This is a genomic window from Thermogemmatispora aurantia (assembly GCF_008974285.1).
GTDB classification, from domain to species: Bacteria; Chloroflexota; Ktedonobacteria; order Ktedonobacterales; family Ktedonobacteraceae; genus Thermogemmatispora; species Thermogemmatispora aurantia.
Window position 1 is genome coordinate 1 of record NZ_BKZV01000011.1, and the last position, 46,271, is coordinate 46,271.

Sequence of the window (46,271 nt, forward strand, 5' to 3'; positions counted from 1 at the left end):
CCGCTCCAGGCTGGACCCCCAGCCGGAGATAAGGTCCCAGGAAGATCACCTGGTTGATAGACCGGAGGTGGACACCTGGTAACAGGTGCAGCTGACCGGCCCTAATGACCGAACGGCTTGTGCTCTCTTATCTATCTCAGCTCTGCCTTGTTACGCTGTCTACGACTCCTCTCGGCAAAATTGAGGCAAGAATTGCAGCAGTTGTGAAGCGTTCTTTAAGAAGAGCTTATTGCTTGACGACATAAACAAGAGAGGAGTCTACTGGTCACCCTGGCTGGTAGGCTCCTCTCTTGTTCGTTTCCTGAACACCTCCTTAGAGGTAGTACATGTCACACACAGTGGACAAGCAGCCTCTAGGGGCCTGTCCCGGCAAGGACTTGCCCTGCCTGCAATGATCTGGCGACTTAACGCGAGCGGCGGGCCAGCCAGAAGCCGATCACGGCTCCGGCGCTGGCTCCCATGCCGACTAACAACGCACGCTGACGCAGGCGTCGTCGACGGGCTACTGCTGCCGCAGCAGGCTGGCGGTAGAGGCCGGCTGCTCGATAGGCCTGATCGAGCAACTCAACAGGATGCAGAACCTGCATTCTCAAGCCGCGCTCGCGAATCCCCAGGGCAATTTGCATCATACAGCCTGGGTTACCAGTGACTACTGCCTCCGCCCCTGTAGCTGCGATATTGTTCATTTTTCTCTCCAGCAGCTTACCAGCCAGGTCCTGATTCGTGATATTGTAAACACCCGCGCTGCCGCAGCACCAATCGGCCTCTTTTAGCTCCACTAGCCGCAGACCGGGAATGCTTTGTAACAAGCGGCGTGGCTGCTGCTTAATTTTTTGACCGTGGATCAGGTGACAGGCGTCATGGTAGGTGATCGTAAGGGGCACCTCGCCCATCTCCCGGTTGAGATCGATCGAGGTCAGAAACTCACTGATATCTTTTACTTTAGCGCTAAAGGCGGCAGCTCGCTCGGCATAGAGCGGGTCATCTGCCAGTAGGTGGCCATATTCCTTCAGATTAGAGCCGCAGCCCGCCGAGTTAATGATGATCGCGTCGCACTGATAGGCCTCGAAAACATCGATATTGTAGCGTGCCAACTCTCGCCCACGCCGCGCTTCACCTGCGTGGACATGTAAAGCACCGCAGCAGCGCTGCTGTGGGGGGGTGATGACCTCACAGCCGTTAGCGGCCAGCACCCGGATAGTTGCCTCATTCACGTCGCGGAATACCTGATCCATAATGCAACCGCTGATGAAGCCGACGCGATAGCGGCGCTGGCCCAAGGCCGGCGTGATCTCTGGCAAGGGGCGGGAGAAAAGAGGACCACGCGCTGGTGCCATTAAGGCTTCCGGGGTCTCCAGTCGACCCTGGAATGGGGTCGGTAGAGTGTTCACCATGTCCAGTAAGCCAGTAGCATGAACCAGGGCCTGCAAACCGCTGCGCTGGTAAAGCTTAAGAGCTGCAAAGAAAAGCGTCGTCATCAAGCGCGAAGGCAGCAGGATGTCGAAGAAAGCTCGACGCAGGAGTCGAGTAGTACGTGACTCCAAGGTTGCTCTAGCTGCACCGTCGGCGGACAGATTGGCTGGAGCCTGCTCAGCTCGCTCGATCTCTAGCTGGATCTGCTCGCGAGCAGCCTCGATTAGCTTCCCGAACTGCACACCAGAAGGGCAGGCGGTTTCACAGGCACGGCAGCCCAGACAACAGTACATATGCTCCACAAACTCTGGGCTGATGGCAATCCGGCCCTCTGCTACCGCCTGCATCTGATAGATGCGCCCTCGGGGTGAATCCATCTCTACCCCAAGCAGTGCATAAGTGGGGCATGTGGGAAGGCAGAAGCCGCAATGGATGCACTGGCGCATTAATTGATAGGTATGTGTATAACGGCGAAGTGGGCCTTCAGTAGGCGCAGCGACAGCCAGCGTCGTTTCCAGCGCCGTGGAGTGACTGGACATGATTTCCTCCCAGAGTAGTCTTGCTTGCAGAGGACCGACCGATGATGATAGTCAGGAGCACTTTTTCTGCGGCAGGGACGCCTCTCCTTCCCATTAGCGCGGTCTGCCCTGCCGTCTCTCTGCGCCGTGATGTTTTGTCTACCGCCTTCTGGCTAACCCTCCCAAGAGAGGTCAAGTCAGGCGGCAGCAGGCAGCCTTTCGCTTGCTATGCCCCTGCTCGTGATGGGCGGCGACCAGAGAAAGGTCGGCTCTGACGAGGAGAGGCAGCCACAACAGTAACCTCCTGGCGATTGTGAAAGAGCTGACGAGCCTTCACAATCGCGTATGCCCTCCGCAGAATCCCCAGCGCCTCGTGCAGAACAGGCAGCGGCTGGATGCGCTTCGTGACATGTGGCAGCTTGAGCACGCTGAGGACAAAGCCATCATCTCTGAGCAGTTCAGCGGCTCGTACCAGCAGGCGAGCTGCATCGCGAGCGTCCATCCGCATATCATTGGTAATGACAGCGAAGCGCCGCGGTTGGTGCAGAGCCTCGGCTAGATAAACCTCGGCGGAGCAACGTCGGTGTTCAAGACGCGAAGAGGCTTCCTCTCGCAAAGCTGGGGCAAGCGCGGCGGGATCAACTGCTACCACGCGCAGACCAGCCTGAAGCAGAAGGCGAGTCCAACCGCCGGGGGCGGCCCCCAAATCAAGGGCCTCGCCCCCGGTTGGCAATGTCAGGTTGAAAACCTCTAGCGCCTCCAATAGCTTCAATTCCGCGCGGCTGATCTGCTCAGGTAAGCGAGCGAAATGTCGCTCACCTCCTGGCCAGGAACTCAGGTTCTCCTCTGCCAGTGAAATGCCGACAAAGCCCCGTTCAGCGGTCAAGGCTATCGACAGCACGATCCGTGGCTTACGAATGGACTCGATTGCCCCCGTTTCCTCGCTGATCACACTTGCTAGCTTCTGGTTGATCTGGCCACTCGTATAGGCGAGTGAGCAGGCCAGGGGCTGCTTGGCTGGAGGCAGCAGGCGAGCCTGGACCGCAAAGTGCTGTCCCGGCCCCAGCCAAGCGAACTCAGGCAAAGCAGCTAGCGCCAGGGCTAGGCGGACGCAGTCGTCTTCTATCGTCCCGCTCAACTCAACGATGGTCTGTGCCGGTGCCAGATGACGCACAAAGATGGGCATATGCGCCATCGCCTGGTGCAAAAACCTGCGTATTTCCGGGACGGCGCACAAAGCAATTCCAGGAGCCAGCTCCTCTTCCACTGTCAGCGCCCGACAAAGCGACTGCAACTCAGCCAGTGCGGGTTGAAGGAACTCCGGCTGAGCCGTGGCAATCACTCGTTCTGCATTGTTATCGTTAGCTCCGTAAAGCGTGACCTTCACCGCTGGCTAGAGACCTCCCACGAAACGACCCTTGACAAAGATTCCACCTGGATCAAAGCGCTGCTTGATCCGTTGCATCAGCGGAAAGTCCGAACCGACTGGTCCCCAGACATCAATTTGGCGCTTTAAGGCTGTAGGGGCGCGTTCGATGACCAAGCTCCCTTTCCCCTCCTGAGCCTGCTGCCGCAAAAGCCTCAGCGCTTCTAGTAGTTCACTGCTCACCTCCGCAGGGTGCAGTTCAAGATAGACGATACCACTGCCGGCATGGGCCACAGCAGCCATCTCCAGATTTAAGCGCCGACAGAGCTGCTCAGCGAACTGCAGGTAAGCGGCAATTGAAGTAATCAGCATTGTCGCCTTGCATGTCAGCTCGCCGCTTGTCTGGGCACGCACAGCCTCCCAAAACGCCTCCTGCTCGGCTCCTTGCAAATCCTCCCCCATCAAAGCCCCATGCTGGCGAGCCAGCAGGCGTGTCTCATCCATTTGACGATGAATAGCGCTGAGACTTCCTTCGAAGTCGAAAGCCAGCGTATAACCATTGGCCGGCAAGGAAAGGCCTGTTCGGGTCGCAATCGCCCTGGCGGCACTGCCATCCAGCAGCTCAATAGCCGTTGGCGTCAAAACGGAGCCGAGCACCGCGCTCACCAGACGCATCGCATCGGTCACGGCTGGAAAAGTGAGCAAAAGCGTGCGCTCTGCTGCAGGCAGAGGATGGAGCTTGAAATTCGCCTCAACAATGATCGCCAACGTTCCTAGTGAGCCGATATAGAGCTTGTTCAGATCGTAGCCAGCTACATTTTTCACTACCCGGCCCCCACTGCGGGCGATTTCACCATCGGCCTGGATTGTGCGTAACCCGATGACCAAATCACGAGCGGTCCCATAGCGCAGGCGGCGCGGGCCGCTGGCATTAGTGGCCAGAATCCCCCCAATGGTAGCCTGCTCGGCATGAGGGGGGTCGAGAGCCAGACGCTGACCACGGGTGGCCAGTTGCCTCTGGAGCGCTGCCAGTGTGATACCGGCTTCGGCCTGACAAGTCAGATCGGCAGCCTCGTGCTCTAGCAAGCGCGAGAGACGAGTAAGCTCGATTACAGCATCCAGGCTCTTGGGGACACCTCCCAGACCGAGATGGGTTCCGCCACCACGTGGCAAAAGGCTCACCTGATACTGGTGAGCTAGAGCCACAACCTGCGCTGTCTCATCCGTACTCGACGGCACGATGACGGCCCGGGGCTGCATCTCATCAACCGCATAGCGCTGCAGTGTTGCAGAATCAAGAAGGACAGCGGTCTGGGGTAGCTGCTCTTGAAGAGCGGCAATGAAGCTGGCGAAGTCACCCATCAGGCTCTGCTCCTCCAGAAATAAAAAGTTAGCGCCAAACCCGTAGCGGCGGAAAGGCCAACGCAGCCGTGCGGCTAGGCCAGGTGGCGGCATGAGATGGGCTGCGGACTGGCTGACTGGCTTCACCTGACGCCGCCGCCGACATTATAGCATAATTACTGTTCTTATCTCTCATTCTCAACGGCTGCGCTCCCGCTAGGAGAAGGCGGACCGGGTCAGCCGGCGATAAAGTGGCAGGTGAGTGCAAGCGAGCCATCTGGCGGCCATTCTTGCTGTACATTACCTTGCCTGGTTTGCTAGCCTCTGAGGCCAGGAGCGTTTATAATGAAAGCTATGACGAACGAGGCCCGGCAATTTTCCAGCGAGTTTGATCACATTGCGCATGAAGCGCTTCAACTGCTGCAACAGGTTCCTGCGGCACTGCTTGACCATCCTTTCCCGACACCTGAGAGCTACTCCATCTTCATGTTGGCCACCTACTTGGTCGAAGTCGGGGAATTTTGGATTGTCGGTCAAATCGGCAAGAAGCCACAGCCTTCGCCGAGCCTGGCCGAATTTTGCGCTGCGGGAACGCTACCGGCGCTGATTGCCCGCTATCAGCGCTGGCTCAAGGAAGTCCATGACATACTCGACAGACTTCCGGATGAAGCGCTAGATGAGCCGCTGGCTTTCGCCCTGGCGCCAGGGGGGCTTGCGCAAGTCGCCTCAATGACTGCGCGAGCCTGTTTGCAGCAGGCGATCCGTCACTGTGGACTGATCCTGGAGCATATGCGCACTCTCTCTCGCTCGCTTCTCAGCAGCACTGGGGAAGAACCACCGGCCAACACTCCGGGCGTTCCAGCAACAGCTGAGGAGCGGCAGAGCCAGGACGGGCAGATCTGAGCCTGGAAGCAGAGAGCGAGTCAGCTCACCAGGCCAGCTAGCCGGCCTATCTCCGACCCCTGCCTGCGCATTAACACAGCTTGCTTGCTAGAGTGCGAGCGGGCAACTAAGGGAAGCCGATCGAGTCTAAGCAAGCGCAGTAAAGGAGAAGGCCAGCGAGCAAGTTGACCGGAGCGCCAAAGGAAGAGACTGTCTGGGTTCGATAGAGGCATCGAACTCAAACAGGCGTCTGCACTCAAAGCTGCTTCACCTCTGCGCAGCGTCCTGGGCGCGGGAAAAGCTTGCCTGGATTAAAAAGCTGCTCCGGATTCCATGCCTCGCGAACCTGCTGCATCACCCGCAGATCAACAGGGCTGAAAATCAGGGCCATCTCCTCCTGCTTTTCTACTCCCACGCCATGCTCACCGGTGATTGATCCGCCGACCTCAGCGCAAACTGCCAGGATTTCATGGCCGGCCTGACGTACTCGTTCAACCTCGCCAGGCACTTGCGAGTCAAAGAGAATCAGCGGGTGAAGGTTACCATCGCCGGCGTGAAAGACATTCCCCACACGTAAGCCATAGCGTGCGCAGATTTCACTCACACGGCGTAGCACATAAGGCAGCTTCGTGCGTGGTACGACTCCATCCTGCACATAGAACTCGGGACTAATGCGACCTACGGCCCCAAAGGCGTTCTTGCGACCTGCCCATAGCAGCTGGCGTTCTGTCTCATTGGCGGCAATGCGCACGGAGCGGGCATGATTGTGCTGGCAGATTGCCACGATGCGTTCTGTCTGGTCCTTTACCTCCTCGCGCAGTCCCTCAGCCTCCAGCAGCAGCACGGCGGCGGCATCCAGCGGATAGCCAGCATGCATATCTGCCTCCACGGCCTGTAGAATCATCTGGTCCATCATCTCAATAGCGGCGGGGATCATGCCACTGGCAATGATTTCAGAGACCGTATTCGAGGCATCGTCCATGCTATTGAAGACCGCCAGCATCGTCTTCACTTCCTCTGGCAGGTGAACGATGCGTGTAACGATCTTTGTCACCACGCACAGTGTGCCCTCAGAGCCAGTAATCAGGCCCGTCAGATCGTAGCCTGGCCGATCCGGTGTCCAGCCGCCTACCTCCACAACCTCGCCATTGGAGGTCACAATTTCCAGGCCCAAAACATGATTAGTGGTTACCCCATAAAGCAGCGTATGGGGACCGCCGGCGTTCTCTCCCACGTTGCCGCCGATAGTGCAGGAGCGCTGGCTGCTCGGATCAGGTACATAGTAGAAACCGCGCGGATTAAGCGCATTGCTCAAATGAAGGTTGACCAGGCCCGGCTGCACCACAGCACGCATGTTTTCATAGTCGACCTCCAGAATGCGATTCATGCGCGCAAAGGCAATGACGATGCCCCCGTAGAGGGGGATTGCCCCACCGCTCAAGCCTGTGCCGGCGCCGCGAGGCACCACGGGAACGCGGTGGCGAGCTGCGATCTTCACAATGCCTGCTACCTCCTCAGTTGAGGAAGGAAGCACCACAATATCTGGTCGGCTCCGATCGATCGAGGCGTCATACTCATACAACATTAAATCGTATGGATCATGGAGCACATAGCGCTCTCCTAATAGAGCGCTCAGCTCGCGCACCACACTGGCCTTACGCTCCTCGGAGAGGCGCTCAAAAGGTGGGGCTACCGATCCCCGGGCGGTAGTCGCTGGCAACTCTGTAATGCTCATAAGCCTGGCCCTTCTTCCAGAGGCGCCGCTGCACAGCTGCGCCTCTGCTTGCTTTGCTTCCGTTTCGCTCAAGCTCCTTGCTTGCTCTGACCCGCGACAAGGCCGAGGGAAGGATGAGGAGCACCTGCTTGCTCATCCTTCCAAGAGAATGATATCACCTCAGCGGGCGATCTGGAAGAGAGGCTGAGTGGGGTGCTGGTGGGTCATCCGGAGAGCTGGCAGATGACGATCGCCCCTTCTGGTGACCAAAGGTGGGGTTGCGGATTTTATCCTCTGGCGCGAGGGGAGAGCGGAAGAGGCGCCAGCACCAGAGACAGCTAGCAACGAGAGCGAGTCCCAGGCCCGCCAGTACAGCCAGGTGTAGCAAGCCTGGTCCGCCGGTAGACGCTTCTTCTGCCGGGGTTATGGCAGCTGAGGAAGAGAGTAAGGAGCGGCCAGTGTCACTCTGTCCGGTGGCTATCCCTGTCTCCGCCGGAGAGGGAGATGGCAAGCGCAAAGTGCTCCAAGCTGGCTGCGTACCGGCAATGGCTGGCGCTGGCGTGCTATGAAGCGAAGAGGCAGCCGTTTCTCTCCCTTGTGCACTGCTTTGGGCTACGTTTGGAGAGGCCGTTGGGCTAGCCACTTTGGGCGTTGACGATGGCGAGGGTTGGAGCGAGGGAGCGTTACTGCTGCCGGGCGTAGGGTCGGTTGTTGACTGCCAGACCGGCGCGCCATCGCTGATGCGGGCGAAAGACTCCTCGCTGTTCAGCAGGGGGACATTCACCTCATCGATGACAACCGAGCCATTGAAGAGGAGTCGAAGGGTGAAGGGTTCATTGGGAAAGAAGGACTGCGAATCTGGGAAAACTACCAAGAAGCCGTGGGCGGGCAAGGCTGAAGAGAGTGGCAACAGAAACAGTGGAGTTTGGGGGCCAGTATCGAGCGCGGCGTGGACCGCATACAAATCGACGGGCTGGTCAAGAGGGTTATACAGCTCAACCCAGGCATCGCGATTCAGAGTCGTTGTACCGGCTGAAGAGCAGTTCCAGGGGCTAGCGGGCCGGGTCAAGACCTCGTTCAGTAGAATCGCGTGAGAGCGGAGCGGAGGGGGAAGAGCGCTGGGTATCGCTGAAGGGAAGGGGGAGGCGCAGCTATGTACGGCGGCGGCCTCACCTCCTTTCGCGCTCAAAGCAGACAAAAAAAGAAAAAAAGCCAAAGCAAGTAAGACCACCGTATACCGCACAAGTGCCTCCCTACTATCCTTCTTCGCTATACTTTTTGGCTTTACTTATAGGTGTATAGATCTCAGTAGACAAATGAAGCAAGCAGACAACCGGGCAACTAACTAACTAACCAGGACCGACCTCCGAAGCTTATCTTCGCGGAGGCAATGAGCTAACTGGCGAGCCAAGGCTAGCCAGCCGGGGGAGCCTGGCAGGCTCGGTCTCCACAGCTGTGGCGCAGTGATGCCGGCACTACGCTCTTAAAATCACTGATACAGGTACTCAAATGGGATAGTGCGTCGTCGGTGCAACAGCTTACGCAGGGCTTCAACGCTGCTTTCACCGAGTGTAAAAGCGATCACTGAGCCGATGATGAAGCCGCAGATGCCGCCGAAGGCCACCCCTTCGAGGAACATGCGGTTGCGCAGAAACGTCATCATTGACCACCTTTTCTAGAGTAGAGTCTGTTATTGCAGGTAGACTACCGTTTTCGCCTCGCTCCACAGGCGTTCGAGCCGGTAGTACTCCCGCTCTCTTGGCCCGAAGATATGGACGATCACAGCGCCGAAATCCAAGAGGACCCAACCGCTGGTGGCATCGCCCTCTTGATGGAGCAGGCTAGCGCCCTGTTTCTCCAGCTCCTCTTCCAGGGCGTCGGCGATAGCCTGAATCTGGCGCTCATTGCTTCCGCTACAAATGACAAAGTAGTCGGCGATACTGCTCAGGCCCTGGAGGTCGAGCAGGACGACATCTGACGCCTTTTTATCAGATGCCACGTCGACCGCTGTCCGTGCTAGTTTACCGGGGTTGAGAAGCACTTGTTCCACAGCGACTCTTACAGGACCTCCGTCTTGTCTGCAGCCAAGGGAGAGACAGACTCTCTCAGACTGATTCGAATTCATTGTGCGCTCTATTGTAACGGCATTATAGCACGTTGGAGAGGAGTTGTTAAGGGTCTTGTCCTGGGAAGGAGAAAACTCAACCAATGAAGGGAGAGAAGGCGCGGATGGTGAGCGAAGAGGAGCCAGCCCGGTTGCTTCCGGGCTGGCCAGCGACTGGTGATCTAGCGCTGGGAACCGCCAGCGACTCAGCAGATAGACTGCAGCAAGCCACTGGCAGACAGACCGCCAGCAGATGGGGCTACTCGATGCTCTTGAGCCACTCCTCGCGGGTGGTATGGTGTTCGAGGCTCGCTTGCTCCCGAATCTCCGCTCGCAGTTCTGCCAGTGTGCCCCATCCCTCGGCCACCACATCATATTTGTGAATCGTCTCCTCGTTGCGCTGACTGGCCCAGACAAAGGTATCGGGAGGAAGATGCTCATAGCGCTCGATAATAGCGCGTAGCATCTCGCGCACGACATCCTCGACAAAGCGCGGATTAGTGTGGGCTTTATTAACCACGTATAGCTCATCGGGGCGTTTCAGCAGCGCATAGTTCTCTGAACTCATGGCATTCTCGGCGATGCTGATTAGCTCGTGGGCATCGATCAGCTCTTGAGTTCCGACCATGAGCAGCGCTCGTCCGCGTTGATTATGGGTGGCGAGCGGTGTGACATCGAGCATTTTCTCGATGGCCTCGTCCGGGAAACCCTCCTCGCGCAGGCGAACGCGAGCGAGGGAGTGCACCATATCCTGAGCGCAAGGGCAAGCGACCATGCCCTCAACCTCGACCCCTACCAGGCGGCGAGTCCCTTTACGCGTGGCCACGGCCTGGGCCAGCAGGCCATAGACCTCCTGGGTAGGGCGTCCCGAAATGGGGGTCCATTTCTGCAGTGGGTAGGTTGTCCGCAGATGGACCTCAGCCCGTAGCACTTGTTGTCGCTCGATAATGCGGCGTGCCAGCTGCTCGGCCAGCACTTCGACCCGCGGCCAGACCATCAGACTGATCTCCTCCAGGGCCTCCTCCAGAGCCTCACTGAAGCGCGACATATGAACGCCCGCCCTGACGGGGTCCAGGTCGGCGTAGAGGTCGAAGACAACCTGAAACCATTGGGCTCGCTCGTCGCTGCCGAGCAGAATGGCTTTCTGTAGGCCTGCCACACCAACTCGTCCCAGGCGCACATGCACTGCTGGCCTGCTATTCTGAATATCATGCTCCAGTGGAACACGCAGATTGTCCGCCAGCTTTTTGACGCCATCCTGGGGTAGCGCATCCCGTAATTCGCTGATGCTGCGCCCGCTGCTCGGGTCAATCAACTCCGGGGCGATCTCTGCCAGCGGCACCAAGACAAAGGCGCGCTCTGTCATCCTTGGATGAGGAATAGTCAGATGCTCCTCATGCATCTGTAGATCATCGTAGAGAAGGATATCGATATCTATTGGTCGCGGTCCATTGCGCACGGTTGGACGGCGCCCCAGGGCGGTCTCTATGGTTTTAGCATAGGCCAGCAGCTGCTCAGCGGAGAGGGCGGTGCGTCCGGCACAGACCATATTAAAAAAGCGGGGCTGTTCTGCGTACCCCACCGGCTCTGTCTCGTAAACCGAGGAGACCCTGCTGATCTCCACAACCTCCCTCAGTCGTTGGAGCGCCGCAGCCAGATTCGCGCGTCGGTCTCCTACATTTGAGCCGAGCGCCAGGTAGACAGTATGTGTTTTAACTGGAGACTTGCCATTCGACGAATACCCGGCTGAGGCAGTCAGGTCCAAGCTCATAAAAAAAGTGATCCTCCTGGAAGCCCCTTCCATTGTTGAACGGATAGCATCCTCATCGTATTGTAACACCGGGCGGAAGGTTTTCCTTCCACCCGGACAAGCTGGCAACGTTTGAGAGGGGTGGGCGCTGGCCTGAACCGGGCGGGGAGGGTGCACTGCGGAACAGGAGCGAGGCATGCTGGAGGTGAACGAGACTATCCCTGGTATTCAAAGACCCAGATGTCGCTAAAGACGGCCTCGCTGCCGTTATTGCTGTCGCCTCCCACTAGTAGCCCGATCAGACCCTCGCTGTAGGCCGGGTCTGAGTAGCTATTAATGACGAGCTGATTATTGATGTAGAACCTGAAAGAGGAGCCGTGTGCCAGGACCATGAGCATGTTAGGGACGTTATAGCCAGTCTGGATGGCGTTGGAGTGGGTCCAATCGATCAGCGTCAGCCAGGCCTGGGGATTTGTTCCCGAGGCGCGCACGAAGCGATACTGTCCCTGGCTATTGATTTCAAAGACATAAAAACTGGGCGTAGTCGGATCGAGACGAAAGACCAGGCCGCAGAAATCACCGCGCAACAGGCGTGCCTGAACCTTGATCACGGCGTCGGTCATATGTTCCTGGCTTGAAAAGCACCAGGCGGCCTCATGCGGTCCCAGAGTCTGCACATGGTAGCCTTGAGCTGAGAAGAAACACTGGCTGCCGGAGCTGGCCCAGCCGCCGCCGGGATTGCGCAAGTCGTACTGATAGAGCAGGTTCCCAGCGCCGACTGAGGAGGAGATCCCTGCGGTGGCCTGGGCCCGTGAGCGTGCAAGCTGGGTGGCCATCAAGTTATTCTGAGCAATGGCGGTCTGAGTGGCCTGCAGTTGTTGAGGACTCAGCGCGGGGCTGCCGGAGCCGGCCCCTTTGCCGGCGGAAGGTGCACTCCGCCAGAGGCTAACGAGCGGCACAAAAAGCAGAGCTAATAGTACACAGGCAGCGATAAGTGAGAGCAGGCGAAAACGACGGCTTGGCAAGCGCCTGATGGTAGCGCTCGCCTCTAACAGCGTGCTCTCGCTGGCCACTACTTCCTGGGGAGGAGAAGCGGCTAAAGCGTTCTCACTGTCGCTTTCCTCACTCTGGCTATCGAGATCAGGTTGCTCTGGCAGGTCGGTGAGAGGGAAAAGCTGGGGTGTGGCCGGAGGGCGCACCATTTCCCGCTCTTCGTCGGGGACAATAAAGGTCTCTTGCTCAGCCAGGCGAGAAGGGCTGGGCGTGGCCTCGGCCTGACTTTCCTCGGCGATCAACGTCGAGTCATCGTTGCCCGGTGTGGTCGTGGCGGTGCTGTGATCTTTCAGCGTCAATGGTCCGGGCCGGGATCGGGGGCTGCGACCGCGCTCCTGCTGCAAGGCGCGCCAGTAAGCGGTAGCCAGTTCCTGGGCCTCCTGGTAGCGCTCGTTCGGATCTTTGGCGAGGGCTTTGAAGATCACTTCTTCAACGGCGGGGGGAATCTCGCTATTGAATTCGCGCGGCGAGGGCGGTGGCGTCTGGATATGGCGCAAGAAAATGGCGACTGGCGACTCAGCGGTAAAGGGTACACGCCCGGTAAGCATCTGGAAGAGCACGACACCCAGGGAGTAGATATCGCTGCGGTAGTCGCTGATACCATTCGACTGCTCTGGGGCCATGTATTCCGGTGTGCCGACGATGGTGCCGTCGCTGGTCAGCGATTCAGCCCCCATGATGGCCTTGGCCAGGCCAAAATCGGCAAGATAGGCATAGCCGTCGGGTCGCAGCAGAATATTTGACGGCTTGACGTCGCGATGAAGAACGCCGTGATCATGGGCATACTGCAGCGCTGAAGCGATTTGATCGAGGAAGCTGGCTGCCTCTTCCAGGGTCAGCCGCTTGCGCCGGTGTAAATAGTCGCGCAGCGTTCCTCCCTCGACATAGGGCATCACGAGATAATACCAGGGGCTCTGCTCCCCAAAGTCATAGAGTGGCAAAATGTGATCGTGGGAGAGTGCGCCAACCGCCAGCGCCTCCCGCTCAAAACGGCGAATAAATGACTCATCTCGTCCGTAGAGTACCTTGATGGCGACCTGCCGTTTGACGCGGCGGTCGTAGGCCACATAGACTTCGGCCATGCCTCCTTGGGCGATGCGGCGGCGTAGTTCATAGCGCCCAAGCGTGAGTCCTTCGATCCCCTTCATCCTATGACTCCTGATCCGTTGCCTCGCTCCGGTAAATGATGGCTACCTCCAAGCTGGCCGTTCTATTTCTTTCTCTTTTCTGGCTAGAAAGCCCCTCTGGCCTATAACGCATCTGTTGATGACCGGGCCTTATTATATCTATTTTTCGGAACAAGTATGGATCATTTTATGACCATCATACCATATGGAAAGCCCCTGGCAGGTGGTTCGCACCACCTGCCTGCAGGAAAGTACCCTTCTGCTGGTCTAGCGGTAGCGAGGGGTCCAGTAGCGTTCGAGATGGACGGTCTCCACCGGGCGAATGTTGTGGGTGTATTCGTCCATCAATTTGTACATAGATTCTTTATCGCCGAAGATCGCAGCGATCTGCGAGGCATACATCTGGGAGGCTTCCTGGCGTAGGGGAAGCAGCTCAGACATCTCGACGTAGGCTGGCTCCAGCGTATCGCCGAACTCGTGCAGGCGCCTCTCCAGCTCGCCAAGGCGGGTGACGTACGGGAAATCTTCATAGAACTTGACGTTGGCGTGGCGCTGCACAAGACGATCGGCTGCCGAACAGACCAGCTGATGATCGACGTGGTGACCCACGCCAAGGGGGGCGTACCAGACGGTATCGGGGAGTTGCTCGCTCAGGCTCACCAGCAGCTGGCCGAGCTGCTGATCAATGCTCAGGTCGGCGGGATGAATGGTGCTAAACAGCTCCTCCTCGCGGGTATAGTGAGGGGGATTCCCGCGATAGATAGCGTCCGGATAGTCCAGCCAGAGATAGTCAGCTCCGAGGTAGTCCAGCGCGCGTGCGTCCTCGCGCCGTCGGGTCTCTACTGCCTCGCGCGCATCGTGGCCAAAGCCCATGCTCTGATGGACGGCGGTTGCCAGCGCGCTAAGGGGCGGATTGACCGGTGGCAGGCCGGCGAAGACAGTAATGACCAGAGGATGCAGGCCGCAACTGGCCTGCAGCGCGATCGTTCCACCGCAGGAGAAGACGACGTCGTCGAAATGAGGAGAGAGAAATATATGTCGATGCTTTCTGGCGATATCGGCAATACTTTGTAGCTGCAAGGGTAAGCCCTCCCGTGAGTAGTTCGATCAAGACCACTGGATGCAGGTGGCCCCGCGGGATGCTGATGGGGCCGCGGTCTCCACGCAACATATCATACACTATGTTGCAATGCAATGGAGACAGTTATTGCCTCAGCGGGAGGGCTAACTGGGGCTGATGACGCAGCGAGACTAACGCCTGGAGCGTCCCTCACGAGCGCCGAGCGAGCAGGGGCGAAACTATGGCAGCCGTACCCCCTCTTCCTCTTGGTAATCGACCAGGCCATCGTGGGCCAGGCGACTGACAAGCCGTTGGAGCCAGGGGAGATCGGCCTCGGTGTAGGACGACTTGATGCGTGGCCCTAGCTCGGCCAAGGAAAGGCGCTGCTCTGGTGGCAGGGTCCGCAGCAGAGCGACAATACGGCCCCGGAAATAGCGATCGCTTTGCGTGAAAGGCTGGGCCTGATAGCCGCTCTTCTTCTCGGCCACTTTGCGCAGGGTGCGCAGGACCGTTCCCGAAGGAAAGAGGCTCTGGGCGCTCAGTTCACGGTAGGCTGCGCAAGCTTCGCCGACGGGACAGCGCTCGCACTGCGGGCTGGCGCTTGTACAAATCATGGCTCCCAGGTCCATGAGGGCTTGATTCCACTCATAGGCCCGACCAGGAGGCAAGACCTGCTCGGCCAGGGTCAGTGTCTCGGCATCGCTCAGGCGTGGCTCTGGATGTTCCAGGCCGATGAAGAGCCGATGAAGCACGCGGCGAATGTTTGTATCGACAGTGGCGACTTGCCGATGATAGGCGAAGCAGGCAATGGCCCCGGCAGTGTAGCGTCCGATCCCTTTGAGCTTGAGCAGCTCCTCTACGCTATCAGGAATGCGCCCCTGGTAGTCGCTGACAACCTGGCGGGCGATGGCCTGCAGACGCACAGCACGCTGGTTATAGCCCAGGGGCACCCAGGTTGAGATGACCGCTGCCGTTGGCGCCGCGGCCAGGTCCGCTACAGTGGGAAAGCGGCTCAGAAACTCATGATATTTGGGAATGACGCGCTCTACCTGGGTCTGCTGGAGCATGATTTCGGAGACCAGGATGGCGTACGGGTCGCTGGTCGCGCGCCAGGGCAGCGGACGCTGCTCGTGGGCGTACCACTCTAGCAGAAGATGATGAACCCGCGCGAGCTGCTCGGGCGTGGGTTGCGCGACGGTCGAGGATGACGGTGAGCTTCGATGCATAGTCCCCTACCTGCTTCCTCCCTGGCGGATCAGCCTCTGGTGCTGAGAGACGCTGCCTTATTAGCTGCGTCGCACGACAGCGTCATCAGACCTTCCCCGCCCATCGGAGCCGGTGGGGGAACTTGAGCCTGTCCCACGACGACCTGCAAGCGAGAGGAGGGTTTCGCCGCCTTCCTGCCAACAGCGGGCATCGGGGGCCGGCAGATTTTCGCAAAGAATCCAGTCGCTGGCATCTCTGAGGACATGCCCCTTGATGCACTTTGCGTACTCGATATGCTCGTTCAGCTCAGGATCATCGGGTCTGATCCCGGGAGTGGCGATCTTGGGCACAAAAAATTTACACCAGGGCACGGTATGGTACCTTCCTTGTTGCGCGTGTGATGAGATGAAAACGTGGCTGAGCGGCTAGACTGCGCCCAGGCTGTTTGCATTATACCCTATCTGCCGGCCCTGAATCTAGAGGAGGGGACTCGCGCCCGGCTGCTGGCTAGCCCGGCAACTTTGCCAGCTGCGACGAGGTCGCCCATCAGGAGAGAAGATGATATGATAAGAAAGTCAGATTTATTCTCCTTGGAGAGGTGTGCTCTGTGTTAGCACAAGAGGTAGCTGTGCTCGATGGAGATTCTCCCCTCTGGGAACGTGCCAGGGGTCTCTTGAATGCCGCTCTCTTGCTGGAGCAGCAGGATGAAGGCTACGTCTGGCATGGCTGGACCAGAGGTCAGATCGAGGCCTTTCTGCATGGGCTGCCCTCGCCTTGCTGCCTGGTGGTTGCTGTCTGGCAGGCTGCCTTACCGGAGCAGGCTGCAGCTTATGTGCCTGATGGAAGGGCCGCTGAACAGCTCATGCTGGGCCTGGTTTGTGAGGTGGTGGAGGGCGAGGTCCGCTCACTGCGAACGTTTGAGGCCCTGCGGGCCGCAGGTCTGAAGGCGGTGGATGAGTTGGAGCCAGGCTATGAGGATGGCCTCGCTATTCTGCGTGCTGCCCATGCGCTGGTCGCTCCTGTGGCCTGGGCTTTGTTCACCGACTGGCAGACCTGGAATGAGTGGCTGTATGGCTCAGATGAGACACAGCCGTCGGAGAGCGTGGTCGATAAGGGGGCGCTGCTGACCGCCCTGGCCCAGGCCGGTCGCTGTGTGCTGCTGGGAACGCAAACGGCCCATCGTTATCTGTGAACACTGTCTTCTCAGGATGCAGGCAGGGATGATATGCACGAAGACTCGAACGCTTTGGTATGGAATCCTATTTTACGTCACTATGTGGTAAATGCACCACATCGTATGCATCGCAGGGAAGGAACAGATCAGTGCCCTTTTTGCGCCGATGTACTCGAAGGGCGAGTCGGATCAGAAGCTCAGGTGTGGCTACATCCCAACGATTTCCCTCCCTTTCGTCCACCGGTCGGTGAGGCTTATGTAGTGATCTACCACCGCGATCACGAACGAACGTTTACCCGCCTCAGCGTACCAGAGGTGTGCGCGGTGACGCGGCTCTGGCGCGAGCTGTATCGCGACCTGAGTCAACGCTATGCGGCGGTAATGATCTTCGAGAACAGCGGTACGAGTATCGGCCAGACACAGTTCCATCCGCATGGCCAGGCGTATGGGGTCTCGGTGGTGCCACCGCTGCTGGAGCGGGAGCTAGAGACGGTGAGATTGGAACTGGAGGCGGGACGCGGCTGCCCTTTCTGCCGGGTGCGGACTGAGCTGGAGAACAGTCCTTACGAGATCGCGGCCAACGCCAGCTGGCAAGTCTTTCTTCCCCCCTATGTGCGTTATCCCTACGAAACGCATCTCTATCCGCGACGCCATATTGCTGATCTGGCGGTGGCCAGTGATGAGGAGCTGGCCGATCTGGCTGCCTTGCTCTTGCAGGTGATCCGGGCCTACAATGCCCTCAGCGATGGCTTCATGGCTCCCATGCCCTATATGCTCGGTATCCATCAGTTAGCTGATGAGCGTTTTCATCTCCATATCGAGATTCTGGCGGTTGGGCGGGCGCCGGGCAAACTGAAGTATGCCGCCTCATCCGAGATGCTCTGGTCGCTGTGGACCAATGATTCATCTCCTATTCAAAAGGCGCAAGAATTGCGAGAAGCGATCGCGAGGGTTGCTCATGGTAGCGAATGATCCGAGAAGGCTGCCGCCTGCTGCCCAGTTAGCGGTGGAGCATTTTTCGATAGTCTTTGGCATGGACGGGGGGCAGAGCGATGAACAAGCCGCTCTGGGGGTGGCCTGGGCGCCTGGGCGAGTCAATCTGATAGGTGAGCACACTGACTATAATGAGGGCTTTGTACTGCCATTGGCGGTTGACCGTGTAGTTGCCTTCGCCGGGCGAAGGCGAAGCGATGGGCATGTCCGTCTCTGGTCGCGGCAATTCCAGGAGCTGGCTGAGATCGAGCTAGAGGGTTTACCCGCTACCTTCGCGGCTCAGGTAGAGCGGCTACCCACCTGGGCGCGCTATGTACTGGCAGTCTTGAGTGAGCTAAAGGCGGCTGGTCTGGCACTGCAGGGATTCAACGCGGTTCTGCATGGCGATGTCCCCTTGGGAGGGGGAATGAGTTCTTCGGCGGCTCTGGAAGTAGCGACGGCCTGGGCGGCGTCCTTGTTCTCAGATGGTCACTTTGCTATTGGAAAAGGGGCTGCGACCTCAACGACCCTGACGCCTCTGGAGGTTGCTCGTCTCTGCCAGCGCGCCGAGCATCTGGCCTCTGGGGTACGCTGTGGCATTCTCGATCAAGCTGCCTCGTGCCTTGGACGCCCTGGCCATGCTCTGCTGCTGGACTGTCGCTCACTAGACTTCCGCTATCTGCCCTTTGAGAGTGAGGGGGTAGCTCTGCTAGTGGCTGATACCCAGGTGCGGCGTGAGCTAGCGGCTTCGGCTTACAATGAGCGGCGGCAGCAGTGCGAAGAAGCCGTGCGCTTGCTTGCGGCACTGCTGCAGGCTGAGGCGGAGCCTGGTGAGAGAGCAGTAAAGCCGCAGATCACCGCTCTCCGCGATGTGACGCCGGAGCTGTTTAGACGCTATGCTTCCCGGCTGCCCGAGGTGCTCCGGCGACGAGCCGGCTATGTAGTGGCCGAAAATGCGCGGGTGCTGGAGGTAGCGCATCTACTAGAGCAGGGGGAGGTGGAGGCGGTTGGTCCCTACCTCTGGCAGACGCACGCGGGGCTGCGCGATGAGTACGAGGTGAGCTGTTTGGAGCTTGACGTGCTTGTCGAGATTGCGCGCCGGGTCGAGGGGGTGTTAGGGGCGCGTATGATGGGAGGAGGGTTTGGTGGCTGTACCATCAACCTGGTGCGTAACACAGCGATAGAGCAGTTAACGGAGGCGATCCTGAGCGAGTATCCGCGCCAGACTGGGCGGCAGACGAGTGTCGAGGTCTGCCGGGCAGCTGGTGGCCCTGGCGCGCTCTACTTACCAGCGTAAATTGCACAGTGTAAGGAGCCAATCAGCAATGAAGCTCTTCCTATCGACTGATTTTGAAGGCACCAGTGGCATTGTGGCCTGGGAACAGATTATCGAGGGGCAGCCAGAATACGCCCAAGGGCGCCTTCTGTTGACGCGTGAAGTCAATGCTGTCATCAATGGGGCCCAGGAGGCCGGGGCCAGTGAATTCGTGGTCAACGATGCCCATCACTTTATGCGCAATCTCCAGCCGCAGGAGCTAGCCGGGGAGGCCACTTTAATCAGCGGTCGCCATAAGCCTCTCTACATGATGGAGGGACTCGACAGCAGTTTCGCAGGCGTCTGCTTTGTCAGCTATCATGGCTCGATTGGGGCGGAGCGAGCCGTGCTCTGCCACACCTATAGCCCGGCGGCCATTTGGGAGGTACGTCTCAACGGGCAGGTCGTAGGTGAAGCGGGCATCAATGCTCTGGTGGCAGCCCATTATGGCGTTCCGATCATTCTGGTCAGTGGCGACGACGTGACGGTCCAGGAGGCAGAAATCGTAGCGCCCGCTGCTGAAAAGATCGTCGTCAAACACTCTCTTGGGCGTTTTGCCGCTGCCCACATTCATCCGACCAGAGCCTGTGAACTGTTGCGCGCGGGAGCACAACGTGCCGTTGGGCGCCTGGCTCGTGGCGAGCGTCTGGAGCCACCCAGTTTCAAGCTGCCAGTTCTGCTGGAAGTCACCTTCTTAGTGGCCGACATGGCCGAGATGGTCTGCAGTGTGCGAGGCGTTGAGCGGACGGGGGCGCGTACGGTTTGCCTCAGTGGTGACAATCTTCTGAATATCTACCGCCAGTTTGTTGCGGTCGTCGTGCTGGCGCGGGCCCTCGCTGATCGCTAGGGCGGAGTCAGGCGGCACAGTTCAATGAAGGCTGCTTGCCGGCGTGCTCTTCTCTTTTTTGGAAATGCGAGGTGATCGATGATTGAGTTTGTCTATCGCTACTGTCCTCGTTGTGCGACGCCCTTGCGCGAGCAGATCGTGGGAGCGGTGGCACGACCGAGCTGTCCGACCTGTGGCTTTGTGCTCTATCTTGGCCCAAAGGTCGTGACTGTAGTTGTCATTGAACATGAGGGACAGCTCCTGCTGGGTCGACGCGAGATCGAGCCTGGACGGGGGAAATGGAGCTTCTGCAGTGGCTATGTTGATCGTGGTGAAGAGCTGGAAGAGGCAGCGCTACGCGAAGTGAAGGAAGAGACTAACTTGAGCGTCGAGCTGCTTGACCTGCTCGGTCTCTACAGTCGGAAGGGCAGCCCGCACCTGCTAGTAGCGTATCGAGCGCGTCCTCTAGCCGGCTCGCTAGACGGCCTGTCACCACAGCCAGGAGAAGTCAGCGAGCTGGCCCTTTTCCGTCCAGAGGCTGTGCCCGAGCTGGCTTTCCCGTTTGACTATGACATTCTGCGCGATTGGCAGGCGCTGGTCAGTGGGGCCAGGGCGCAGCGTCGGTAAGCCAGTGTGCTCTCTGAACCGATCAAACCGATCAGTAAGAAGTCAGGACCAGGGAGAGCCTCCATCATGATCGGATCATCATGGTGGATAGCACAGCTGGCGTCTCACGTCTCGTGCCGCTCCCTTTACTCCCTGGCCCTGGTAGGCAGGTATGAAGAGGTCAGGATTGGCTAGGCCCTGGTTCCTGCGCCTCGGCGCCGGCGTTGTTTGCAGCCTCCGCCGGGGCTGGTAGCGAGCGTTCGATACGCTCCACAACCTGGATCAGAATATCCAGGCGCTGCTCCAGCTCTGCCGACTGCTGATGAAGGGTACGAAGCTGTGTCGCCAGAGCGTGCAGCTCTGGGTTGAGCAAGGCCAGTTCATGGCCTCGGTAAGGCGCTCGATGATCTTCTCCGGCTGGAAGGGCTTCCCGCTCCTCAGACTCAAGAGCGGGAGCCACCTCAACGCGCGGCGCAGCCGAGGATGGGCCTCTCGGCGAGAGGTCCTCGGCTGATGTGCTTCTGATTACCCAGATCAGAGCTATGATGGCCAGCAGACCGAGGACGAGTGAGCCTCCTGAAATGAGCAAGACCACTGCTTTGCTCCTTTTCTTGAGCGCTTCAAATCGCTGATGAGTAAGCTTCTTCTTTCTTCCCTGACTTTCCCTCCGGCTTCACGTTCCCAGGCTGGGCTAGACTGCTTTGACAGACGCGAGGACAGTTCCAGACAGGCCAGGCCGGTGAGGCCAGGTTTGTGGTGGCCGGGCTGTTTTGCGCGTGCCTAAGAAAAGAGGCAAGCGGCAGCTCGCGAACTGAGGGGGCTGCTGCCCCTGGTTCTGTCTCACCTCAACTGCTAGCTAGCGTCCTGGCTACCAAGCCCGATGGCTGGGGCTGACCTCGCTTCATCATTGGGCGAGCATCTGCCCCCACCATCGCACTCCTCTCGTGAGCGAGGTTGGTAGGCCAATGATGGGTGGCAGTAGCTCGCCGGTGGAGTCTGCTTTAGTGAAGATGGATCGTCACTTCGGCGCTCATTCCTGGCATCAGAGTCTTACCAGAGGTGCCATCCAGGTTAATAATCACCGGGATGCGCTGGCCGACCTTGGTGAAATTGCCGCTGGCGTTATCCTGCACTGGGAGAAGCGAGAACTCCGAGGCGGCAGCCTGGACAATCTGCTTCACATGGCCTGTGAACTTTGTATCTTTATATGCATCGATTGTTATATCGACGCTCTGGCCAGTTTGGATATTATTGATAGCATTCTCATCGACGTAGGCCGTGACCGTCAAGTGGCTGGGATCATAGATCTCCAGCAGCGGGGAGCCAGCGATCACCTGCTGGCCGGGGACAGCCGCGACCTGGATCACCGTGCCGCTAATAGGGCTTGTCAGAGGCAAGGCCCGCGCCGTGCTTGTGCGGGTAGCGGCTGTAGGCGCAGTTGTATTCTGCGCTGGCGCGGCAGCGCTGGCGCCTGCCCCTGTTGTCGCGGTAACCACAGGCGTCAGTTGGGCCACCGTCTGGCCAATGTTCACATGGTCACCCAGGTTGGCGCTCAGCGTAGTCAGCGTGCCGCTGGTTGGGGCGCTGATCGTCACAATCGGAGCTGTTACCTGAGCATCATCGGTGCTATAGTACGTATAGTTATAGTAAATCCAGTAGGCGATCCCTCCGGCGATCGCGAAGAGAGCGACCACCGTCAGGACAGGGACCAGAATCAGGCGTCTCATCTGAATCACACTCCTCAGTTAGCCTTCTTGATCGCGCAAGGCGGAGTAAGCAAGCTCGAACTCCGTGCGGGTTTCATTAGTCGTATAGTCATGCAAGAGACCAGGTGGTTGATACGGCGTGCGAGGCTAGCCAGCAAACATGGTCTCCATTGTGGCAGCCGTGCGCTCCTCGCTGGTCTCGGGGACACCGCGGCGGCGTGCCCAGCGAGGGCGGACACCCGAGCGCACGAAGAGCGTCGCCACCATCGCCAGCACCGTGGCCACCAGGGTCACGCGGAAGGCGTCCTGCATCGCTAGCACATAGCTGCGCTGCTGCAGCAGCTGAGCGATCACCTGCAGGGCCGCATTGTAGGCCGAGTGAGCATCAGCCCCTTGCAGGATAAAGAGTGCCTGGATGCGTGGGATCAGCTGGCCCAGCGGCGAGCTGGCGGTCACCATCTCCGCCAGATGGCCGAAATGAATCTGGTTCTGTGTCTGGACCAGCGTGGCCAGTACGGCGATGCCCAGGGAGCTGGAGACCGAGCGCGTGACAGTGCTGATCGAAGAGGCCTGGGCTAGCTTCTCGGGGCGAATCGTTGAGAGGCTGGCCACGGCCAGTGGCTGTACCGAGAGACCAAGGGCCACGCCACGCAGAACCAGAATCCACTGGAACCAGCCGAAGGGCGAGTTGACCGTGATCGTTGTCAGCTCCCAGTTAGCCAGGGCCAGAGCCAGCAGGCCCGGAATCATCACTGGGCGCACCCCAAGTCGGTCAACCAGGATACCGCCCAGGACTGAGCTAACCATCGAGGCCAGGGCCTGTGGCAGGAGGAGCAGGCCGGCCTGGAAAGCGCTTAGCCCGCGCAGATCTTGCAGGTAAATCGGGAAGAGGAACAAGCCTCCAAACATACCAAAGATGATGAAGATCTGCGCAATGGTACTTGTCGTGAAGGGGCCATTGGCGAAGAGCCGCAGATCGAGCAGCGGCTCGCCGCCGCGCGCCGCTAGTGTCAGCTCGATGGCTGTAAAGATGGCCAGCGCCAGCACGCCGGCGATCAAGAAGCCGCGTACCAGCGTCGAATCCCAGCCGTAAGTACTGGCCTCCGAGAGGGCATAGAGCAGCGAGGCCAGGCCCCCAGCGGCAAAGACAAAGCCCGCCGCATCAAAGCGCGGCCTGCGCTCCACCGGCTGCTCGCGCAGCAGGATCGTCGCCAGCAGTACGGCCACAATGCCAACAGGCACATTGATATAAAAGATCAGCTGCCAGCCGGCGTATGTCACCAGGTAGCCGCCCAGCGTTGGGCCGATAGCCGGGGCCAGCAGAGCCGGCACCCCGAAGAGGCCCATGCTCATTCCGCGTTCCTCTGGAGGGAACTCCCTAAAGGCCAAGGCCATCGAGAGCGGGAAAAGCGAGGCGCCCCCTATGCCCTGGATAATACGGAAGAAGATCAACGCTGGCAGGCTCCAGGATAGACCGCAGAGTGCCGAGCCGAGCGTAAAGGCCGCCAGCGAGATGATATAGAAGCGTTTAATCCCCAACGTATCGGCAAAGAAGGCTGCCGTGGGTGTGACCACACCCTGGGTCAGAATATAGGCCGTCAGCACCCACTGGACCGTGTGCAGATCGGCCCCGAAGGCAGCTTGCAGGTGGGGAATGGCAATATTGACGATGGTCTGGTCCAGAATCGACATGAAGACGCCAATAATCACCACAATCGCCACAATCCACTTATAGGCCAGACCACCTCTCCGCTGCCCTGTTTGCTCGCTTGCTTGCATACAGCAAAGCTCCTCTCCTCTATCGCGAAACTCACTTACTCACACAGCGCGGGAACCAGTCTCGGTTGGCTGCACTCCTTTGTAGCTAGACTCGCTCGCGTTGATCGCAGGGTACCATGCCGTAAAAGAGCAGATCGACCACCTGCTCGATCAGCTCTTCACGCGAAAACTGTCTCACGGACAGCTGGCTGAGCAGGCCCCGTGCGACGACCCGCATGACGAAGATCGATGCCAGAATCTGCACAATCAGCTCCGGGGCAAAGGTGCGCCGAAAGCGACCCTGCTCCTGCCGCGTGCGCACAAAGTTGATCAAGATCTTACGATTCTCCGTCAGCACCCTTGCCAGAATCTGAGCTGCGTCAGGGTGGCTATGGATCAGCAGCATGGCCAGGCGCAGCAGATCACCCTGGGGGGTAGCCATCAACGTGTCGTGGAAAGCCGCCACAATGCGGTAGACTGCCGTGCGATCATCGATCTGGCCTTCCTCGGCCTCATGTACAGCTTCGGCAATAGCGGACTGCAGCGTCCCATGCGGGATGTAATGCCTGATCAGGGCTGCGAGCAGCTCCTCTTTAGTATGGAAGTGCCAGCAGAGGGTACCACGCGAGACCCCTGCCTCAGCCGCGATCTCATCCAGGGTGGTGGCTGAGATCCCCGAGCGCGCAAAGGCTCGCAGCGCCGCCTCCAGGATCAGGGCACGGGTATCCTGGGTCGGCCTCTCGCGCAGCAAGCCACGCTCTACCAGTGTTGCTCGCAGCTGCTCTTTGCCGCCAGCAAAGTGGTAGTAAAAAGCCGGACGCGACAGTTTGGCCTCCCTGGTGATCTCCTCGACGGTCACTTCCTCAAAAGGACGACTGCGCAGCAAGCTCTCCGTTGCCTGAATCAGGCGCTCTTTGCCTCTGGCTCTGGCGTCGCCAGGTTCAGGATCGCGCTCAGCCATGATGACATCGACTCCCCGGAAGCAAGCAGACTGTACTATCCAATAACAGTAACTGTACTGTTTAGTCCAGACGTTTGTCTAATATAGACAAGGAAGCTGGGAATGTCAAGAGGCAAGCGCTGATTGCAGGCTGGAAGGGGGAAGAATGGGTCAGGCGATGGGAGGCTGGACATAGTATATAATGGGCAAGGGCAAGGCCAGGCGGGCACTGCGGCTGGATGTTTGCGGTGCTCTGCTGGGGGAGTGAGTGAATCCCCCGGGCGTGCCCACGGGAGAGTCGTACATGAGGAGAGAGCTATCATGGCGTTACGATTTGGCCTATTGGTCCCCCAGGGCTGGCGCCTCGACCTGGTAGGTATTGCCGATCCAATTGAGGCTTATGAGACGATGACGCGTGTGGCTCGTGAGGCCGAGGACCTGGGTTTTGATTCGATCTGGCTCTTTGACCACTTCCATACGGTGCCGCAGCCGCTGCAGGAAGTGACCTTTGAATGCTGGACGAGCACAGCGGCCCTGGCACGCGATACGCGGCGGGTGCGTATCGGGCAGATGGTGACCTGCAGCGCCTATCGCAATCCGGCGCTCTTGGCGAAGATGGCGAGTACCGTTGATGTGCTCAGTCATGGACGGCTGGACTTTGGCATTGGGGCCGGCTGGTACGAGCATGAGTGGCGCGCCTATGGCTACGGTTTCCCAGAGGCTCCGGAGCGCCTGCGCATGTTACGTGAGGCCGTGCAGATTCTTCTGAAGATGTGGACTGAGGAGGAGGCCTATTTTGAGGGGCGCTATTATCAGGTGCATGGCGCCATTAATCAGCCCAAGGGGGTGCAGCAGCCGCATATTCCCTTGCTGATCGGTGGCGGGGGGGAGCAGGTGACCTTGAAGCTGGTGGCTCAGTATGCCGATGCCTGCAATGTCGGTCATCTCGATCCGGCGGGAATTGCCCACAAATTCGCGGTGCTGCAGCAGCATTGCGAGGCTATTGGGAGGGATTATCAGACGATCAAGAGGACGGTGCTCTTTAATTGTGCTATTGCGGAGACCGATGAGGAGGCCATGCGCAAGGCTCAGCAGTCCTACATGGGGCGCAATGTACCGCCTGAGCAGCTGCGCGAGCGCGAGCTGGTGGGAAGTCCCGAGACGATCCGCCAGCGTTTGGCAGCCTACGAGGAGGTCGGGGCTCAGGAAGTGATTGTCTATCTCCCTGATGCGGCCCAGCTTGAATCGGTGCGCCTCTTTGCTCGTGAGTGCATGGCCAGGCTGCGCTGAGAAAGTGTCTCCGTAGGGGCGGACATGGGCGCTATGCCTGCTGTATACTAGCAGCAGCAGAGCAGGCACGAGCTGACGGAGCGGAGGCTCTCTCGATGGGCCTCCCGTTCCGCTCAGTGGCGAGCTGTGTTCAGAACCAGCAAGGAGGGTCCCTATGGATATCAGCGATGTGGTGCGTCAGGCGCGGGCGGCCAATGTGCGTCTGGTGCGTTTCCTCTATTGTGATAATGGGGGGATCATCCGGGGCAAGGCGACGCATGTGGAGAAGCTGGCGACGCGCATGCGCGAAGGCATCGGGCAGACCCTGGCGATGCAGGCTTTCACGTCGGTCGAGACCCTGGCGGCAGTCGAGGGGATGGGGCCGGTGGGAGAGTTTCGCCTGATTCCTGATCCGCAGACCTTTGTGGTGCTGCCCTATGTTCCGGCCAGCGCCAGCATGCTGTGCGACTTGGTGCGTCTGGATGGCCAGCCCTGGGAAGCCTGTCCGCGCACCTTTCTGAAGCGGATGGTGGCGCGCCTGGCTGAGCAGGGCATGCGGGCCGAAGCGGCCATCGAGCATGAGTTTTATCTGGCGCGTGACGTGGGAGGCCGCTTTGTGCCGGCGGACCAGAGCCTCTGCTACAGTAGCATCGGCCTGGATGAGCAAGCAGAGGTGATCGATGCCATTCTTGCCGCGCTGGAGGCGGTCGGGCTCTCGGTGGAGCTGTTTCATACGGAGCTGGGACCGGCCCAGCAGGAGCTGTCGATTCGCCATGCCGAGGCCTTGACGGCGGCTGATCACGTTTGCCTGGTGCGTGAGGTTGTGCGTGGGACGGCGCGTCACTATGGCCTCTATGCAACCTTTGCCCCCAAGCCGTTTCTGGATCAGGCCGGCAGCGGCGCCCACATTCACTTCAGTCTGTGGGGAGCTGAGGGTAGTCCCCAGGCAGGCAAGAATCTCTTCTATGATCCGCAGCAGCGTGGTGGCCTGAGTCAGACAGGCAAATATTTCATCGGTGGGGTGCTCCGTCACTTGCCGGCGCTGGTGGCGCTGACCTGTGGCAGCCCCAACTCGTATAGCCGCTTGCTGCCGCACTTCTGGAGTTCGGCGTATACGGCCTGGGGCTACGATAACCGTGAGGGAGCGATTCGCGTGCCGTCGCCTTTCTGGGGGCGGGAGGCCGAATCGATCAATCTGGAGCTGAAGCCCTCTGATCATAGTGGCAATCCCTATCTGGCGCTGGGGGCTTTGATCGCTGCAGGTCTGGATGGCATCCAGCAGCAGATCGATCCGGGGGAGCCGGTCGAGGTTGATCCGGGCAACCTCAGCGATGAGGAACGTGAGCGGCGGGGCATTCGTCGGCTGCCAACGACGCTGGACGAGGCCCTGGATGAGTTGGAGCGCGATACGGTTCTGCTGGAGGCCCTGGGGCCGTTGCTGGCACGCTCCTATGTGGCCGTTAAACGGGCAGAGGCCGAGTTCTTCCGCGAGAAGACACCAGAGGAGGTGGCCAGTCAGCATTGCTATAAGTACTAGCCACTAGCCGAAAGTACTGGGGGTGGCAGATGGGTAGAGGAGCGCTGGAGGGCCGCCTGTCCGTGGAGGGCTGCGGTGACTGAAGCTGGCCCGCCCTGGCTGCAAGAAGGCGATAGCCTGCGCTGGGATGATACAATAATGTGCAGGCTGTCGCATTTTTCTGCCTCTGTTAAGCTGTTACAAGAACATGTGCAGGGAAGAATGATCTGAGAATGCTCAATTCTCAGCGGAAGTGTGTGCTACTACGATGATGATGTCTATGCCCAACGCTTTAGGAACACCACAGCAGACGACTTACGCCTATCGCATTGAGGGCGGTTATCCCGTCGTGGGCGAAATTACCTGTCTGGGCGCCAAGAACTTTGCGACGAAGGCGATGGTGGCGGCCCTGCTAGGAGAGACGCCAACAGTACTCACCAATGTACCGCCTATTGGCGATGTCCAGATCACAGCTGAGATGCTGATGGGTATCGGGGCACGGGTGGAACAGCTCGATGAAACGACGCTGCTCATCGATCCGACAACGGTCCATTCTTCGACGGTGCCCCTGGCTCAATCCGGCAGCAACCGGGCGCCGATCTTGCTGCTGGGAGCCTTGCTGCACCGGTTCGAGCGGGTCTCGGTGCCGGTTGTAGGCGGCTGCCAGATTGGGGCGCGCAAGGTGGATTTTCATCTCGATGCCATTCAGCGTTTTGGAGGGCTGGTCGAGGAGACGCCCGAGGGCTACGTGGCGCAGCGCGTGCAGCCGTTGCGGGGGACCCATATCCATCTGCCCTATCCGAGTGTGGGGGCGACCGAGACTTGCCTTTTCTTGAGTGTACTGGCTGAGGGGCGAACGCTGATTTCGAACGCGGCGATCGAGCCGGAGATCTTTGAGCTGATTACCATGCTCCGCTCGATGGGGGCGATTATCTTCACCTCCCCGGGTCGAGATATTCGGGTGGAGGGGGTTAAGCGTCTGACGGGAACGCGTATGACAGTGCTGGGCGACCGCATCGAGGCGGCTTCTTGGGCTTCGCTGGCCTGCGCCTCCGATGGCGATGTGACGGTGCATGGGATTCGCCCGGATAGCCTCGGCAATTTTCTCTCCTATTACCAGCAGGTGGGTGGCGGCTTCGAATTTGTCGACGCCAACAGTATCCGCTTTTTCCGCCGGCGCAAGCTCAGTCCAGCGATCATCGAGACCGATGTCTATCCGGGCTTCTCGACGGACTGGCAGCAGCCTTTTGCCGTACTGCTGACGCAGGCCGATGGCATCTCGATTATTCACGAGACCGTCTATGAGAAGCGCTTTGGCTATCTTAAGGCGCTCAATCGGCTGGGGGCACGGACGCAGCTGACGACGCATTGTTTGGGCAGCGTGCCGTGTCGCTATCGCGATATGAATTATGAGCATAGTGCCATTATTATTGGCCCGACGCCCTTTACGGCGGTCGATGAGGAGATTGTCATTCCCGACCTGCGCGCTGGCCTGGCCTATGTGATCGCGGCGGCTATTGCACGCGGCACCTCGGTCATTACAGGAATCCATTTCCTGGAGCGGGGCTACGGGAATATTGTGCCGCGACTGGCGGCCATGAATCTGAAGATTGAGCGGATTCCTTATCGGATGCCGGCGGTGGCAGAGGCATGAGCTGGAAGGCCGGGCCCGGTACAGAGCCGCCTGCCCCTCGAAAGAGGCAGGCGCTACCGGGATAAGACTTCGCTTGGGCCGCAAGCTGACCTGGGTTGGGCATGCTCGACCCAGGTGCAGATGCGGCGCTGCCGGACCGACTCCAGAACGATCAGGTTGGGCTAACTTGGATTGGATGGTTTGAGGGAGCGTGCGGTCTCGCTGACATCCTGCGCCGACTTCTGGGCCAGACTGCCCAGTTCCTCGGCAGTGTCGCGCACGCGCGTGGCGGCCTGGCGCGCGTATTCCTTGACGTTGCCAGCGGTCTGCGAAACGCGGCTAGAGACCTGCTGCATGTATTCGTTCAGTTGCTCGTTGTCGGGGAGATAGCCGCGCAACTGCTGCAGCCGCTCGCCGAGTAGGCGGCGCATCTCTTCGCCGCGCATAGGAGCAATCAACAGGCCGATACCAACGCCGACCAGGACTCCTCGAAAGAAGTTGTTCATCCTGCCCTCCTTCCTTCCTGCCAGATAGAGAAGGCGTGGCCAGTCCAAACCGGGCCATCACTGCTGATGGGCACGACTGTCCGACTGCTGCCTTTCTTCTCTGTCAACACGCCTGAGTATGGCAAACGGTTTCAACGGTGAGTTTGGGCGAGCGTTACTAACATTTCGATGTAGCGGACGAAGGCAGCGTAAGGTCCGACGAAAGGGATCTCCTGCGTCACTTCACGCAAGCGGGCGGGCGGAAAACCCTGCCTGGCCAGCTGTCTCAGCCAGGAACAGGCGCGAGCGACGCGCTGGCGGTCCGCCTCTCGCACCGGCTGCTCAGGGGTGCCGCGTCCATAGTTATAGCGACGCAGCAGGTCGGGATCGCTGCGATAGGCCCGCAGCAGGGGACGTAGCACGCGCTGGATCATCTCAGCACTAACTGTATTATAGAGATAAGCTGCAAGAAGATCCTCATCAACGCTGTCGGCAAAGGTCATCAGATGGCGGAGACGCAGGCGACGCTCGTGCTCGAGGCGCAGCGGGTGATTGATCGTGCCCTCTTCATTGAGGCGCAACTCGCCCAGGGTGGTGCTTAAGGTCATGCCGTAGCCCAGGCGCCCGACCCAGCCGCCGGTGCTCAGGCTGGGGGCCTGGGCGGAGCTGGGCCTCTCCTCCTGCCATGCCTGCAGAGCCTGGGCGCTCAGGGGCCAGCGCAGCCAGGCGCGGGCGGGAGTAAGCAGGGGATCGAGAAAGACGAGGGTGCCGCTGACCTCAAGAATGGCCTCTTGAAAAGCCTCTTGCTTGTCGCGCCGATTGCTGCCGATGATCCAGAGATCGGTGATGCCGGCCTGCTGATAGGCCAGGTGGCGGCGCTGCCACTCTTCGAGTTCCAGCGGAGCGCACTGGAACTCAACGGCCAGCTGGCGGCCATCGGCATGTTTCACGAAGACGTCGGCGATGCGATTCGGCTCAGGGAGCCGTTCCTCCAGGGTGACGCGAGCGGCGGGAAATTGCTGGCTCAGCCAGGCGGCCAGCGTAGCCTTGCCGCGCATGTGCCGCTCCGATTCTTCTTCGGTGCTCCAGGGGCATTCTCCTTTGCGATGAGCGAAATGGAGCTGGGTCCGTCGTGCTGGTCCGCCGCGTAGATGCAGCACGGCGCGGCAGTTGGGACAGAACAGCTGGCGCTGCTGCGACCATTCCTGCAGCTGACTCAAGGCCCGCTCATCGGCTACCACGGGCTGACCGTCTGGTCCGTAAGCAACGAGCATGGTCCGCATCCTCCCCTCAGTGAGACAAGACCTGACCCTGGTGCAGGGAGAGACAGACGAATGCTCTCCCTCCTCCTGATTCTATTCTGCTGCGCTGGCGCTGGGGAGGTGATAAGCTGCGTCCTTCTCAACCGGTCCGGCTGCCGCGGGTGGGCGGGCGCTTGACGGATAGCTCTGCTTATGGCTTGCGCCGGGGGCGGGAACGTGGTAGCCTATGAGCACAGCCCCCGGTCGTGCTGGCTGGGCGGGGCGCCCTGGTGGCGGGAGACTGGGCTGAACGAAGAAGATTGTTGCTCTGTTATTTGAGGAGGATTAGCTCAACCGTGGCCTGCAATTTGAGCAAGCGGCACTTGCTAAAATTGGAGGACCTCAGCGCTGAGGAGATTCGCGCCCTGTTGGCGCTGGCCAGCCGTCTGAAGGCGGCCAAGTCTGCCGGGAAGGAAGAGCAGTACTTGCGCGGCAAGAATATTGTCCTGCTGTTCGAACAGGACTCGACGCGCACGCGCACGAGCTTTGAAGTGGCGGCCTTTGATCAGGGGGCCCATGTCACCTATATTGGCCCCAGTGGCTCACATGTCGGGCAGAAGGAGAGCATTAAGGATACGGCGCGTGTGCTGGGGCGGCTCTACGATGGCATCGCCTACCGTGGTCCAGCTCAGGAGACGGTCGAGGAGCTGGCCCGCTATGCCGGGGTGCCGGTCTGGAATGCCATGACTGCCCACTCGCATCCGACGCAAGTTCTGGCCGATCTGCTCACGATGCAGGAGCATGTGGCGAAGCCGCTGGAGGCGGTGAGCTTCTGCTTTGTGGGGAATGTGAGCTATAACATGGCCGATACGCTGCTGGTGGGCGGGGCCTTGATGGGGATGGATGTCCGCCTGGCTGGTCCGCGCCAGCTCTGGCCCAGTGAGACGCGCCTGCAGGAGGTGCAGGCCCTGGCGGCCACCAGTGGCGCCCGCCTCACGGTGACCGAGGATGTCGCCGAGGCTGTGCGTGGCTGCGACGTCATCTACACTGATGTCTGGGTGTCGATGGGTGAGGACCCGGCCCTGTGGGGGGAGCGCATCCAGCTCCTCGCGCCCTATCAAGTGACGTCCCAGCTCATGGCCCTTACCCACAACCCGCAGGTCCTCTTTATGCATTGTCTGCCAGCTCTCCACAATACTGAGACGGGTCTGGGCCGCTCGATCGCGGCGCGCTATGGCTTGGAGGCTCTGGAGGTCACCGACGAGGTCTTTGAGTCGCCAGCCTCCATTGTCTTCGAGCAGTCCGAAAATCGCATGCACACTATCAAAGCCCTGATGGTGGCCACCCTGGCAGCCCTATCGCTCGATAGTTAGCTGGCGGGCGCTCGCTTCTGAGCGCCCGCTGACCCTTCCCCCCCTCCTTCTCATCTGCTGGCTCGCCGCCATTCTTCTCGCCGGCCACCCTTGACTTTCTTCGCATTTTGCTTATACTCAATTATTGAGTACTCAATCGATGAGCAAGATACTGCCGCCCACTTCGCGCTTCGTCGTCACGGCAGTCTTCACCAGCAGAGCGAGTTTCAGCGTGGTTAACGCTCATCGCATTGGGACTCTTCTTTTGTGTGGCGTTTTTTGGGGACGGCCCTGAAGAACGGGCTGTGTGCAAGGCGTTACGGACGGCGCGGTCAACCAGCAGCAATGAAGAAGGAGAACGATCATGACGCTGGCCGAAAGCAATGTCGCTGTCTTACCGGAAGTCCAGACCTTCATTGGAAGTGGGCCGAAGAAGCTCTTTATTGGGGGGAGATGGGAGGAGGCCGCTTCGGGCAAGACCTTTCCCGTCTACAATCCGGCCACTGGCGAAGTGTTGGCGCAGGTTGCCGAGGGAGACAAAGAGGACATTGAGCGGGCGGTGCAGGCGGCGCGGCGCAGCTTCGAGAGCGGTCCCTGGCGCAAGATGAAGCCCTCTGAGCGTGGGCGCCTGATCTGGAAGCTGGCCGACCTCATTGAGCAGCATAGCGAGGAGTTTGCTCAGCTTGAATCGTTGGACAACGGCAAGCCTCTGCGCATTGCGCGCATCGGCGATGTGGCGCTGACCGTCGACATGTTCCGCTATATGGCGGGCTGGGCGACCAAGATCGAAGGCCATACCATTCCGATCTCCACGCCGGGCGACTATTTCGCCTATACCTTGCGCGAGCCGATAGGCGTTGTTGGGCAGATTATCCCCTGGAATTTCCCCCTTTTGATGGCGGCCTGGAAGCTGGCCCCGGCTCTGGCTGCTGGCTGTACCATTGTCCTCAAGCCGGCTGAGCAAACCCCGCTTTCGGCCCTGCGCCTGGGCGAGCTGATCCAGGAGGCGGGTTTCCCCGATGGGGTCGTCAACATCGTGCCCGGTTTTGGCGAGACCGCGGGCGCGGCCCTGGCGGCCCATCCCGACGTCGATAAGATCGCCTTCACTGGTTCGACGGAGGTTGGCAAGCTTATCGTCCACGCTGCTGCGGGCAATCTCAAAAAGGTGACGCTGGAGTTGGGCGGCAAATCGCCGAATATCGTGCTCAAGGATAGCGACCTTGACCGTGCTATCAAGGGGGCGGCCCATGCCATCTTTTTCAACCACGGGCAGTGTTGCTGCGCCGGGTCGCGCCTCTATGTCGAGCAGGCGGTCTTTGATCGCGTTGTCGAGGGCGTGGCCGAAGAGGCCAAGAAGATTCGCCTGGGGCCAGGTTTTGATCCGGCGACGCAGATGGGGCCGCTGGTTTCTGAGGAGCAGCTGCAGCGTGTCTCCGGCTACATTGAGGCCGGCCTGGCCGATGGGGCTACCCCGCTTTGTGGGGCCAGGCGTTACGGCGACCAGGGGTACTTCGTCGAGCCGACGGTCCTGGTCAATGTGCGCCAGGATATGAAGGTGGTGCAGGAGGAGATCTTTGGGCCGGTGGTCACGGCCATGCCCATCAAGGAGCTGGATGAGATCCCGCCGGTGGCTAACGATACGGTCTACGGGCTGGCGGCGGGCATCTGGACGCGCGATATCAGTAAGGCTCATCGCCTGGCGCAGCAGCTGCGAGCCGGTACGGTTTATGTCAACTGCTATAATGTCTTTGATGCCGCATTGCCCTTCGGTGGTTACAAGCAATCCGGGTGGGGGCGCGAGATGGGCCACGAGGTCCTGGAGAACTATACCGAGCTGAAATCGGTCTGTATTGGACTCTGAAGCCTCGGGCGCACTGGCGCCGTATTGTGTAGTGTAAGCGCAACGTAACGACGAGCGAGCATGGCGGAACTCCTCGTGAGCAAGGAGGCGCTGCCATGCTCGCGGTTTGTATGAGCCACGGAACGGGCAGGCAACACGTTGGAGCGTGCTCGCCGCCCGGCTGAACCGGGCGAAAGGGGGACGATGCATCATGGCTCTGCAGTTTAGTGCACGCAATCGTTTGCAGGCCACGGTCAAGGCCGTCAAGCTAGGCGATGTGATGGCTGAAGTGACGGTCGCTCTGCCTGATGGTCAGGAGCTGGTTGCAGCTATCACGCGCACCTCAGCGGAGACGCTGCAGCTGCAGCCAGGTGATCAGGTGGTGGCGATCATCAAGTCGACCGAGGTCATGGTCGGCAAGGATGTCTGAAGAGCAAGAGGCTTGCAGAGAGCCTCTGCTGGTCGAGCGAGTGGTCAGAGCAGGGACGGCGTGGTCGGGCGCCAACAAGACCAGCTTGCCGACAAGCCCGCTCGGCCCGCTCGCGGGTGCGCCTCATCGTGCAGGGGTGCTGCTCGCGGGCGGGCGCTGGCCCGGTAGGGCTTGATTGTTGACCCCTGGGGCTGCTATCATGAGCGGGACGACCTCAGTTCATATGATAGCGCGCGAGGGTTACCATGCTCGATCTCAGCGATATACCGCTCGTTGATAATCACTGCCATCCGGTCTTGCTCGATCAGCAAATGGATCTGGTACGTTTCCGCAGCTATTTTACTGAAGCCGCTGATCCCAGCTTTGCCCAGCGTCATGTAGGCGAGTCGGTCTACTACCTCTGGCTGGTGCGCCAGGCGACGGCCTTCTATGGCTGTTCGGCGAGCGAAGAGGAGCTGATCGCAGCTCGCAATGCTCTGGAGAGCGATGCCCTGCTAGCGCGCCTCTTGCAAGCGGCGAATTTTGCCGCCCTGGTCATCGACACGGGCTTCCCTGAAGGCCCGCATGTCTATTCCCCGGAGCGGATGGGCGCCTTGGGTCACTGTCGCGCAGCCAGGCTCTTCCGCCTGGAGCCGCTCATGCAGCGCCTCGTCATGGCCTATAGCGACTTCGATGAGATGGTTGCTCACTATGAGCAGGAGGTGAGCACCATCCGCGAGCGCGGCTACTGCGGCTTCAAAAGCATTGCGGCCTATCGCACGGGCCTCAATATTCTGGAGTGGACCAAGGATGAGGCAGTGGCAGCCTTCGCTCAGGCGCGAGCCGAGGGGTTGCGTCAGGGCACGCTGCGCATCAATCATAAGCCGTTGCTCGACTACTTGCTCCATATTGCGTTTCACTATGCCTCTCAGCAAAGACTGCCGGTGCAGTTCCATACAGGCTATGGCGATAGTGATACGAATCTCCTGCTGGGTAACCCGCTACATCTGCGCAACATTATGGAGCGCGGTGATTATCGTGGGATGGCTATTGTCTTGCTGCATGAAAGCTATCCCTATGTTCAATTAGGCGCCTATCTGGCGGCAATCTATCCCCATGTCTATTTCGATCTTTCGTATTGTATTCCCTTTGTCGATCGGCTGGAAATGCTGGCCTTTACGCGCCAGGCCCTTGGAGTAGCCCCTGCCAGCAAACTTGTCTACAGCTCTGATGGCGTTCATCTGCCAGAAATGCACTGGGCAGCCGCCCTGCGCGGACGCGCCATTCTGGCCCAGGTTCTCCAGGAGATGATCGATGCGGAAGAGCTAGACTACGAGCAGGCCCGGCATATGGCCCAGCTCATTCTGCACGATAATGCCTGGCGGCTCTATGGCCTCAGCGACTGAGCCAGAGCGGAAAAGAGGCTGGAGATCGGATGATGGTATGGGCACAGGCCACGCACGCTCACTCAGGGAGGAAAGGAATGCAGAACGCCGAGATCGGGGCAGAGGCGCTGGCGGGTGGCTCTGCCCGCTTCCGTGTGGGGGTCTTTGCTCTCATTTTCGATGACGAGGGACGAGTTTTGCTCGTGCATCGCAACGATATCGATTGGTGGAACCTTCCCGGGGGAGGGATGGAGCTGGGGGAGACGGTCGACGAGGCGGTACAGCGTGAGGTGCGCGAGGAGACCGGCCTTGAGGTAGTTGTCGAGCGGCTGGTGGGCGTCTACTCCAAGCCCCAGAAGCAGGAAGTGGTTTTGACCTTCCGCTGTCGCGTCGTAGGTGGCGCGCTCACTCCTACCGAAGAGGCGCGCGACTGTCGCTATTTCCCGCCCCAGGACCTGCCGGCGAACACTCTGCCCAAACATCGGCAGCGCATCGAGGACGCGCTGCTCAACCAGGCCGAGGCCGTGCTGCGGGCCCAGCGCAGCAGCACCGCCGAGGATCAGGGATTGACCTAGGGCACAAGAGCGCGGCGCGGCGGCAGCAGGGAGGGCGAGAGCCAGGGGGCAGAGGCCAGACCCTGATGAGCGAGACCGCGCGCCGGGCTGGCTAGCTTTCCTCCTGCAGGACCGCTACGTCATATGGGGCCAGGCGCACCTGTCCGCTGAGCGTTTCTCCCTGGGGCAGCCGTCGGAAATGGCCATCGGGCAGGGAGAGCGTGACCTCCTGCTGGTTATGGTTCAAAAGGAAGTAGATGTTGCGTGCATCTGGGGTCAGGCGGCGCGAGACCTCGACGCCGGGAGGGGCCTCCAGCAAGGGGGTCAGGCCCGCCTCCTGGCAAAGCCGGGTCAGGAGCCGTTGCCGAAAAGCCTCTTCTGGCTGAGTTGCCAGGTAGTAGGCGCGGCCCTGGCCAAAGTGGTGAACGGTCAGCGCGGGGCCGCCGGCATAGTAGTCGCTGGCGAAATGCCCGAGGGCCTGGGCGCCTTCCAGCTCCAGCACCTCGCCCCACAGACTGCAGGCGTAGCGTCCCTGCAGTGGACCCTCTTCGATGACCAGCGTGTTCCTCATCTCCGCGGTCCAGGGATCGAACTCGGCCACACGCAGGCCCAGCAAACGCCGCAGTTCAGCCGGATAGCCGCCGGTCACCACGCGGTCGTTGGCATCGACGATGCCGCTAAAGAAGGTCGTCAGCAAGATTCCGCCTTCCGCTACGAACATCTCCAGCTTCTGGGCCAGGCCTGGACGCAGCAGATAGAGCAAGGGGGCGATCAAGAGCCGGTAGCCTTGCCAGTTGCTCTCTGGTGAGACCACCGCTACGGGGATATTCGCGGCGTAGAGCGGCTGATGGTAGGCCAGGAGCAGATCCCAGTAGCGAAGGCGATCGCTGGGGCCTGGCTGATATTCCACAGCCCACCAGTTTTCCCAGTCCATCAGCAAGGCCGCCTGAGCCGGTAGGCGGCTGCCGGCGACGATGGGGGCGAGCTGCTTGAGTTCGGCGCCGATCGCTTCGACCTCGCGGAAGATGCGTGCGCGCTCGCTGCCATCGTGGGAGACGATGGCACTGTGGAACTTCTCCGCGCCAGCGCGCGACTGGCGCCACTGGAAGTAGAGGACGCCATTGGCGCCGCGTGCCACGGCCTGCAGGCTTTGCAGGCGCAGCTCGCCAGGGCGGCGCTGGGGATTCTGCGGGCGCCAGTTGACGGGACCAGGGGCCTGCTCCATCACCAGATGTGGCTGACCGCTCTTGAGCGAACGCATCAGGTCATGGACGAAAGCCACCTCGTTGGGTGGTGTGGTGCGTGCTGGATAGTTATCGAAGGCGATCACATCCAGGTGGGGAGCCCAGGCGAAATAGTCCAGCGGCTTAAAAGCCCCCATCAGGTTAGTTGTCACCGGTACATGGGGCGTGATCTCGCGCAGAATGCGGGCCTCGTTCAAAAAGCATTCCAGCAAGGAGGAGGATATAAAGCGCTGGTAATCCAGGCAGAGGCTGGGAGAGGGCTGAGCTGGCGTCAGGCGTGGGGGGAGGATTTCCTCCCAGTGGTAATAGCGCTGGCCCCAGAAGGTGGTCCCCCAGGCTTCATTGAGGGCCTCCAGCGAGCCGTAGCGCTGCTGGAGCCAGGAGCGGAAAGCCTCGGCACAGTTATCGCAGTAGCAGGCCGGGACGTGGCAGCCGTATTCATTGTTGACGTGCCAGAGGCGCAGCGCGGGATGCTTGCGGTAGCGCAGGGCCAGCTGACGGACCAGCTCAGCGGCCTCGCGGCGGTAGTTTCTGCTGTTGGGGCAGAAGTGCTGCCGTGAGCCGTGGGAGAAGCGCAGGCCCTCGCGGGTCACCGGCAGGATGTCGGGATAGTGGCGACTCATCCAGGGAGGAGGGGCGGCGGTGGCCGTGCCCAGATCGGCGGCGATGCCGTGCTCGGCCAGCAGATCCATCACGCGGTCGAGCTGCGAGAAATCGTACTGATCCAGGGCTGGCTCAAGCAAGGCCCAGGAGAAAATATTGATCGAGACCATATTAAGGCCCGCCAGCTTCATTAAGCGCATATCCTCTGGCCAGAGCGAGGCGGGCCACTGCTCGGGGTTGTAGTCGGCCCCGTAGAGCAGAGTTTCAAAGAGCGCGCTAGGACGGCTATTCTGGCGTGGCAAGGCGTATCATCCTCCTTCGCGGTCGCGGCGCTGGGGTGCGGGATTGGCGGGCTGGCTCTCAGCCGACTCGCTCAGGTGACTGTCGCGCAGTGCATCCTCTAGGGCCTGCTCAACCTCGGCGCGCAGGCGAGCTGTCAGCTGAGCATGCCATACCTCGTCCCAGGCTCCGCTGTTCTCTAGCAGGCGCCGGCAATGGGAAAGCGGATCACACTCGGCCTCAGCCTGCTCGGGGGAGCCGCGCGTCACCAGCATCTCCAGCAGGATCGGCCCCTGGCCGGTGCGAGCCAGCTCCAGCGCCTCGCTTGTGAAAGCGTAGACCTCGCGGATATCGCTGCCGTCGACGCAGCGATAGGTGAGGCCGGAGGGGAGGCGGGCGGGGGAGAGGCGGAAAACCTGGGCGTCGAGTGAGCAATCCTGCTCGCAGATGAAGAGGACAGGCAGGCGTTGCTGGGCGGCAAAGGTGAGTCCTTCCAGGAAATCCGGCTCGGCGGTGGCGCCGTCGCCGCAGTAGGCGATTGCCACGGCTGAGCTTTTACGCAGCTTGCAGGCGAAGGCGATGCCTGCGGCGTGCAGAATCTGGGTCGCCACGGGGACGGGGCCGCTAATCATATTGTGTTTATGATAGCCCCAGTGCTGGATCGGGCGATGGAGGCGTTGGTCGGGGTCGGTCAGGCTGCCTGGCCAGCCCTGCAGGTAGGTGCGGAAGATCTCGTAGGGAGTCATCCCGAGAGTGAGGACGACCCCCAGGTCGCGGTAGTAGGGCAGGGTAAAGTCGAAGCTCGGGCGAATGCAGGCGGCGCTGCCAACCTGGGCCGCCTCGTGGCCGCGACAGCTGGCCACGAAGCCAATGCGCCCACTCTGGTGGAGTTGCCAACAGTAGCCGTCAACCAGGCGCGTCAGTAACATGCGCTGATAGAGGTCGCGTAGCTGCGTCGTGGATAGTGAAGGCTGAGTAGTCGCTAGCTCCACGTCGACACCACCAGATGCGTTTTCATACGATTCACGCCTTGATCTTCTTTTGCAGGGTCGTAGAAGGAAGCCGGTGCATCGCCAGATGCACTGCTCATTATACGCCCTCGTCGCGCGGGCTAGCAATAGCGCGGCCAGAGAAGGGGAGGATCAAAGGGGGCCGGGCCGGCCTGCTGAGGGCTATCAGCCGATTAGCAGACGAGCGAAGGAGAGGCTAGGCTGCTGCCTGTTTTGCCCACTCTGGCCTATTTTTCAGGTTTGGCTTGTGGCTCCAGTGGTTGCTTTTCGCAAAAGTCGATTCTATAATGCCAGTGAAAAAAACCCTGGACAATGGAGCCGGGTCGAGATGTCAGCGTAGACGATTGGAGGCAGTAGCAATGACTCTGGAAGTGCAGGCAGCGGAATCCAAAACGGGCGCGCGGCCTGAAGATCCCGTTGCGCTTTACCGCACCATGCTGATGGCGCGCAGCATCAACGAGCTGCTGAAAGTGCGCAAGACGCAAGGGAAGTTTCCCTTCTATATTGGGTGCGGTGGGCACGAGAGCATGGCCGCCGTAGTAGCTGCCGTTGATCCGCAAGACTGGCTCTCCCTCTACTATCGTGACCTGGCGGCATGGCTGCAGCGGACGGGCGACATTTATGGTCCGCTGCGGGAAGCCTACTCGCGCACGACGGGACCGATGTGTGCCGGTCGCAATATGCCCTCGCACTACAGCAGCCGACGCCATCGCATTCTGCCGACCTTCAGCGAGGTGGCGGCGCTGGCCCCCTTTGCCGGCGGGGTAGCCTTCTCGCTCAAGCGGCACGGGAGCAAGGAGATCGTGGTCTTCACGACCGGCGATGGCGGCGTGGCGACCAATGATTTCAATGTGCTCTTCCGCCAGGCCTCAGTGCATCGCCTGCCGATCCTCATGATTGTCGAAGATAACGGGTGGGCGATTACGACCGAGTCTTCGATTCAGTGGGCTGGCTCGCTGGTCGAGTGGGCGCGCGCTGCCGGAATCTATGCCGAGGAGGTCGACGGCACAAACGCGATTCCGGTCTTTGAGGCGACAGCGCGCCTGGCTGAGTATGTGCGCTCGGGGCAAGGCCCGGCCTTGATGCATCTGAAGCTCGGCCTGCTCGATCCTCACTCCAGCAGTACGGATATCTATTCGTACCGCAAGCGGGAGGAGGTCGAGTTTACCAAGGCGACCAAAGATCCGGTGGCTAACTATGGTCGCTGGCTGGTGGAGCACGGCTATCTGCAGGAGGCTGATCTTGAGCGCCTGCGCCGTGAGGTACGAGCCGAGCTGCAACAGGCCGAGGAGCGTGTGCTGCAGGAGCCGGAACCGACGCCCGAGCGAGTCCTGCAGCATGTGATCTATGTCCCGCAGTGGCAGGAGAATACGCCACGTGGTGCTAAACGCCCGACAACGATGTTGGGCGCGATTAATGAGGCGCTGGCTGAGCTGGCGCAGCGCGACCCTGATTTCTTCGTCTATGGTCAGGATGTGGGGAGTCCAAAAGGGGGCGTTTTCGGCGCCACTGCCTCGCTGGTTACGCATTTCCCTGGGAGAGCCATCAGTAGCCCCCTCAATGAGCAGTTGATCATTGGAGTCGCCGCCGGGGCGGCCATGACTGACGGGCGCGCGCGCTGTGCCGAGATTCAGTTTGTGGATTATCATCAGTCAGCGGCGCAGACGATTCGCCTGGCGGCGCGTATCTCCTACCAGAACTTTGGCGATTGGCGGGTGCCGTTGCTGATCCGCACGAAGTCGGGCAGTGGAGGAGGCGGTCCCATTTCGAGTAGTGCCGCTGGTGGTGGGGCCTTTGGTCATTCGAATGCGGGCGAGCAGTGGTTTACGAATGTGCCGGGGATGATCACGCTCTGCCCGGCGACGCCGTTCGATGCCAAAGGGCTGCTCTTGGAGGCGGCGCGCTCGCAGTCGCCGGTGGTTTTTCTGGAGCGTGGGCGTCTCTATCGCTCGGAGCCGCCGAAGGATCGCCACGGGCGCCCGATTGAGGCGATGGCCCAGTACTGGCAGGTGCCCGAGGGCTATTATACGCTGCCGATCGGCAAGGCCCGCCGGCTGCGCCTGGGCGAGGGAACGCCGCAGGTGGCGATCGTGAGCTGGGGGACGATGGTGCTGGAAGCCTGTATTGCTGCTTCCAGTGTGATCGAGCGGCATGGCGGGGCTATCGAGATTGTGGATCTACGGACACTGATGCCGTTCGATGAGGAGGCGCTGCGGGCGGCGGTGCGCGAGGCGAATCGGGTGGTGGTGGTGACGGAAGAGCCGGATCTGACGAGCTTCGCGCGCCATGTGCATTCATGGATTGTAGAGCATTGTTTCTATGATCTGGATGCGACGCCGCGCCTGATCTCGGCCCTGCCGGCGCCGGCGGCCCCCTATAACGAGCCGGAGGAGACGGCTTACTATCCTTCGGCCAGCACCATTGAGCGCTGCCTGGAGGAGTTGCTGGTCGAGTAGGAGGAGAGACGGGGCGCGCGCCGGCAGACTGGCGTGAGCCTGATGCTGACCGGCAGGGATCAGGCGCTTCGCTCTCGCTAGAGGGCAAGGTGAGCCGGAACGAGGAGCTATCTGCTCACGAGGGCCTCGGCTTGGGTTGAGGCTCGTTGAGGCTCGTACGTGGCGGGTAGCTCCTTTGTTGTGACGCTGGCTCGACGCCTGCCTGGGGCAGCCATGAAAAGGGAGAAGGCGTTATCCCAGGGGCAGAGGGTCAGGCTGAGGAAGAGGCCAGGGTTCTGGGTGGAGGCTGCTTGAATTGCTTGCAGCTGATAGGGCTTGGCGTCATCTCCATCGCTGCCAGCAAGCGTCAGGTGAAAGCCTGGTAGCTGTGGATGTTGTCAGACTGTATGGCTCTCCTAAAGTATACCCCCTTTACGATCATCCAGCACCCTGGCCCACGCACGAGGACCTCGCTCGGCGGCTTAATTAAGGTGCTCGCGACGGGGATGGTCGCGCAAGGTGCGGGCAAGGTAGCGGATGAGCCGCTGACCAAGCTTCAGCTGCAGGGTAGCCGATTCGGGACTCACGCTATGCTGCACCTGCTGCAGCATGCGGTCTGTCAGGCTCAGCAGCCGGCGCAGGCGCGGGATCTCGCTGGTGTGGAAATAGATGGGTTGTTCGGGATCGCGCGCGATGGTTTCCTGGCAGCGGGCCTGGAGCAGGTCCAGGCCTTGTTGCAGCTCGACCAGGAGTTTGAGCAGGTGACGGTCGCCCTTGCCCAGGCGTCCGCTGGTGGACGTAGGAAAGCGTGGGTCGCGCTCCTCTTGCCAGTGCTGCCAGAGTTGTTGAGCGCGTGGCGAGAGGAGGGTGATGGTAAGGAGCTGGAGATCTTCGATGGTGCGCCCGGTCAAGGCCCACTCGAGTGGGCCGGGGATGAGCACGGGCGAGAGACCGGCCAGCAGGTTGTTTGTGGGACGCCTGGAGCGCTGACGACGGTGGCGATGGCGGCTCATGGCTTGCACCCCCAGACGGTCAGGAGGCCGCAGCAGGTGCGCTGGCGCTCCCATTCGGCGGGTAGGGCGCTCAAGGTCTCCTCGACCAGGCTCAGGGGAACCTGGTTGACGCTGGCCAGAATGGGGGCGACGCTCTGCAGGGAGGCGAGCAGGTCGCGGCGGAAGAGGGGAGCGCCGTAGGCTTTGCCGAAGAGGGGGGTCTCGTAGGCGCGGACGGTGGGATGGAGGCCAAGGGAGCGCAGCCAGTCGGGGATTTGGAGCGGTGCGGTCAGATGGAGGCCGCGACGGGCGGCCAGGGTTTCGAACCAGGCGCGGACGCGGGCCTGGTGTGGTCCCTCGTGGAAGACCTGGCCGGTGGCCTCGACGAATTCGAGCCAGCCACCTGGGGCGGTGACGCGCAGGAGGTCGCTGAGAACGCCGGGCCAGGCGGTGAGGGGGATGGCGGCGACGAGGAGGCGCTGATGGATGTAGTCGAAGGAGGCGTCAGGGAAGGGGAGGCCGCTGAGCAGGTCGGCCTGGACGGGCTGGCAGTGTGGCGGTAAGGGGGTGCGCAGGAGGGAGAGGTCTTTGTCGAGGGCGATGAGGCGAGCCTGGGGCCAGCAGCGGGCGGCCTCGCGGAGCCAGATGCCGCTGCCGGTACCGACGTCGAGGATGGCGCGCGGGTCGCGGACGGGAGCCAGGAAGTGGCTGCCAAGGAACTGGCGCAGGGCGAAGTGTTGCAGGTCGAGGCGGTCCTGTTCCTGGCGGGTGCGTGGCAGCACGTAGGTGTCGCCGGGACCGGTTGGGGTCAGGGCGCCGGGAGCTGCCGGAGGCGGCGCGGCTGAGTCTGCAGCGGTGGAGGGGTGAGGCGAGGCCTGCAAGAGGTGCCTGAGCCAGTGGCGGATCATGCGCAGGCCTCCTCTTGCTCGGGAGCGAGCAGACGGCGTAGTTGCTGGAACCAGTGTGGGGAGGGAAGCCGCGGCGAGAGGATCAGGAGCGGCTGGCCGAGGTCGGTGACCTGCTGCGGGAGCAGGCGCTGATGCTGACGGCAGCGCGGACAGGAATATGGGGATCGCTCATGCGCATCTGTTAATGGCTGGGGTGACGTAGCCATAGGTTGTATATCTCCTTTCCTTTCAAGCTTCTGGAACAGGATAGTCAAGGGAGGAAAGGAAGGCTCTCAGAAGCTGTTCGAACTTTTTCCAGAGGATGGGAGAGGTGAGAAAAATCTGTATGAAGGGTAAAAGTCTGAGGTGGGGGAGGCTTTTGGGTAGATAATGATAATTTTGTAGAAAGTATCTCAAAAGCATCGCCTTATTTAAGGCATAAAAAGCGGAGATTGCTGTTAACTTGGCAGAGGACATTGATATCTTCTAACAGCAATCTCCTGCGTGGCTGACGCCTGGCCTGAGTTCTCTCTCATGGAGAACAGTTCGGGCTGTATCCCTCCTCCTGTCGGCGGGAAGCAAAGGGGCCTCAAGAGCCAGTGAGGAATAGTCATCCTCCCTGCTAGAGGAGCACATCGGCCAATTCCAGCAGTCGCCTCTCATGTGGCCACAGTTGCCGTGCCTGTCGCCATGTATTGACTAGCTCCTGCTTGCGCTTTTGGCTAGGAAGCCTCTGGAGCCTGGTCGCCGTCTCCTGAACGGTGGCGTAGAAGCGTTCAAGGTCACCCTCGCCAAGTGCTGCTTGCGCGCGCAGGTGCCAAAGGACTAGTTGCAAACGATCGGGAATCTCATCGGCCTGATGAGAAGTCGTGAGAGGGATCAGGGTCTGTTCAACCTGCCGATAGTGCTCTTGACACATCTGGCATCGGGCCAGGGTGAGGCGAATCGAGGCGTCAAAGACGACTGGGAGCCAGCGGCTTTCATCCACCGCGAGGAAGGCAGGGAGGGACTCTTGTTCCTGTTCTTCTGGGCATAACTCTCGTGCCTGGCTCAATCGTTGGAGTGCCTCAGTTACTCGTCCTTGCACAGCCGCAGCCCGAGCCAGACCCAAAAGTGTTTTCGCCTGCAGTAGCGAGGGAACGGCCTCTGTGATCTGGCTGGCTGCTTCATAAGCGCGGACCATCTCACCCCACTGTCCCAGATGGAAGCTCGCGCTTGCTTGAAATGTTAGAGCCTTCACCTCCAGGGCAGGATTCCCTGCTAAGCGACTCAATATCACTGCTTCCTGACAAAGTTGCAAGCGGCGTTGCAATTGAAGACGATGGTGAGCCACCAGGCTGAGCTGTAACATCCCTTGCGTGGCGAGCGATGCCGCCTGACGCCGAAGAGGCGATGCGTCACCAGCCCAACTGCGCAATTGAGGCAGGAAGTTCCTCAGTGATTGCTCTACGGTATCGAGATCTCGTTGTTGGAGCAGGTGCCAGCAGGCTGTCACACTCGCTGCACATGCTAATAACAGCTCCTCGGAGGGCTGAAGACGCATGGAACGAAAGGCCGACTGCTGAGGTAGATCAAGCATGATCAGTGGCAGGCTGGCCAGCCCTAGCAAGACTTGACGACGCTCAAGCGCTGCTGGCTCTGTGGGTGGTTGTGCGCTTGGATTCGCCATAGTGATCAGCTCCCTATGAAAGAGCGCCTCGAATTCGTGGAGTGCTCTCTGCCCTGCGAAGGACCGCCAGCAGAAGATGAAAGCTGTCAGCCGCAAGAGAGCAGTGTGGTCCCAGGTGACTGCCACATCTTGAGGATGGGAGAGCAGCTCGCCCACTCCTGACGCAGTGCTCAGGGTGTGTTTCTGCTGCTGTTCCCCCTGGGAGATGTTCTTTGTCTGGGTCAAGCATACCATATCGGCGGGGGGCTTGACCAGCCGGAGCTGCTCCCAGGAGGGGAGGGTTTCGCCTTGCTGGGCAGCGAGGGCTTGCACCTCCTCGTAGCAGCGGCGGGCTTCCCGCTCCTGGCCGTGCTGCAGCAGCACGTGAAGCCACTCCCGCAGCGCCTCCTCATCGGCAGGATCTGCCTGAAGCAAGGCGCGGAAGTGCTCACTGGTCAGCCAGAGCCGTCCTTGCCGGGCGTAGATCTGGGCGAGCCAGCGGCGGCACTGGCGCAGCATGGCCTGACCGTGCAGGCGGGCCGCATGCACCCAGAGGCCGCCCTCCTCTTCCAGCAGCTCGCCGCGAGTCAGATAGCCGAGGGCCTGCTCCAGGAGAGGAAGAGCCGCCTCGGTGGTGCGGCCTCGCTGCTCGGCGGCG

The 46,271-nt window shown here is 60.3% G+C and carries 38 protein-coding genes and 1 rRNA gene; 16 read left to right on the plus strand and 23 right to left on the minus strand.

Annotated elements, in window-relative coordinates:
* A 23S ribosomal RNA gene (locus KTAU_RS21830) occupies positions 1 to 125 on the plus strand; the annotation flags it as partial.
* 279 nt (positions 126 to 404) lie between these two features.
* Here KTAU_RS21830 and KTAU_RS21190 read toward each other — a convergent pair.
* The 3 genes from KTAU_RS21190 to KTAU_RS21200 all read right to left on the minus strand — a co-directional run bounded on the left by KTAU_RS21190 (position 405) and on the right by KTAU_RS21200 (position 4,659).
* Complete coding sequence (locus tag KTAU_RS21190) at positions 405 to 1,952, minus strand: (Fe-S)-binding protein (protein WP_151730233.1); 1,548 nt, start codon at positions 1,950 to 1,952, stop codon at positions 405 to 407.
* 205 nt (positions 1,953 to 2,157) lie between these two features.
* Complete coding sequence (locus KTAU_RS21195) at positions 2,158 to 3,318, minus strand: SAM-dependent methyltransferase (RefSeq protein WP_151730234.1); 1,161 nt, start codon at positions 3,316 to 3,318, stop codon at positions 2,158 to 2,160.
* A gap of 6 nt (positions 3,319 to 3,324) precedes the next feature.
* On the minus strand, positions 3,325 to 4,659 hold the full coding sequence (locus tag KTAU_RS21200; RefSeq protein ID WP_170293481.1) for an FAD-binding oxidoreductase: 1,335 nt from the start codon (positions 4,657 to 4,659) through the stop codon (positions 3,325 to 3,327).
* Between the two features lie 324 nt (positions 4,660 to 4,983).
* On the opposite strand from KTAU_RS21200, the gene KTAU_RS21205 reads away from it, so the two are divergent.
* Positions 4,984 to 5,541: a DinB family protein gene (locus KTAU_RS21205; RefSeq protein WP_151730236.1), complete on the plus strand. Its 558-nt coding sequence runs from the start codon at positions 4,984 to 4,986 to the stop codon at positions 5,539 to 5,541.
* Between the two features lie 235 nt (positions 5,542 to 5,776).
* Here KTAU_RS21205 and KTAU_RS21210 read toward each other — a convergent pair whose 3' ends face one another.
* The 8 genes from KTAU_RS21210 to KTAU_RS21240 all read right to left on the minus strand — a co-directional run bounded on the left by KTAU_RS21210 (position 5,777) and on the right by KTAU_RS21240 (position 15,905).
* Positions 5,777 to 7,255: an FAD-linked oxidase C-terminal domain-containing protein gene (locus KTAU_RS21210; protein ID WP_151730237.1), complete on the minus strand. Its 1,479-nt coding sequence runs from the start codon at positions 7,253 to 7,255 to the stop codon at positions 5,777 to 5,779.
* A 1,468-nt stretch (positions 7,256 to 8,723) separates the two neighbouring features.
* Positions 8,724 to 8,897: a hypothetical protein gene (locus KTAU_RS21740; protein WP_170293482.1), complete on the minus strand. Its 174-nt coding sequence runs from the start codon at positions 8,895 to 8,897 to the stop codon at positions 8,724 to 8,726.
* 27 nt (positions 8,898 to 8,924) lie between these two features.
* Positions 8,925 to 9,284 (minus strand): ribosome silencing factor, encoded by a 360-nt coding sequence (gene rsfS, locus KTAU_RS21215; protein ID WP_223258202.1) that lies wholly within the window; start codon positions 9,282 to 9,284, stop codon positions 8,925 to 8,927.
* Positions 9,285 to 9,597: 313 nt separating this feature from the next.
* A complete protein-coding gene (mptA, locus tag KTAU_RS21220) occupies positions 9,598 to 11,109 on the minus strand; it encodes a GTP cyclohydrolase MptA (RefSeq protein ID WP_151730239.1) in 1,512 nt (503 codons plus the stop codon).
* A gap of 194 nt (positions 11,110 to 11,303) precedes the next feature.
* Complete coding sequence (locus KTAU_RS21225; protein WP_151730240.1) at positions 11,304 to 13,289, minus strand: protein kinase domain-containing protein; 1,986 nt, start codon at positions 13,287 to 13,289, stop codon at positions 11,304 to 11,306.
* 246 nt (positions 13,290 to 13,535) lie between these two features.
* Positions 13,536 to 14,348 carry a PIG-L deacetylase family protein gene (locus tag KTAU_RS21230; RefSeq protein ID WP_151730241.1) on the minus strand — a complete coding sequence of 271 codons (813 nt, stop codon included), beginning with the start codon at positions 14,346 to 14,348 and terminating at the stop codon, positions 13,536 to 13,538.
* A gap of 219 nt (positions 14,349 to 14,567) precedes the next feature.
* Positions 14,568 to 15,554 carry an HhH-GPD family protein gene (locus KTAU_RS21235; protein WP_151730242.1) on the minus strand — a complete coding sequence of 329 codons (987 nt, stop codon included), beginning with the start codon at positions 15,552 to 15,554 and terminating at the stop codon, positions 14,568 to 14,570.
* Positions 15,555 to 15,614: 60 nt separating this feature from the next.
* Positions 15,615 to 15,905 (minus strand): hypothetical protein, encoded by a 291-nt coding sequence (locus KTAU_RS21240; protein ID WP_151730243.1) that lies wholly within the window; start codon positions 15,903 to 15,905, stop codon positions 15,615 to 15,617.
* Between the two features lie 236 nt (positions 15,906 to 16,141).
* Between KTAU_RS21240 and KTAU_RS21245 the strand changes: the two genes are divergently transcribed.
* From KTAU_RS21245 to KTAU_RS21265, 5 genes are all read left to right on the plus strand, one after another.
* Positions 16,142 to 16,726 (plus strand): hypothetical protein, encoded by a 585-nt coding sequence (locus KTAU_RS21245; protein WP_151730244.1) that lies wholly within the window; start codon positions 16,142 to 16,144, stop codon positions 16,724 to 16,726.
* Positions 16,727 to 16,759: 33 nt separating this feature from the next.
* A complete protein-coding gene (locus KTAU_RS21250) occupies positions 16,760 to 17,680 on the plus strand; it encodes a galactose-1-phosphate uridylyltransferase (protein WP_151730245.1) in 921 nt (306 codons plus the stop codon).
* On the plus strand, positions 17,667 to 18,977 hold the full coding sequence (gene galK / locus KTAU_RS21255; RefSeq protein WP_170293483.1) for a galactokinase: 1,311 nt from the start codon (positions 17,667 to 17,669) through the stop codon (positions 18,975 to 18,977). The genes KTAU_RS21250 and galK overlap by 14 nt, the downstream gene beginning before the upstream one ends.
* A 28-nt stretch (positions 18,978 to 19,005) precedes the next feature.
* On the plus strand, positions 19,006 to 19,842 hold the full coding sequence (locus tag KTAU_RS21260) for a M55 family metallopeptidase (RefSeq protein ID WP_151730247.1): 837 nt from the start codon (positions 19,006 to 19,008) through the stop codon (positions 19,840 to 19,842).
* A 78-nt stretch (positions 19,843 to 19,920) separates the two neighbouring features.
* Positions 19,921 to 20,448, plus strand: coding sequence for an NUDIX domain-containing protein (locus tag KTAU_RS21265; protein ID WP_151730248.1), 528 nt, complete (start codon positions 19,921 to 19,923; stop codon positions 20,446 to 20,448).
* 160 nt (positions 20,449 to 20,608) lie between these two features.
* On the opposite strand, the gene KTAU_RS21270 is transcribed toward KTAU_RS21265, so the two are convergent.
* From KTAU_RS21270 to KTAU_RS21285, 4 genes are all read right to left on the minus strand, one after another.
* Positions 20,609 to 21,022, minus strand: a complete 414-nt coding sequence (locus tag KTAU_RS21270; RefSeq protein WP_151730249.1) for a hypothetical protein — start codon at positions 21,020 to 21,022, stop codon at positions 20,609 to 20,611.
* Between the two features lie 406 nt (positions 21,023 to 21,428).
* The gene (locus tag KTAU_RS21275) at positions 21,429 to 22,154 is read right to left on the minus strand and encodes an HlyD family efflux transporter periplasmic adaptor subunit (protein WP_151730250.1); all 726 of its coding nucleotides are present in this window, start codon (positions 22,152 to 22,154) and stop codon (positions 21,429 to 21,431) included.
* A gap of 126 nt (positions 22,155 to 22,280) precedes the next feature.
* A complete protein-coding gene (locus KTAU_RS21280) occupies positions 22,281 to 23,912 on the minus strand; it encodes a DHA2 family efflux MFS transporter permease subunit (RefSeq protein ID WP_151730251.1) in 1,632 nt (543 codons plus the stop codon).
* An 85-nt stretch (positions 23,913 to 23,997) separates the two neighbouring features.
* Entirely contained in the window at positions 23,998 to 24,852 is an 855-nt protein-coding gene (locus tag KTAU_RS21285; RefSeq protein WP_151730252.1) for a TetR/AcrR family transcriptional regulator, read from the minus strand.
* A 300-nt stretch (positions 24,853 to 25,152) separates the two neighbouring features.
* Here KTAU_RS21285 and KTAU_RS21290 point away from each other — a divergent pair, with 300 nt between their 5' ends.
* The 3 genes from KTAU_RS21290 to murA all read left to right on the plus strand — a co-directional run bounded on the left by KTAU_RS21290 (position 25,153) and on the right by murA (position 29,270).
* A complete protein-coding gene (locus KTAU_RS21290) occupies positions 25,153 to 26,121 on the plus strand; it encodes an LLM class F420-dependent oxidoreductase (RefSeq protein WP_151730253.1) in 969 nt (322 codons plus the stop codon).
* Positions 26,122 to 26,275: 154 nt separating this feature from the next.
* The gene (locus KTAU_RS21295) at positions 26,276 to 27,637 is read left to right on the plus strand and encodes a glutamine synthetase family protein (RefSeq protein WP_151730254.1); all 1,362 of its coding nucleotides are present in this window, start codon (positions 26,276 to 26,278) and stop codon (positions 27,635 to 27,637) included.
* Positions 27,638 to 27,884: 247 nt separating this feature from the next.
* The gene (gene murA, locus KTAU_RS21300; protein ID WP_228026580.1) at positions 27,885 to 29,270 is read left to right on the plus strand and encodes a UDP-N-acetylglucosamine 1-carboxyvinyltransferase; all 1,386 of its coding nucleotides are present in this window, start codon (positions 27,885 to 27,887) and stop codon (positions 29,268 to 29,270) included.
* A 161-nt stretch (positions 29,271 to 29,431) separates the two neighbouring features.
* On the opposite strand, the gene KTAU_RS21305 is transcribed toward murA, so the two are convergent.
* Together KTAU_RS21305 and KTAU_RS21310 are read right to left on the minus strand one after the other, a co-directional pair.
* Positions 29,432 to 29,755: a YtxH domain-containing protein gene (locus KTAU_RS21305; RefSeq protein ID WP_069805583.1), complete on the minus strand. Its 324-nt coding sequence runs from the start codon at positions 29,753 to 29,755 to the stop codon at positions 29,432 to 29,434.
* Between the two features lie 131 nt (positions 29,756 to 29,886).
* Positions 29,887 to 31,008 carry a competence protein CoiA gene (locus tag KTAU_RS21310; RefSeq protein WP_069805582.1) on the minus strand — a complete coding sequence of 374 codons (1,122 nt, stop codon included), beginning with the start codon at positions 31,006 to 31,008 and terminating at the stop codon, positions 29,887 to 29,889.
* Between the two features lie 323 nt (positions 31,009 to 31,331).
* On the opposite strand from KTAU_RS21310, the gene argF reads away from it, so the two are divergent.
* The 5 genes from argF (at position 31,332) to KTAU_RS21335 (ending at position 36,536) form a co-directional block, all read left to right on the plus strand.
* Positions 31,332 to 32,348: an ornithine carbamoyltransferase gene (gene argF, locus KTAU_RS21315; protein WP_069805581.1), complete on the plus strand. Its 1,017-nt coding sequence runs from the start codon at positions 31,332 to 31,334 to the stop codon at positions 32,346 to 32,348.
* A gap of 343 nt (positions 32,349 to 32,691) precedes the next feature.
* Positions 32,692 to 34,188 (plus strand): aldehyde dehydrogenase family protein, encoded by a 1,497-nt coding sequence (locus KTAU_RS21320; RefSeq protein WP_151730255.1) that lies wholly within the window; start codon positions 32,692 to 32,694, stop codon positions 34,186 to 34,188.
* Positions 34,189 to 34,378: 190 nt separating this feature from the next.
* Positions 34,379 to 34,597 (plus strand): TOBE domain-containing protein, encoded by a 219-nt coding sequence (locus KTAU_RS21325; protein WP_218104091.1) that lies wholly within the window; start codon positions 34,379 to 34,381, stop codon positions 34,595 to 34,597.
* Positions 34,598 to 34,842: 245 nt separating this feature from the next.
* Complete coding sequence (locus tag KTAU_RS21330) at positions 34,843 to 35,982, plus strand: amidohydrolase family protein (protein WP_069805569.1); 1,140 nt, start codon at positions 34,843 to 34,845, stop codon at positions 35,980 to 35,982.
* A gap of 77 nt (positions 35,983 to 36,059) precedes the next feature.
* Positions 36,060 to 36,536, plus strand: a complete 477-nt coding sequence (locus KTAU_RS21335) for an NUDIX domain-containing protein (protein WP_151730256.1) — start codon at positions 36,060 to 36,062, stop codon at positions 36,534 to 36,536.
* Between the two features lie 91 nt (positions 36,537 to 36,627).
* On the opposite strand, the gene KTAU_RS21340 is transcribed toward KTAU_RS21335, so the two are convergent.
* Both KTAU_RS21340 and KTAU_RS21345 read right to left on the minus strand, forming a co-directional pair.
* Entirely contained in the window at positions 36,628 to 38,664 is a 2,037-nt protein-coding gene (locus tag KTAU_RS21340; RefSeq protein ID WP_228026581.1) for a beta-galactosidase, read from the minus strand.
* Between the two features lie 6 nt (positions 38,665 to 38,670).
* Positions 38,671 to 39,633, minus strand: a complete 963-nt coding sequence (locus tag KTAU_RS21345) for a thiamine pyrophosphate-dependent dehydrogenase E1 component subunit alpha (protein WP_151730257.1) — start codon at positions 39,631 to 39,633, stop codon at positions 38,671 to 38,673.
* 377 nt (positions 39,634 to 40,010) lie between these two features.
* Between KTAU_RS21345 and KTAU_RS21350 the strand changes: the two genes are divergently transcribed.
* Positions 40,011 to 42,107 (plus strand): alpha-ketoacid dehydrogenase subunit alpha/beta, encoded by a 2,097-nt coding sequence (locus KTAU_RS21350; RefSeq protein WP_170293484.1) that lies wholly within the window; start codon positions 40,011 to 40,013, stop codon positions 42,105 to 42,107.
* Between the two features lie 461 nt (positions 42,108 to 42,568).
* Here KTAU_RS21350 and KTAU_RS21355 read toward each other — a convergent pair whose 3' ends face one another.
* The 4 genes from KTAU_RS21355 to KTAU_RS21745 form a co-directional block, all read right to left on the minus strand.
* On the minus strand, positions 42,569 to 43,099 hold the full coding sequence (locus KTAU_RS21355; protein WP_151730259.1) for a hypothetical protein: 531 nt from the start codon (positions 43,097 to 43,099) through the stop codon (positions 42,569 to 42,571).
* The gene (locus KTAU_RS21360) at positions 43,096 to 43,986 is read right to left on the minus strand and encodes a class I SAM-dependent methyltransferase (protein ID WP_069805562.1); all 891 of its coding nucleotides are present in this window, start codon (positions 43,984 to 43,986) and stop codon (positions 43,096 to 43,098) included. Before KTAU_RS21360 ends, KTAU_RS21355 begins: the two co-directional genes overlap by 4 nt.
* Positions 43,983 to 44,192, minus strand: a complete 210-nt coding sequence (locus KTAU_RS21365; RefSeq protein ID WP_151730260.1) for a hypothetical protein — start codon at positions 44,190 to 44,192, stop codon at positions 43,983 to 43,985. The genes KTAU_RS21360 and KTAU_RS21365 overlap by 4 nt, the downstream gene beginning before the upstream one ends.
* 395 nt (positions 44,193 to 44,587) lie before the next feature.
* Positions 44,588 to 46,271: bacterial transcriptional activator domain-containing protein (locus KTAU_RS21745; RefSeq protein ID WP_170293485.1), on the minus strand; the 1,684-nt coding region annotated here is incomplete at its 5' end.

Excerpts from the sequence above, each read along its gene's own strand:
- KTAU_RS21275 (WP_151730250.1), bottom strand. The coding sequence starts at position 22,154 with ATGAGACGCCTGATTCTGGTCCCTGTCCTGACGGTGGTCGCTCTCTTC.
- KTAU_RS21320 (WP_151730255.1), top strand. The coding sequence starts at position 32,692 with ATGACGCTGGCCGAAAGCAATGTCGCTGTCTTACCGGAAGTCCAGACC.
- KTAU_RS21190 (WP_151730233.1), bottom strand. The coding sequence starts at position 1,952 with ATGTCCAGTCACTCCACGGCGCTGGAAACGACGCTGGCTGTCGCTGCG.
- KTAU_RS21235 (WP_151730242.1), bottom strand. The coding sequence starts at position 15,554 with ATGCATCGAAGCTCACCGTCATCCTCGACCGTCGCGCAACCCACGCCC.
- KTAU_RS21330 (WP_069805569.1), top strand. The coding sequence starts at position 34,843 with ATGCTCGATCTCAGCGATATACCGCTCGTTGATAATCACTGCCATCCG.
- KTAU_RS21285 (WP_151730252.1), bottom strand. The coding sequence starts at position 24,852 with ATGGCTGAGCGCGATCCTGAACCTGGCGACGCCAGAGCCAGAGGCAAA.
- KTAU_RS21365 (WP_151730260.1), bottom strand. The coding sequence starts at position 44,192 with ATGGCTACGTCACCCCAGCCATTAACAGATGCGCATGAGCGATCCCCA.
- KTAU_RS21225 (WP_151730240.1), bottom strand. The coding sequence starts at position 13,289 with ATGAAGGGGATCGAAGGACTCACGCTTGGGCGCTATGAACTACGCCGC.
- KTAU_RS21205 (WP_151730236.1), top strand. The coding sequence starts at position 4,984 with ATGAAAGCTATGACGAACGAGGCCCGGCAATTTTCCAGCGAGTTTGAT.
- KTAU_RS21325 (WP_218104091.1), top strand. The coding sequence starts at position 34,379 with ATGGCTCTGCAGTTTAGTGCACGCAATCGTTTGCAGGCCACGGTCAAG.
- KTAU_RS21360 (WP_069805562.1), bottom strand. The coding sequence starts at position 43,986 with ATGATCCGCCACTGGCTCAGGCACCTCTTGCAGGCCTCGCCTCACCCC.
- KTAU_RS21335 (WP_151730256.1), top strand. The coding sequence starts at position 36,060 with ATGCAGAACGCCGAGATCGGGGCAGAGGCGCTGGCGGGTGGCTCTGCC.
- KTAU_RS21265 (WP_151730248.1), top strand. The coding sequence starts at position 19,921 with ATGATTGAGTTTGTCTATCGCTACTGTCCTCGTTGTGCGACGCCCTTG.
- mptA (WP_151730239.1), bottom strand. The coding sequence starts at position 11,109 with ATGAGCTTGGACCTGACTGCCTCAGCCGGGTATTCGTCGAATGGCAAG.
- galK (WP_170293483.1), top strand. The coding sequence starts at position 17,667 with ATGGTAGCGAATGATCCGAGAAGGCTGCCGCCTGCTGCCCAGTTAGCG.
- murA (WP_228026580.1), top strand. The coding sequence starts at position 27,885 with ATGATGATGTCTATGCCCAACGCTTTAGGAACACCACAGCAGACGACT.
- KTAU_RS21290 (WP_151730253.1), top strand. The coding sequence starts at position 25,153 with ATGGCGTTACGATTTGGCCTATTGGTCCCCCAGGGCTGGCGCCTCGAC.
- KTAU_RS21250 (WP_151730245.1), top strand. The coding sequence starts at position 16,760 with ATGCACGAAGACTCGAACGCTTTGGTATGGAATCCTATTTTACGTCAC.
- KTAU_RS21305 (WP_069805583.1), bottom strand. The coding sequence starts at position 29,755 with ATGAACAACTTCTTTCGAGGAGTCCTGGTCGGCGTTGGTATCGGCCTG.
- KTAU_RS21295 (WP_151730254.1), top strand. The coding sequence starts at position 26,276 with ATGGATATCAGCGATGTGGTGCGTCAGGCGCGGGCGGCCAATGTGCGT.
- KTAU_RS21260 (WP_151730247.1), top strand. The coding sequence starts at position 19,006 with ATGAAGCTCTTCCTATCGACTGATTTTGAAGGCACCAGTGGCATTGTG.
- KTAU_RS21310 (WP_069805582.1), bottom strand. The coding sequence starts at position 31,008 with ATGCTCGTTGCTTACGGACCAGACGGTCAGCCCGTGGTAGCCGATGAG.
- KTAU_RS21210 (WP_151730237.1), bottom strand. The coding sequence starts at position 7,255 with ATGAGCATTACAGAGTTGCCAGCGACTACCGCCCGGGGATCGGTAGCC.
- KTAU_RS21740 (WP_170293482.1), bottom strand. The coding sequence starts at position 8,897 with ATGATGACGTTTCTGCGCAACCGCATGTTCCTCGAAGGGGTGGCCTTC.
- KTAU_RS21200 (WP_170293481.1), bottom strand. The coding sequence starts at position 4,659 with ATGGGTGACTTCGCCAGCTTCATTGCCGCTCTTCAAGAGCAGCTACCC.
- KTAU_RS21280 (WP_151730251.1), bottom strand. The coding sequence starts at position 23,912 with ATGCAAGCAAGCGAGCAAACAGGGCAGCGGAGAGGTGGTCTGGCCTAT.
- KTAU_RS21350 (WP_170293484.1), top strand. The coding sequence starts at position 40,011 with ATGACTCTGGAAGTGCAGGCAGCGGAATCCAAAACGGGCGCGCGGCCT.
- KTAU_RS21355 (WP_151730259.1), bottom strand. The coding sequence starts at position 43,099 with ATGAGCCGCCATCGCCACCGTCGTCAGCGCTCCAGGCGTCCCACAAAC.